Origin of the sequence: Desulfobacterium sp. N47 (genome assembly GCF_051233685.1) — a bacterium.
Classification (GTDB): Bacteria; Desulfobacterota; Desulfobacteria; order Desulfobacterales; family RPRI01; genus RPRI01.
This window is the reverse complement of sequence record NZ_JBAMMY010000025.1, coordinates 1-45,207: the sequence shown is the minus strand read 5'-3', so window position 1 is coordinate 45,207 and position 45,207 is coordinate 1. Positions and strand designations below refer to the sequence as shown.

The following is a 45,207-nucleotide window of genomic DNA, read 5'->3' as shown; positions in this document are numbered from 1 at the left end:
TAGCTACTTTTGCCTTAAATGCTGCTCCATGATTTCTTCTTAATGTCTTCATTTACCTGCTGCTCCTTTCTGTAATTGTAAGTCAATTTAGAGCAGCTTTACCACTTAAGCAACTGTGCAGTTTTTCCGGGCCACCGCTGTATCAAGATAGATTTAGGATAAAAATAATTGATATAAATATCTGGCTCACCACCATATGAGTTAATGATGTTTTAAAATTCAATTCGGTTCTTCTGCTTGTAAACGTCTTCATCCGGATGCAAAAGAATTAAGAAACTCTATTATCCCCTCAATTGGTATCGGCAACTCTAATGCGGATGATGCTTTGCCAAAAAATCTTCTGCATATTTAGTGGTATCTCTATAAGTCAGATACGGCGACTTGAAGGTCATCTCAATCCCGCTTTTATAGTTTCCAGAAGTTTCTGAATTTTTTCCTTCTCAATGCCATCTTTTCTTATAGATCTGAAAAACACCGGGACAGATGCAAGCAATTTCTTGTCAGAAATAATATCAGCAGGAATTTTACCTGCGCTAATGGTAGCTAAATCACAAAATTCAAGCCAATCGAGCCTTCCTTTATCCCAAGCGTATTGGCATATTACATCCTTTTATCGTTTTATCCGATTGTTCTTTTGAGTATTCCAAGTAACTTATCCGGATCAAAAGGCTTGGGAAGACAGGCGGCGGCATTTTTTATTGAAAGGTGGCAACCTGCAAGTCCGCTTATAATTATAATAGGTCACCAACTCTTTTTGTATGCAATACTTAATAATCAATAGCATACAACAGCAAAATAATAAACGATATAATTGATCCGGATATAACTTCATGAAAGCATGAAATCCGCCCTTTTGTGTAAGAAGAGACTAAAAGATTGGAAACGATTATGGAAGTTATCGAACTTGATTAAAACCGTATCAGGAGGTTTCAACATGTCTGGTGGCGTTGATGCCATATCGCTTCATCCGGTTATAGATGGTGACCCGGGAAACCCCCAGCAGGTCTGCGGCTTTGGATTGGTTGCTGCCGGTTTTTTTAAGTGCTTCAATAAGTTCCTGCTTTTCAATTTCCCGCATGTTGAAAGAGGTCCGTCTGGGTTCGGGTCTGTCAGGTCCCTTTTCCCGATAAATGGCCGGTGGCAGATGGCCTGGTAGAATCAGCTCGTCGTGGCAGGCCACAAAAGCGTATTCAAATGCACTTTTCAGCTCCCGGACATTGCCCGGCCAGTCATAGTACATCAGGGCATCCATTGCCTGTTTGCTGATTCCTTTGATATTCTTGTCGCTTTTCAACCGGATTTTCTGAAAAAATGTTTCAGCCAGAAGGGGAATGTCTTCCATACGATCGCGTAAGGGAGGCAGATGAATCGGAATTACATTAATGCGAAAAAAGAAATCCTTTCGGAATTTGCCCAGTTCCACCAGCTTTGGCAAATCCCAGTTGGTCGCTGAAATGATTCGTACATCTACGGGAATCGGGACGTTAGTACCCACCCGTTCAACGCTTTTCTCCTCCAGCACGCGCAGCAGTTTGATCTGGGTTATCAACGGCAGATCTCCGATCTCATCCAGAAAAATATCCCCTCCGGATGCGGTTTCAAACCGGCCGACACGATCCCGGATTGCCCCCGTATAAGCGCCTCGAACATGCCCGAACAGTTCACTTTCCAGAAGGGAATCTGTCAGGCTGGCACAGTTGACCTTGACAAACGGGCCATTGCGGCGCTCTCCGATTTCATGGATGGCCTGTGCTACCAGCTCTTTCCCGACACCGCTTTCTCCGTAAACAATAACCGGCGCATCCGAGAACGCCGCGTTTTCGATCATATCAAATAACTGGCGCATAGCCGGACTGACTCCGATAATGCCGTGAAATCCATCCCGGGATCGTAATTCCTGGCGGAATGCCTCAATCTGGATATCTTTTTCAATTAAATCGGAAATATCTGTGAGTGTGCCCACAGCTCCGATCACGCTTCCGGAGCTGTCTTTCAAAAGCGATGCATTCTGCACCACATGAATAATCCGTCCGTCTCTGGCGCGGATGGTGCATTTACGCGTGTTCAGCTCTCCAAAACGAAATAAATCACACCATGGTTCGTCCGCAGAATAATTTTGCCCCTTGCATCCGTTGCATTCCAAAATGCCGCACTCCCTGCCAAGCAGCTCATCCTGATTGTAGCCTGTCATTTTTTCGAAGGCACGGTTTACAGATACAACGGCACCGCGGGTGCTGACGATCATAATACCATCTTGAATGGTGTTCACCACCGTTTTCCAATACCGGTCCAATTCCTGTTCAGACATAACTGTAAAACATCCTGTAAAGGTTTAACACATGTAAAGGATAAATTTTTTATCAGTTTAACAATTTCAGATCAAGCAGTTTATATGATTCACCTTGGTAATAATTCAGATAACCTAATGATATCAAGCAAAAACAGATAATAGCTAAAAAGTTTTTTGGAATGGTCCGAATCTTGCTCTAATCGCTGTAAAATAGGAGGAACTTCAGAGTGAAGGGACAAGTCGACTACATGCTGGATGTTCGAGGAATTATCTCCCCATTCTCTTTATTGAAGGTGTCTTTGGTATATCAGCAGATGAAACCCTGCCAGATCATGGAAATCACCGGATGTGATCCGGACATGCAGCGGGACCTGCTTCGAATATTGCCTGATGCATCCTACGAAGTTATTTGCAGGGAACATCAAACAACAGACATGGAAAACATGAAAGTACGTTTGGAAAAAAGAAATCCGACAGATGTCAAGTCGTTGAAAAGGAAATTGTAATGGCGATAGAATCAATACGAATTACAAGCGGGAAGAAAAGCCGGTTTTTAGACCTGGTCGAAGAACTGCTGCCGGAAGGCGGTAATCTGAATTTATGCTTAACTTGCGGGGCCTGTTCATCCGGTTGTCCGGCAACAGGACTTGATGGGATGGATCCCAGAAAATTCCTGCGCATGGCAGCGTTCGGTTTGGATGAGGAAATAGCAAAATCCGATTGGCCCTGGATGTGTACGATGTGCCAGCGGTGTATCTATGTCTGCCCGATGAAGATAGATATTCCGCAACTCATATACAATGCCCGCGGCTTAAGGCCCAGGGATCAGCGACCTAAAGGCATTTTGGGATCATGTGACATGGCGCTTCGAAACGAGAGTGGCAGCGCAATGGGAACATCACCTGACGATTTTATCTTCGTAGTGCAGGATGTACTGGAGGAATTCAGGGAAACTCAGCCTGAATTTGCCGATATGGAAGCACCGATAGATAAAGAAGTCGCCGAATTCTTTTTGAACCAGAATTCCAGGGAGCCGGTGACGGAGCCTAATGAATTGGTCCCGCTGTGGAAAATACTGCACCTGGCCGGGGCGGATTGGACCTATGGCAGTCATGGCTGGGCCGGAGAAAATTACTGCATGTTTCTGGCTGACAATGATTCATGGGAAAAAGTTACTCGAACCACGGTGAATCAGGCCAATAAACTGGGGTGTAAAACATTTCTCAATACGGAGTGAGGGCATGTTACATTCTCAGTCCGGGCCGGACTGAAAAAATTCAACCTTGAGCACAATTTTGAAGTAAAGAACATTTATGAATATTATGCCAAATGGATTCGTGAGGGGAAGCTGAAGGTCAATTCCGACTGGAACAAAGATCTGAAAATAAAATTTACGGTCCAGGATCCCTGTCAGATTGTTCGAAAGAGTTATGGCGATCCCATAGCTGAGGATCTGAGGTTTGTAGTCAAGTCCATTGTCGGAGAGGAAAATTTTATCGATATGCAGCCCAACAGATCCAATAACTACTGCTGTGGCGGCGGCGGCGGATTTCTGCAGTCCGGATTTAAGGAACAACGTCTGGAGTATGGAAAATTGAAAGATCAGCAGATTAAAGCAACAGGCGCGGATTACTGTATTGCCGGGTGTCACAACTGCCATGCCCAGATTCACGAATTGAGCGAACATTATGGCGGACACTATCCGGTCGTCCACCTCTGGACCATCATCTGCCTTTCTCTGGGGATACTCGGACCAAACGAACGGGAATACCTGGGAGATGATCTTAAAGAAGTGAATGTATTCCATCCGGAGACGGCCGAATAACAAGAAAGGGGAAAACATGAGTATTCAAAAACGATTAAAAAATGGAGAATTCGTCGTTCTGGCGGAAATGAACACACCGAAAGGCGTTGACATTTCGCGGTTTATTACTGACGCCAAGCGCATTAAGGGGCGTATTGACAGCATTGTTATCCCTGACATGGACAACGGCGTGATGCGAATGAGCGCACTTGCCGGCGCTGTTCTGATTCAGCAGCAGGGAATAGAGGCAATCATACATATCTATGGACGGGACCGAAACCGGATGGCACTTCAGGGCGATTTGCTGGCCGCCCATATTCTTGGTATCCGGAATCTCATCGTGGTCCAGGGAGATGACATGGCTAATAGCGACCATCGGACGGCGATTCCGGTTGACGATCTTGATGAGCTGGGTTTGCTCGCCGCCATTCGGTCCCTTCAGGCCGGAAAAGACCTGGCAGGTTTTGATCTGGACGGACAGCCCGAATTTTATGCTGGCTGCCGGCTCGCACCATTTTCGGATGAAGCCTCAATGATCAGCGAACTGAATATGGCAAAGGATAAAATTGCCGCAGGCGCGGAATTTATCATAACACCGCCGGTGTTTGACATAAATCAGTTTCAGAAATTCATGCAGAAAGCCTCATATCTGGGTGTACCGGTGATTCCCACGGTCTTTTTGATCAAATCGGTGGCGGTTGCCAGGTATATCGCAACTAATGAACCTGGTGCGCATATTTCCGAAGAGATCATCCGACGCATTCGAAAATCGCCGGACCGTGAAATGGAAGGCGTCAAAATCGCCGGAGAAACCATTGCCCAGCTACGCAAAATGGCGCAGGGCATTCTTATTCAGGCCATGGGATGGGAACACCGCCTGTCAGCCATTCTGGATGCGGCAGGTATTTGACATGCAACCCTCAAAAAAGAAAAAGAGAAATATGAAAAAAACAGACCCAATTCAAAGTATTGACAGGGTTCTGGTAATCGGCGGCGGGGTCGGGGGCATTCGCACTGCGCTGGATCTGGCTGAAGCCCGGAAAAATGTAGTTCTGATCGATAAGGCAAATGCTATCGGAGGACTGATGACGCTTCTGGACCGGACTTTTCCGACCAATAACTGCGACCTTTGCACCCTCTCTCCGACTCTGTCGGAGAGCAGTCGAAACCAGTATATTCAATTGATGACCCTGACAAAAATCGTAAGCCTGGACGGTGAGCCCGGAAATTTTACCGCGACACTGGTAACATCTCCCCGTCATATCGACATGGATAGATGCACAGCCTGCGGGCAGTGCCGCAAGCAGTTTCCGGAATGTGTGGATTTCAATCCGGGCCTTGATCATCGGGCGCCAACCTGTATGCGCTATCCCCAGGCCACTCCCCAGGCATTTTCTATTAACATGAGCCGTTGTTCCAATCCTCAGGCACTTATTGCATGCTGTCCGGCAGGCGCCATTCTTGCTGATGATCCGGAACGTGAAGTCAGGCTCCGGGTGGCGTCAGTAGTGCTTGCGCAGGGCGCAGAAATATTTGATCCGTCCGGAATAGACAGTTTCAGTTATGGCCATGATCCCGATGTAGTGACAAGCCTGGAATACGAACGCATTCTGTCGGCTTCCGGGCCTACCCAGGGCAAACTGCTCTGTCCTTCCGACGGCCGGATTCCTGCTAAAATCGCCTGGATTCAGTGTGTGGGATCCCGCGGGCTTCAAAAAGGCGCCGTGTCCTATTGCTCAGGAGTTTGCTGCATGTTTGCACTCAAAGAAGCCATGGTGACCAAAGAGCGCTTTGAGGACAGTATTGATACTGCGATATTTTATATGGACATCCGAACTTTCGGCAAGGACTATGAACGCTATTATGACCGCAGCCGTAACACGTCCGGTGTGCGGTTTGTCCGAAGCCGTCCGCACAGCGTATTCCGAAAAACCGGACAGGATCAGCTCAGTATCACCTTTGCGACTGAGGATTCCAGCACACTGAAGGAAGAGTTGTTTGATATGGTGGTTCTGTCTACCGGCTTCCGGATAACAGATGACCTCCGCCAGACTGCCACTTGCCTTGGAATCGAGCTGAATGCACACGGATTTGCGCAAACCGGCGGTTTCGATCCGGTCGTCACATCCCGAAGCGGCGTTTATGTCTGTGGCATGTTTGAAGGTCCCAAGGATATTCCTGAAACCATGATTCAGGCCAGCGCCGCAGCCTGCATGGCCGCAACTCATGTTCCGGCAGCAGCGGCGATCTCCGGGGGCGACAACGAATTTATTTCCGAAAGAGACGTAACCGAAGAAGATCCCCGGGTAGGAGTGTTTATCTGCGACTGCGGAGAAAATATCGGCGGCGTGATCGATGTTTCCGAACTGGGGGCATTTGCCGCAAAGCTTCCGGGAGTTGCCATTGCAGAGGGTGTGGGACACGGTTGCAGCCGTGAATCCATGAAGCATATCGAGGAGGCGATTGTCAGATACAAACTCAATCGGGTGGTAATCGGCGGATGTTCGCCCCGAACGCACGAAACGCGGTTTCAGGATTTGCTTCGGCGCAGCGGGCTGAATAAATACCTGCTGGAAATCACCAACCTTCGGGATCAGGATACATGGGTTCATAAGGATAAGCCAAAAGAAGCCACCGCCAAGGCCAGGCAGTTGATATGGGCATCGGTTCAGTCGGTGAAAAAAGCCAGGGCCCTTGCGGATAACCGCTTGCCAATCAACAGGGATATTCTGGTCGTGGGCGGAGGAGTGGCGGGCATGAGCGCATCGTTGAGATTGGCCGATCAAGGATTTAAGGTTTTTCTGGCGGAGCGGCATTCCATGCTTGGAGGCGTAGCCAATCTTGTACGAAAAACCCTGGACGGCAAAGATGTTCAGCTATTTGTTCATGATCTGATTCAAAAAACCTTGTCCCATCCCAATATTCAGGTGATACTTAATGCCTTTATCGTTGATCACAGCGGCATGCCGGGTATGTTTAAAACCGGAATGCAGGTCGGAGCACGGATGTTTTACCGGCAGATCAGCCATGGCATAACGATTCTGGCAACAGGTGCGCTGCCCAACCGTCCTGAAGGATATTTGCTCGGCCGGCATGCGGCAGTAATGACCCAGCTGGATGCTGATGCGCTGCTGGAGGACATACCTGCCAAGGTGTCCAACTGGAACAATGTGGTTATGATTCAGTGCGTGGGCTCACGACAGCCGGATAACCCCAACTGCTCCAGGATCTGCTGCCAGACGGCTATCAAAAATGCTCTCAGGATTCTGGATATCAATCCCGAAGCACGTATTTTTATCCTGTACCGGGATATACGGACATATGGATTTCAGGAAGACTATTATCAGACCGCCAGGGAGCGTGGCGTTATCTTTGTCCGGTATGAAGCAGCCCAACCTCCCGAAGTCAGAGAAGCGGAAAAACTTGTGGAAGTCGCCTTTACCGACCCGATTTTGGGGCGCCGTATTGAGGTGACTGCTGACGTATTGCTGCTGAGCACCGGTTTTATCAGTGATGATGAATCCGGCGAAGATCTGGCGGCCATTTTTAAAATCCCCCGAACTCCGGATGGGTATTTTCTGGAAGATCATATCAAGCTGCGGCCCGTTGATTTTTCCAAGCCCGGATTTTTCATGGCCGGAACTGCGCATTCTCCACGATCTATCAGGGAAAGTATTGCCCAGGCTGAGGCTTCGGCTGCCAGAGCCCGGACACTTCTCAGCCGTGACAGTATAAACCTTGGAGCAGCGATTGCCCGGGTCGATTCAAAAAAATGCGCGGCTTGTCTGATTTGTGTCCGGGTCTGTCCCTTCGGGGTTCCGTTTATCAATGCGGACGGCTATTCGGAAATCGACCCGTCCAAATGTCACGGCTGCGGCGTGTGCGCCTCAGAATGTCCGGCTAAGGCCATTCAGTTGATGCAGTTTGAAGATGACCAGATTTTGGCGAAGTTAAGCGGATTACTGGAAAGGATGGTGGCGTAATGGAAAAATTTGAACCGGTCGTTGTCGCATTTTGCTGTCATTATTGCGCCTATACTGCCGCGGACATGGCCGGAAGCCTGCGGCTATGTTATCCGGCCAATGTTAAAATCGTCCGCGTTCCCTGCTCCGGAAAAGTAGATACGATCCATATTTTGAAAGCATTTGAAGGCGGCGCTGATGGTGTCTATGTGGCAGGATGCATGGAAGGAGACTGCCATTTTAAAAACGGTAATGTACGGGCAGCCAAACGGGTGAGATATATCCAAAAATTGCTGGACGATATCGGTATCGGCGGCCAAAGGCTGGAAATGGTCAATTTGTCCGCCGGTATGGGGGAGCGTTTTGCCGAAATTGCCCGGCAAATCACTGAAAAAATCCGGAAGTTGGGACCCAACCCAATCCGAAATTTGACCGGGCCGTTGTCCGAAGCCGCGGTCCAGATATCAAAGGAGTTACAATTACAATGATTACAGCGGAACGTAAACCCCTGGAGGAAATCATTGAATATATCCGGCCATTTCAGAAAATTCTGCTGGTCGGGTGCAACGAGTGCGTGACGGTCTGCTCTGCCGGCGGCCGCAAGGAAGTCGGCATACTGTCCTCATTGTTGCAGATGTCATTTCTTAAGCAGGGGAAAAACATACAGATTCGGGAGCACACCCTGGAACGTCAGTGCGATCCGGAATACATTGAAGAGCTGACATCCATGATAGACGGTGTGGATGCCGTTCTGTCCATGGCCTGTGGATGCGGGGTGCAAGAGATAAGCCGCAGGTTTAAGGATAAACCGGTTTTTCCCGCAATCAACACAAAATTTATGGGCGCATCGGAACGGCAGGGCGTGTGGGCCGAGCGATGTCAGGGATGTGGTGACTGTCTGCTTGGCATTACCGGAGGCATCTGTCCGATCAGCCGGTGTTCCAAACAGTTGATGAACGGTCCCTGCGGCGGTTCCACGGCCGGGAAATGTGAAATCAGCCCGGACGTTGACTGTGCCTGGCAGTTGATCTGGGATCGGCTTAAGGCGCTGGGATTGGAAGACCGGTATGAACGGATCATCCCGGCCAAGGATTGGAGACCTGGACGGGGCGCCGGCCCCCGCAAAATTATCAGAGAGGATTTGGCAGAATGAAAACCGAAAGCGTACTCGAAAAAGTGTTAAAATCCGGCAATCTTGCTGTAACATCAGAATGCGGTCCGCCGCGTGGCGCCGTGCCGGAAAAGGTCCGCCAGAAAGCCGAACTATTGAGGGGATATGTCGATGCGGTCAATGTCACAGATAATCAGACCGCCATGGTTCGCATGTCCAGCTTTGCTGCCGGTGTTATTTTGCGGCAGATGGGCCTTCACCCGATTCTTCAGATGGTTACCCGGGATCGAAACCGGCTGGCCATGCAGTCCGATATCATCGGAGCTTATTCCCATGACATTAATACAATGATCTGCCTTTCCGGCGATCATCCGAAATTTGGCGATCATCCCATGGCCGCCAGCGTTCATGACATTGATTCCATCCAGTTTGTCCAGATGGTGAAAAAAATGCGGGATGAAGGAAAATTCCAGGGCGGGGCGGATATTGAAAATACGCCCAAAATGTTCATTGGCGCTGCTGCTAACCCTTTTGCAGACCCCTTTGAACTCCGGGTTGCCCGTCTGGCCAAAAAAGTGGCTGCCGGTGCAGATTTTATTCAAACCCAGTGTATCTATAATCTGGACAAGTTTGAAAAATGGATGGAAGGGGTCAGAAACCGGGGCCTACACGAAAAAACTTATATTTTAGCCGGTGTTACGCCTATCAAAACTGTGGGTATGGCCCGGTATATGAAAAATAAGGTGCCCGGCATGGATGTTCCACAGGAAGTGGTGGACCGCATGGCCGGTGTTCCCAAGGAAAAGCAGGCTGAAGAAGGCATTAAAATCTGTGTGGAGACTATCGAACGACTCAAACAGGTTAAGGGCGTTGCCGGATTTCATATCATGGCCATCGAATGGGAACATAAAGTGGCTGAAATCGTTGAACGGGCCGGGCTTTATCCCCGCCCGGATATTGGGATTTAAAAAATATATGAACTGAAACAGAGTTATGGATAATTGGAAAACATATCTTTTAAATACTGTTTAATGTCAGATTATAAAACGGAGATAAAAACATGAGTGACAAAAAACTTATTCTTGTAGTGGACGATGATCCGGATCTGGTTGAATCCGTGGCTATGAAGCTGGAAAGTGAAAATTTCAGGGTGGCGAAAGCCTATGACGGTGTGGAAGCAATGGATCAGATAAAAAAAGAACGGCCGGCTTTAATCATTCTCGATGTCATGATGCCGAGAAAAACCGGTTATCAGCTTTGCGATGAGCTGAAGAAATCCGAAGAAACCAAAGGCATTGTCATCCTTCTGCTTACCGCAGTTGCCGAGGCTGTGACTTCCACCAGCTATACCCACTGGGAAGGTAAAAGCACACTGGCTGATGACTATATCCCAAAACCGGTCGATATGGAAAAGCTGATGGAAATTGTCAGGGATTACCTCTCTTAAGCAATGAATCCGACTCTATCGAAATTGCCCATTGGCGGCCTTAAACTGAGTTCGGAGCTGGTTCAGATCCGACTGCTTCCGAACTCGGGTTTTTCCGCCAATGAAATGTTCAGCCTTCTGGCGGACCGGCGAATCAATATGACTATGGTGTCCATAGATGCCACAGACAACGAAATGACAGGCATATGCTATATCTTTGAAGAAGACCGTACTACGGCCGAACGGGCACTTTTGCCGCTTGCAGCCGCCATCGAGTTACTCTCGCCGGTTGGTGCGATAACAATTTTCCCGCACCGGTTCAGGCTTTTTCTCATCGAAAACATCTTATCCGCCATGGGCAAAGATGGCTTGCCTGTTTACGGTATTGCATCCTCCAATTCGGCCTTGACCATCACCACCGATTATCACCGGCTTGACGATGCCGTTTCTGCAGTTTGCCGCATAGTATCGCTTCCGGAAAACCATGCGCCGTTTCGGCCTGAATTCAGGATAAAACAGTTCTGATGGAAACATTTGCCGTTTATTGGGAACCCATTATAAAGACTTACGACATCACCGAACGCACCGGGCTGAGTTTAATCTCTTTGGATTTGCAGTTCAGCCGGATCTGTGGCGGGGGTCACTGGCTGACCGGAATAACATCCCGGTTCGACGGTTCACTGATATTGATTTTTTCAAGGCCGGCATTGCCGTCAGGTCTTCGTCTTCATCTGCTTTTTGATAGATCCCCGGAAAAGGTTGAGAGGGTTGATTCTGTTGAAAATAAAACACAGTTTGTTCAATCCATGGATTTCAATCCTGCTGCTTTCGAAGATGTCTGTTCGGATCTGAGAGTTGACAAGCAGGTGGAACTGGTTTACTTTCAAGGCCCGCATTACGGTGACCGCTACGGCATTGTGAATGCGGCAATGACAGCTCTGGCTGAACGCAAAGTGCCGCTTATAGCCGCTGTCTGCACCGGGGCATCGGTATATCTTATCACCCCCGCAGGAAAGGCACACGAAGCCAAAAACACCCTCGGACAAGCGTTCAGCACACCCGAAACCGGCAAAAGTGAACGCAAAAAATGAATTTAAAACTGCCACAGGAACTTGACTGGAGACCACGGGTCTTTGACTCACTGTCTTTCCCTACCCTGATTATGGACTGTAACGGCACTGTTGTATCCGTCAATCAGAAACTGCTTGAAAAATATCATATTTTAAAATCCCGGGTCATTGGAAAATCCTGCCGGGAAATTTTTCGCAATTTATTTGATGATCCTGATCTTCCTTGCCACCAGGAAACGTGCCCCCTGAATAAAACCATTGCCGAAGGTGTGGGCCACTCCGTTTTGAGACAGATTGAGAGGCAAAATGGTAGCAAGTATTGGGAGGACCGGGTCTTTTCTCCCATTCTGGACGATGACGGAAATGTTATATATGTGATAGAGTCGATTCGGGATGTAACCCGGACCAAGGCGCTGGAAAATATTCTGCACGACATTCGGGTATTCATGAACCGGCTCGTTCAAAGCTCCGCCAGTGCGATATTGTCTGCGGACCGGTCCGGACGTATTCTGCTGATGAATGAAGCTGCTGAGGAACTGTTCGGCTATAACTTCGATCATACCGCAAATATCAGCGTCGTCGATTTGTACCCTCAGGGAGTAGCCCGGGAAATTATGAAGAAACTACGGGATGATGATTACGGGGGACGTGGAAAACTTCCGGCAACCCATGTCAACATCCTGACAGCCAGGGGAGAAACTGTTCCTGTGGAAATGACCGGGGCAATTATTTATGAAGGAGATAATACTGAAACAGCAACCATGGGGATTTACAATGATATCCGGGAACGACTGGCCCTGCAGGACGCCCAGTCCCAGTTGGATCAATCCGAAAAAATGGCGTCTCTGGGCAGGCTGGCCGCCGGGGTTGCGCATGAAATCAACAACCCTTTGACCGGCATTCTGATGTACGGCAACCTGATGAAGGAAAAAATGGAACCGGATCACCCGTTACAGACCAACATTACCTATATTCTGGAGGACGCGGAACGATGCCGGGAGATCGTGAAGAATCTTTTGGCCTACAGCCGTCAATCCGGTACATCGCAGGAACGTTTTTCAATGAATGTCATGGTAGAAGAAAGCCTTCGCCTGATTCGGGATCAAAGCCTGTTTATGAATCTCACTACAAAAAAAGAGCTTTCCGATGAGTGTATGATGGTTAAGGCAGACCGGAACAAAATGTGCCAGGTTGTAATAAATCTTGTAATGAATGCTATTGATGCCATGGACCCAAACGGAACTCTGACGCTGAAAACATACCGAAGTAACGATCAGAAAAGAGCATGCCTGGAGATAACGGATACCGGGTTCGGCATTCCGGATGAAGATCGTTTACGGATATTTGATCCGTTTTTTACGACCAAAGACCCCGGTAAGGGAACCGGTTTGGGACTGAGCACTGCGTATGGCATTATTAAAGACAACAAAGGTGATATCATCATCAAGGAAACCGGTCCTGAAGGAACCACCTTTCTGGTGGAGTTGCCGCTGGACACGGATTCGATAGAGTTAATGTCGATTGGATAAAAAGTATAAAACATAAGGATTGGAATGATAACTGAAGCTGTAGTTCAAACAAATTATACACCCGGAATCCTGGTTGTGGATGATGAGGTCAGAATCCGGGATGCATGCAGGCTGGTTCTGGAAGATTGCGGGTACGGAGTATGTGTGGCTGCTACCGGTGCAGAAGGTCTTGAATTGATTCGGGACCGGCATTTCGATATAATTCTTCTGGATCTGATGATGCCGGAGATGTCCGGCTTTGATGTATTGGCCAAGGTTAAGGCTTTACATCCCGACACCGTGATAATTGTAATTACCGGATATGCAACGCTGGAACACTCGCTTGATGCCATGAAAAAGGGGGCGTTTGATTTTATACCCAAACCTTTTACTCCGGAACATCTTCGCGCCACCATTGCCAAAGCCATCTATTATACCCAAACCCTTAGGGATATCGCTGACACCCGCTCAAGGCTTCGGACATTGGTAAACCGGATTTCGGATGGCGTTATGTGCACCAATCACGAGAATCGGGTTGTGTTGGCCAATCCGGCATTTTTACGTATGATCGGATGCTCTGCCGAATCGGTGATAGGGAGCAGTACGGACGAATTTATAAATATTGCAAGGATTCGTGAGATAATCAAAGAAACGCTTAATGTGAACGATTCCAGAGCATTGGAATTGACCGAAGAAATCCCGGTCAACAGGCATAGCCGGTCCGAAGAAATAATCCTGAATGTCCGTTGCACCCCATTCCGGGATCGCACCGGCAGAAATATAGGCGTCATTACAGTGCTGCACGACATCACCGCTCTCAAAAAAATGGACCGGATGAAATCGGAATTCGTGTCCACGGTGAGCCATGAGATTCGTAGCCCGATGAACTCGGTGCTGATGCAGATTCAGGTCATTTTAGACGGGCTGGCAGGGGAACTGACCGAAAAGCAGCGGGACATTCTGACGCGGGCTTACCGGAAAGTTGAAAATCTTGCACAAATGACAACTGAGCTGCTTGATCTGGCTCGGATCGAGTCCGGCCTGATCACCCTGGAGCGGGAGCCTGTTGCTATGGCCGATGTTATCCGGGATCAGGTTGCTTTTTACCTTCCCCTGGCTGCATCCGCATCCATCGGGATGGATATCGATATTTCCCAAGAGCTGCCTCCCGTACTGGCGAACCGCAGAAACATGGAAGAAGTTCTGTCCAACCTTATCACAAATGCGATTAAGTACAGCCCCGGCGGCGGCCGGATCACGGTTTCAGCATCTATTGCCAACGACTATCTGCATATTCGGGTAAAGGATACAGGCATGGGTATCAGCGCCGAAGATCAACACCGGATTTTTGAACGGTTTTACAGGGTAAAAGATAAAAAAACCAGGTATATTAACGGCACAGGTCTGGGCCTGGTAATCGTCAAAAGTATTTTGGAATCCCACCAGGGTCGTATCAAAATCGAAAGTCAGGAAGGAGAAGGAAGCACATTTTCCTTTTTTCTGCCGATTCTGACCGATTGATCTTTCTGGCATGGTCAATGATATCAGGTATGTTTTTCATAATAACAATCCCAGTGTCATTTGCTTAAGGCAAAACTTCCCTTTTTATTGTTTTTTTGATAATGGCTTATATTTCAGTTGTCAGCTTGCATATTGTTCGGCTTATTTTAAACAAATATTTTTAAGGAGTAGCGGAATATGAATAATGGGAAACACCTGCTGTGTCTGACCTGCATTTTGGCAGTTTCCATTGTTTTTATATACAGTACCCGGATCTATGGGTCGGGACGGGTTTCAAAGGCTTCGTCCTGTACAAAAGCGGACGTGATTCAAATCAATACAATTACTGCTTTTGGCAATATTGAAAAGCCAACAGTTGAATTTCTCCACGATGCTCACACCAAAGCACTGGCCAAAAAAAACAAAGATTGCACAGTCTGCCATTTGACCGAAAATGGCCGGATTTTCCCAAAATTTATGCGAATCAAGGAGACCGGCAGGGTAGAAGTGATGAATGTTTATCATAAAGGATGCATTTCCTGTCATGGAAAAATGAAAGTGGCAGGGGAGAAAGCCGGGCCGGTTGAATGCGATGGCTGTCACAGGGAAAACGCTATATGTTCTTCTTCTGCACAGCCTATGGGCTTTGATAAATCCCTTCATTTCCGTCATTCCAAAGCGGAAGAGAAAAAATGTGAACTTTGCCATCATGAATATGACGAAAAGTCAAAAAAGCTTTTTTATGCAAAGGGAAAAGAAGGAACCTGCCGGTATTGCCATAAGGCGGAAACAAAAGGCAGTATTATGCCAATGCGCCTGGCCTCACATATCGCGTGCATAAATTGCCATATTCAAAATATTTCCAAAAATATATCAACCGGTCCTGTTGGCTGTTTTGGGTGCCATGCTCGTGCGGCACAACAGAAAATTAAAAAAATATCTCCGGTTCCCCGAATGGATATGAAACAGCCTGACATTACTCTGATCAAAACTTCTCAAAAAAGTTTTGAAACCGAAACAGAAAACAAAAAGATGAATTACGTTCCTTTCGATCACAAGGCTCACGAGAATTATAATGATACCTGCCGGGTCTGCCATCATGACACCCTCAAGCCGTGCAATGAATGCCACAGCCTTACCGGGAAAAAGGAGGGGAAGGAAATTAATCTCTATGACGCCATGCATCGGGTTAATGCAGGCGAGAGTTGTACAGGTTGCCATGGCAGAAAGCTGAAACAGAAAAACTGTTCGGGCTGCCATGCTTTAATAAGCAAAACATGTGAGAAAGAAAACGGCTCATGCCTCAAGTGCCATATGATGACGGTAGCCGGAAAGAAGAAAATATTAAGCCCGGATGACGAGAAATTGTTGGCAGCAGCAATGCTTAAATCAAGAAATACCGCAACCGTTACTTATAATGAAAATGACGTTCCTGAGAAAGTTATTATAAAGAATCTTTCTGACAAGTATGAAGAAGTCGTCTTTCCGCATCGCAGGATTGTCAACGCCCTTGTAAATAATATCAAAGATAACAAGCTTGCCCAATATTTCCACAGCAAGGATGGAACAATTTGCCAGAGCTGCCATCATAACAGCCCCATATCCAAGAAGCCCCCGAACTGCGGAAATTGTCACGGCAAAGTGTTTGATCAAAAAAATCCTTTAAGACCAGGATTAAAGGGTGCATATCATTTGCAGTGTTTGGGATGCCATAAAGAGATGGGTATTAAAAAACCCGCCGGGTGTACCGATTGCCATAAAAAAATTGGATTAAAGTTAAAAAGATAAATAAAATGTTAGAGCCACTTTCAAAACGTTTCAGTTTGGTCAAGCTCAAGGCGGGCGATAATTTCAACCACAGGAATACATTTAGTATTTCGAGGATAGCGCTTACGCTTCACTAAAGTGCGAAATTTGAGCCCAACACAGAGATCGGCCAAAATGGGGCGTTTTGAAACTGGCTCGTAAGTTGAGGTGTTTAATATGTCAATATCACGAAGGAAGTTTCTGGGCTGGATCGGCGCAGCAGGTATGGGGTCTGCTGTGGGCAAATCTGCTCTTGCTTCCGGCAATAAACATTTTGAGGGCTATCCTGAAAGCTTCGGCGTGTTGCATGACATTACCCGCTGTGTCGGATGCCGGAGCTGCGAGGCGGCCTGCAATACGGTAAATGAGCTTCCCGTTCCCGATAAAGCATTTACTGATCTTGCCGTTTTGGATGAAAAAAGGAGAACAACGTCAAAGACATACACAGTTGTAAACAGGTATGATGTTCCGGGTAAAAAAGAGCCTGTATTCAGAAAGATCCAGTGTAATCATTGCCTTGAACCTGCCTGTGCATCCGCATGCTTTGTAAGGGCTTTCAAAAAAACGAAAACGGGTGCAGTTACCTACGATCCCAATGTATGCGTGGGATGCCGTTATTGCATGATAGCCTGCCCTTTTGAGATTCCGGCATATGAATACAATAAAGCGCTTGAGCCATGTGTAATGAAATGCACCATGTGCTACCCAAGAATAATCAATGGACAACTCCCCGGATGTGTCGAAGCCTGTCCGGTCGAAGCCCTGACCTTTGGCAAACGCGATGATTTGCTTAAGATAGCACGTGAGCGTATCCGTAATCACCCGGACAGATACATTAATCATATATATGGCGAAACTGAAATGGGCGGTACAAACTGGATGTATATTTCAGGCGTTGCCTTTTCGGATGTCGGAATGCGTGAAGATCTCGGGGTTACGCCTGCTCCCGAGTTGACGTCAGGAGCTCTTTCGGTTGTTCCTATCGTTGCCGGCTTATGGCCTGTTTTTTTGATGGGAATATATGCCATGACAAAACGCAAAGAGACTATTTCCCGGCAGGAGATTGAATCCGTCAAAGAAGCTGCCCGGTCTCGCACCAAGGAGGATATCTGATGTCCGGCAAAGCTGCTAATAATGCCAAAACATGGTTTACGCCTTTTAATGTTGTATCCGGCGCTATTATCATCATAGGCCTTGTAATCACAATCTTAAGGTTTACCCGCGGATTGGGAGCAGTCACCAATCTTTCCGATGATAACCCATGGGGGATATGGATTGGTTTTGATCTGCTTGTAGGTGTTGCCCTTGCCGCAGGAGGATATGTCACATCGGCGGCCGTGTACATTTTCGGAATGAAAAAATACCATTCCGCGGTAAGGCCGGCGGTGCTGACAGGATTTCTCGGTTATGCGCTCGTAGTTGTGGCTCTTAATTATGATGTGGGCAGGCCATGGCGCCTTCCATATCCATTTATCTACCAGGGAACAACTTCTTTTTTGTTTGAAGTTGCAGCATGTGTCGCTCTTTATCTGACGGTTTTGTTTCTTGAGTTTTTGCCTGCTCCGCTTGAATGGCTGGGTTTAAAAAAAGCAAGAGAACTTGCCGTAAAGCTGACTTTGGTGCTGACTGTACTAGGTGTTGTAATATCAACATTACATCAGTCGTCTCTTGGTGCAATTTTTCTTATTGCGCCTTCAAAGCTTCATCCTCTGTGGTATTCTCCCTATCTGCCGACCTTTTTTTTCATATCAAGCATTATAGCTGGTTTATCAATGGTTATATTTGAAAGCACTCTTTCCCATCATTATTTTGCGGACAAAATGGATGAGGTGCATCTTAGTGAAAATGAAGGCGTGACGCTGGGTTTTGCTAAAGCAGCGTCTTTGGTTCTTGCAGGTTATTTTATGATAAAGGTTATGGGGATAGCCGAAGGAAACAACTGGCACCTGCTTGGAACCTCATATGGACTCTGGTTTCTTGTCGAATTAATCGGGTTTGTTGCTTTACCGTCTTTTTTCTTTGCAGTTGGGGTTCGCAATAAAGATTTAACGCTTATTAAATGGACTGCAGCGTGGACGGTGCTTGGCATTGTTATAAACCGGCTTAATATTTGTCTTATAGCATTTAACTGGCAGCTTCCTTCCAGCCAGAGATATTTTCCGAACTGGATGGAAATAGCCATTTCTGTTTTTGTAGTAACCGTCGGCATTGTTGTTTTCAGATTTATCGTGACAAGGATGCCTGTTTTTTATGAACATCCGGAGTACAAGGACACGCACTAACAAAGGCTGGTATTTTATGGAAACTGTATTTTATACCTATCAGGATTTTTATACGCATACCAAAGGAGTTGCCTATCTTCTGATGATTGTTGCCCTGATTGGCATTGCTTTGTTCTGGAATTTTCTGACCGGAAGGGATGACGAAAATAAAAAAAAGAAACCATAAAGGGAATCTGACAAATGTTTTACAATATTGCGCTGTATATTTCTCTTGCAGTCTTTGGAATCGGTCTGATTTATAAAATTTGCGGATGGTTTCGTTACAGTATCGGCATCAATAGCCAAACCATTACGGCATCGGCAAGATTTACGACCGCTCTGAAAGGGCTGATTTCTGTCATATTCAGTCAAAAGATTTTAATACTGATCAGGGTTTTTGTCACAGATGTGCTTTTTCAGATGCGGATACTTAAAGAAGACAAGCTCCGATGGGTCATGCATATGCTTATTTTTACCGGTTTTATGTTTCTGCTGTTCACACATGCCCTTGATAGAATCATAAAAACCTCGCTTTTTGACAAGTATTATCTGGCGCTCAACCCCTATTTGCTTTTTTTCGGATTTATGGTGATTTCAGGCGTAGCAATTGCTTTATACCGACGTTTTGTTTTGAAAGTGCCCCGCCTTAAAACAAATGGCATGGATTACTATATCATCATTATATTGGCGATCATTATAGTTACCGGCATTGCAATGGAATCCACCAAACTGACATCGTATAATTACTATCAGAATATCTGGTATGTACATATCCTTGCATGTTTTTTTGGGCTTGCGTATCTGCCGTTTAGCAAGATGTTCCATATATTTACTACGCCGTTAAGCCTGCTGGCGAATGCCGTCATGGATAATAATTCCGATCCGGCAAATATCATGACCCGCCAGGTAATGGAACTGGATGCCTGCACGCATTGCGGAACATGCAGTTACCGGTGTTCAGTTGCAGTTGCTTTTGACAGCATAGGCAATGAAAATATCCTGCCTTCGGAAAGAATGGTATTTCTGAAGGACTATATTACCCGAAAGGATACCGGCGAACGGGGTCTTGCAGCGATCCGGCAGGGTATATATCTTTGCACCAATTGTGATCGCTGTACGGTTGTTTGTCCCGCAGGCATAAATCTGAGGGATCTGTGGTATAACGTCAGAGAAGAAATGATTCAACACGGCCATTCCGCTCCTCTGATGCTGACACCCTTTTCTTTTTACCGGGGACTTAAGCGGAAGGAACTGGAGCCAACACAGTATGATATGCCGTTGGAGAAAGCGCAAAAGGCCTTAACAGATCATTTTGAGCTTCTGAACAAAACCGAAGAAGTCGTTTCATTGACATCTGAAAATAAGGAGTTCAGGAAAACAGCAGACCTTTCCGCACGCGCCGGCACCTATGCATATTGCTTTACATGTGAAAATTGTTCGACGGTATGCCCTGTGGTCGAAAATTACGAAAATCCGCAAAATCACCTTGATCTGCTGCCCCATCAGATAATACGTTCCTTAGTCTTTGGCATTAAAGACCTGGCGTTGGGTTCAAGAATGCTGTGGTATTGTTTGACCTGCTATCAGTGTCAGGAACACTGCCCCCAGGGTGTAAAAGTAACGGATATATTTTATGAACTTAAAAACATTGCCGTAAAAGAGGCAAACCGTTCTTCAGATGGAACCGTTTCTGAGAAACGTGCTGTGAAATAAGGATGCGATGATGAAATTTGCATTATTTCTTGGATGTAATATTCCGGTCAGAGTTTCGCAATATGAACTCTCCGCCAGGGCAGTGCTGGATAAACTCGGCGTTGAAGTTGTGGATATTCGTGAATTCAAATGCTGCGGCAATCCGATCAGAAATACGGACAACAGGACTTTTGTGCTGATGGCCGCCAGAAACCTTGCTTTGGCTGAAAAACAGGGTTTGGATATGATGGTGCTTTGCAAATGCTGCTTCGGCAGTCTGAAAAAAGCCGTACATCTTATGAAGCAGAATTCCGGACTTAAAGAAGAAGTAAATGCGTTTCTGGCCGAAGAAGGCTTAAAATATTCGGGAACGTTGAAAGTAAAACATTTTCTTTCCGTTCTTTATCATGACATCGGCATAAGCACACTGAAAGAGAAAGTAAGCAGAACATTTAAAAGTATTAAAATTGCACCCCATTACGGATGTCATGCCTTAAGGCCCAGTGATATTACTGAATTCGATGACCCGGTTGCCCCCGTTTTGTTTGACGAACTTGTATCCGCCACAGGCGCCCAAAGTATTGACTGGCCGTTAAAGCTGGAATGCTGCGGCGCTCCGCTTCTGGGTATTAATGACCGTCTTTCCATGGATTTAACCGGTAAAAAACTTGCTGATGCCAAACGGGCCGGAGCTGACTACCTTTGTGTCGCCTGCCCGTTTTGTCAGATGCAATTTGGCAGGGTTCAAAAAATGATGACAGCTTCAAATGATATAAACAACTGCCTCTTAAGTATATTATACCCGCAACTTATAGGACTCGCTATGGGTATCGGAGGAAATGCATTGGGGATTAACATGAATATACCTGATATCAGCAGTATAGAATCCTTTTTGCTGTAGGAGAAAAAATGTCCCGAAAAGAAATTGGCGCTGTGATGGTAGTTGGTGGCGGCATTGCCGGCATGCAGGCGGCTCTGGATGCGGCTGATTCCGGTTATTATGTTTATCTTGTTGAGAGATCGTCTTCCATTGGCGGACTAATGCCGCAATTTGATAAAACCTTTCCTACCAATGATTGCGCCATGTGCATCGTCTCGCCCAAGCTGGTCGAGGTTGGCCGGCACATAAATATAGAGTTGCTGACATTATCGGAAGTCCAAAACATATCAGGTGACGAGGGCAACTTTGAGGTATCTCTGAAGCAGTATCCCCGTTATGTGGACATGAATAAATGTATCGCCTGCGGGTTGTGTGCGGAGAAGTGCCCAAAAAAAGTTATAAATGAGTATGATGGCTCCTTAAGTAAACGCAAGGCCATTTATGTTAAATATGCTCAGGCAGTCCCCCTGAAATACGCAATTGATCCCGATAATTGCCTTTTTTTAACCAAGGGGAAATGCAGGGCTTGTGAAAAATTCTGCCCTGCCGATGCCATCAATTTTGATGATCAACCCAAAGATATGACACTCAATGTGGGCGCGATTATCCTGTCCGGCGGATGTAAAACTTATGACCCAAAGCTCCATGATGTCTACGGTTACTCAAAATCTTCCGACATCATCACAAGTCTGGAATTTGAACGGATACTTTCGGCATCCGGCCCTTACGGCGGTCACATGGTTCGTCCGTCGGATAAAAAAGAACCTAAAAAAATCGCATGGCTTCAATGTATCGGATCAAGGGATGTGCATATCGGCGCTAAGGGCTACTGTTCGTCGGTCTGCTGCACATATGCAATCAAAGAAGCCATGCTGGCTAAAGAACACAGTAAAGAACCTTTGGATGCTGCAATTTTTTATATGGATATACGCACCCATGGAAAAGACTTTGAAAGATACTACAACCGGGCCAGGAATGAATACGGTGTCCGTTTCGTCAAATCCAGAATCACGAATATTGTACCGGCAGACAGCGGCGATCAGCTGATCCGGTACCTTGACGAATCCGGAAATCGGGTTGAAGAAAAATTTGACATTATAGTTCTTTCTGTGGGTCTGGAGGTGACCAAGACTATATCTTCTCTGGCTAACACTAATAATATTCGATTGGATGCTTACGGCTTTGTCAAAACCAACAGCTTTGAACCGGTCAGCACATCCAGGCCCGGCATTTTTGTTTGCGGCTCTTTCGAGGCCCCGAAAGATATTCCCTCTTCGGTCATTGAAGCGAGTGCATCTGCCGGCAGCGCCGGAAATTGCCTGACCGAATCCCGCTGGACTTTGACCAGACAGAAAGAGCTTGTCAAAGAGACAGATACACGTGGCGAACCACCCCGGATAGGTGTTTTTGTTTGCTGCTGCGGCACCAATATCGCCGGTGTGATTGACGTCCCTGCAGTCGTTGAATACGCTAAGAACTTGAAATCTGTTGCCTATGCCGAGCAGAACATGTTCAGTTGCTCTCAGGGCACTCAGGACAATATGTCCATTATTATCAAAGAAAAGCGATTGAATAGGGTGGTTGTGGCCGCCTGTACTCCCAAAACCCATGAACCTCTTTTTCAAGAGACTCTCACAAATGCAGGCCTGAACAAGTATGTCTTTGATCTGACAAATATCAGAAACCAGTGTTCCTGGGTGCATAAAAGCACCCCTGAAGCCGCAACAGAAAAGGCGAAAGCTCTCGTACGGATGGCAGTTGCAAAGGTTGAACTCATGGAGCCTCTCAGGGAAGCCGAACTTCAGGTCAATCAGGCGGCTCTCGTAATCGGTGGCGGTATAGCCGGAATAACAGCAGCAAAAACCTTTTCGAATCAAGGATACCACACGTTTCTGATAGAAAAAAGCGACCGGCTGGGCGGTCAGTCCCTGCATATTCATCAAACCTGGCAGGGAGAAGATGTTCAGCAGAATTTAAGCCGGATGACAGCCGGGATCCGGGCGGATAAAAATATCGATATTTTTACAAACGCCGAAATAATCAGGACAGACGGTTTTGTCGGAAACTTCAAAACCACCATCAGGACGGAAGATAAGACAGAGGAACTGATACATGGCGTTACAATTATTGCATCAGGAGCATTGGAATTAAAGCCGGATCAGTATCTTTACGGAAAGGATGAACGGGTGCTGACAAGTCTTGAGCTGGATCGCAAACTGATTGGAAACGATCCGGACATATCGCAGAAGAAAACAGCCCTGTTTATTCAGTGCGTCGGTTCCAGAATTCCCGAACGGCCTTATTGCTCAAAGGTCTGTTGCACCCATTCCATCAAAAACGCCTTAGAGCTTAAAAAGCTCAACCCGGATATGGATGTATATATCCTTTACCGGGACATGCGCTCTTACGGGTTACGCGAAGATCTTTACCGGGAAGCCAGGGAAAAGGGGATTATCTTCATTCGATATCATGCGGATCAAGGCATAGATGTAAGCCTGGATGAACAAGATCTTAAAGTCAGGTTCACCGACACCGTCATACGCCGCAAAATGGAAATAAATCCGGATCTTCTTGTGCTGGCGACAGCCATAACACCGCCCGCAAAAAATCCGCTGGCGCAACAATACAAGGCTACCCTGAATAACGATGGTTTTTTCATGGAAGCCCACATCAAACTCAGGCCGGTTGATTGCGCAACCGACGGTGTTTTTATTTGCGGTCTGGCTCATGCGCCAAAACCGATAGACGAATCCATTGCTCAGGCAGTGGCGGCCGCAACCCGGGCTATAACCCTGCTTGCACGTAAAACCATATATACGAGCGGAACCATTGCAGAAGTTATTCCTGCGGCATGCAGCAGCTGCGGGGTTTGCGTTTCGATTTGTCCGTACTCGGCGCCTTCTTTTATTGAGGAAACCGCCAGGTTCTTCCCCGGCAAAGCCAATATCAATCCGGCGCTTTGCAAGGGATGCGGATTGTGCGTGGCATCCTGCCGATCCGGAGCTATCCGGCTTAAAGGTTTTGATAATGACCAGATATTTGCGCAGATATATGCACTATGATTGTTGGTTGATACAATAATATCTTATATTGCTTATTGATAAACAAGCTGCTTTTTGATATACTTCTTTCATATGATAGTAAGCAGTTTCCTATTTTAAACCAAAGTAGAGGTAGCTATGAAAACTTTTTCCGATCTGATTGAGGAGGTTCAAAAACATGGACTCTGCCAACGCTGTGGCGGCTGTGTGGCCTTTTGCACCGCCCTCAACTACGGGGGACTGGAGTTGGATGAAGAAGGCAACCCCCGGTATAAAGCTGAAGGAAAAGAAAAATGTATAGGAGGCGGTCTTTGCTATTCTATCTGCCCGGAGACCCACGAACTTGATGAGGAAGTCAAAAATCTCGTGAACTGGGAGGCGCCTATGGGCCGCGTTCTTTGCTCCCTGGTGGCCAGAACTACAAACCCAGCAATTAAGGAACGTGCCACCGACGGCGGGGTGGTAACTGCGCTGCTGCTCAATTTATTTGAAAAGGGCCACATTGATGGGGCCATCGTCACCAAAGAGTCAGGATTGTTTCAGCGGAGACCATGGCTTGCCCATAGCAAAGAGGAAATCATCGGATCTGCCGGCTTCCATTTTGATGCTTCTCACGGCCTGCAGCTCTTTTCGGAACTATATTCAACCTATTCCCCTTCCTTTGTTAAAGTCGGCTACATTAGCTCTAAACGTTTAGACCGGGTTGCCTTTGTGGGAACCCCTTGCCAGGTTAATACTATCAGGAGAATCCAGGCCCTGGGGATTGAGCCCGCTAACTCCATTACAATCATTTTCGGACTTTTCTGTACGGGTAATTTCATTTTTGGTCCCGAACAGCAGCACCAACTGGAAAAGATCGGCAATTTCCGGTGGGACGAGGTTAACAAGATCAACGTTAAAGAGCATCTCATGATACATCTGCGCAATAAAGAGATACGTCACATCTCCCTTGATCAACTTGATTTCATGAAGCGCCATGCCTGCCACTACTGCTTTGATTACAGCGCTGAATTTGCGGATCTTTCTTTTGGCGGCTTAGGCTCGCCTGAAGGCTGGACAACCGTAATAACGCGTTCTCTTCAGGGACAGGCTGTGTTGAACGATGCTTTGGGAGGGACTATCGAGACGTACAGGCACAAATATCCCCCCATCCTGGCCACTGAAATTCTCGCAAAAGTCATGGAATTGTCCGACAGGAAAAAACAATCGGCGAAAAAAAACCGTATGAGAGATGTACGACAACCTGAGATAATACAAGAATAGCATCAGAATGAGTGGCAACAGGAAAAAAATGCCGAGGGATCTTGCACCAACAGAAGCTATCCTCGAAAGCATCTCGGACGGAGTTTTCACAATAGACATGGAGTGGCGCATCATGTCGTTCAACCGGGCCGCTGAAGAAATCACGGGTGTGTCACGTAAGGAGGCGATTGGCCAGCTCTGCTCGGAGGTGTTTAGATCCAGCATGTGCGGAGCTGCTTGCGCACTTAAGCAAACTTTAAAAACAGGCAAACCTGTCATTGGCAAATCCGGTTACATCATCGACTCAGAAGGGAACCGCACCCCCATCAGTATTTCCACCGCCGTGCTGCGCGATAGCGATGGCCGCGTGGTCGGCGGCGCGGAAACTTTCCGCGACCTTTCGGATGTTGAGGCCTTGCGTCAGGAACTGGAAGGAAAATTTCAGGTCGGCGATCTAACCAGCAGAAGCCCCCTGATGCAGCGATTGTTCGAGGTTCTTCCAGCCATCGCCGCAAGCCCCAGCACGGTTCTCATCTCAGGAGAAACCGGAACAGGGAAAGAACTGGTGGCACAGACGATCCATTCGCTTAGCCCTCGCAATCAGAACCCATTTGTCGCGGTCAACTGCGGGGCTTTACCCGACACTCTGTTGGAGTCGGAGTTGTTCGGTTACAAGACCGGGGCATTTACCGGTGCGCACAAGGACAAACCAGGCCGTTTTGCGTTGGCCAGGGGTGGAACCATCTTCCTCGATGAAATCGGTGATGTCAGCCCGGCCCTTCAGGTTAGATTGCTTCGCGTGTTGCAGGAGAGAACATATGAGCCGCTGGGAGCAACCCGCTCGGAGGTCACAGATGCCCGGGTTATCGTAGCCACCAACAAAGACATATCCGACCAGGTACGTCAAGGGTTTTTCCGGGAGGACCTCTATTACCGCATAAATGTGGTGCGCTTCGAACTGCCTCCGTTACGCCGGCGAAAAGAGGACATTCCCCTGCTGGTGGATCAGTTCATCGCCCGGTTCAACCGGTTGCAACAGAAATCCGTTCAGGGAATTGCCGCAGAAGCCTTGTCACTCCTCATGGCCCATGATTGGCCTGGAAACATACGCGAATTGCGAAACGCTATTGAGCGCGCTTTCATTCTCTGTAGCGACGGATTTATCGGCATTACACTCCTGCCGGGAGAGTTGACATCCCACGGCACGGCAACAATCATGGATCACGATGTGAGATCCGCCCACGACATTCTTGACGCCCAGGCAATCCGTACCGCACTCGAACGAAACTCCTTCAACCGGTTGGCGGCAGCGCGAGAGCTTGGCATCCACAAAACCACGCTTTTTCGCAGGATAAAGAAACTGGGCATCTCCCTTCCCGTACAAAACGGACGCGCCCGGCGCAAAAAAAAATTAAAGTAGCGCTGCCGCACCTATCATAAACGTAATATAGTAGCATAATAGCTACTTTAAGACCCATCATCATCCCATTCAATATCAATTACCTCTCGTTTTAACAACTAGTTAAAAGCTATCACCACTATTGGTTCATGTTTGGCACTGCACTTGCAGTGTTAAACAATATGAGTGACAAGCGAGAACTCACACAAGGAGTCATAAAAATGAAGGTAGTTGTCAGTTCTACAGGAAAGGACCTGAATGCGAAGATTGATCCACGCTTTGGCCGATGCGACTGTTTTATCATCGTGGATACTGAAGATATGAGCTTTGTTTCCTATGACAATGAAAACAAAGGCCTTAGCGGTGGAGCCGGCATTCAGGCAGCCGGTTTTGTTGTTTCCAAGGGCGCAGAGGCGGTTCTGACAGGTAATTGCGGCCCGAATGCAATGACGGCTTTTTCTGCAGCAGGTGTAACCGTCTATGCCGGACAGACAGGGTCAGTCAGAGAAGCTGTTGAACGTTTCAGAACAGGCGGCATTATGCCATTAACGCAAGCAAATGTGCCGGAAAAAGCGGGTGTTTCCACCACAGTTGGGACCGGAGCTGTTCCCACAAGAGGAATAGGCCGTTGCCGCGGAGGTTCCGGTCGGGGCATGGGTGGCGGTGGTGGCAAGAGAATGGGTGGTGGTCGCGGTATGGCAATGAGATCTGGCAATATCCCACCCTTGCCGGATTCAGGTGGAACACCGGCCGCATCACGTAAAGATACGTTGGAAACCCTTAAAAAACAGGCTGAGGAGTTGCAACATCAAATGGAAGCTATTCAAACCAAGATCAATAGCATTGAATAAGGGATAAAAAAACTGCATATGAAAAAATTGGACGATTTTATAGATAATCTGCAAGAAAAAATATTTGACGAGGCAAAAGAGGCCTATGGTGAAAAGGGTTTCCAGCGCTGGCGTAATCCCCGCTATCAGGGACGCATGGCAGATGCCGATGCCCACGCACGTGTGACAGGTCAGTGTGGTGACAGCATGGAAATCTACCTGAAATTCGAAAATGATCGTGTAAAAGAGGCATCCTACTTTACTGATGGTTGTGCATCAAGCTCAATCTGCGGTTCCTTTGCAGCGGAACTCACCATAGGCAAAGATCCTGACGCCTTAACTGACATTAACAGTAAAGCCGTGCTTAAAAAGATCGGAAAACTACTGCAAGAGGATCTGCACTGTGCGGATCTTGCTGCTTCGGCTGTTCAAGAAGCATTAAACAACTATATGAAACCGCAAAAGGAGAAAAATATTCAATGCGCGTTACCCGTTTATACGAAAGTAAAAAACCTGTGATTTCAATGGAGTTCTTTCCACCCAGAAACGAAAAGGCAGCTCAGACGTTCAGCAAGACCATTGATGATCTTGCTGAGCTAAAGCCTGATTATATGTCCATCACCTTCGGCGCCGGTGGTTCCACGCGGGATGGATCGTATCAAACCGTTAAAGAGGTGATGATTGATAAAAAACAACCGGCTGTTGCATATATCGCCGGATACGGTCTTGGCCCGGAAGAAATTATCGGTGTATTGGACAGGTATCAGGCTCTGGGGGTCAAAACCATTTTTGTTATTCGCGGCGATAAACCAAGGGAAGACACGTTTACGCCTCACACCCAAAGTTTTGCCCATGCTTCGGAAATGATCGCATTTATCAAAGAGCGCTATGATTTCACACTCGGCTGCGCCGGCTATCCCGAGGGGCATGTCGAGGCGCAAAGCCTCGATAAAGATATCGAATATCTCAAGTGCAAGGTTGACAACGGCGCTGAATATGTTGTGGCCCAATATTTTTATAACAATGCTTTTTTCTTCGATTATGTAAAAAAATGCAGGGCTGCCGGCGTTGCTGTGCCCATAATTCCGGGTATTATGCCCGTCTACACAGCGAAGATGACCAAAATGCTTTGTAAAGTCTGCGGGGCTTCTATCCCGGCCGATCTGCAAAGCAGGCTCGATACCGTGGATGCAGACGATAAAAATGCTGTTTTAAAGCTGGGTATCGATTTTGCCACCGGGCAATGCAGGGGATTGCTGAAAGAAGGTGTTAACGGCCTGCACTTCTACACCATGGACCGCAGCCATTCCACGGCACAGATTCTTAATAAACTTAAAGAGGAAAAACTGTTATAAAAGCAGCATTCGCACACTGGGATAATCGGATCGCTCCGGTCTTCGACACCGCGCGGAAGATTTTCGTCGTCGAGGCCGACTTGGAGCAGGTTATTGGCGAGACACATGAAACGCTAACGGAAGATATGCCTATACGGAAGGCACTTCGACTGGTGGAACTGGGTATTTGCACCTTGGTATGCGGTGCGATTTCCAGACCGCTGTACGAGCTTATAACTGCCTACGGCATCCGGGTCATTCCATTTTTGGCCGGCGACCTGCGCGAGGTCGTTCAAGCTTGGCTCCATAACGATCTGGAGCGTGACACATTTGATATGCCGGGTTGCTGCGGCAGCGGTCGAGGTCGCCGCCGGGGAATATTCAGCACAAACAAGGAGGAATATGAAATGAACGGAAATGGAACCAATCGAACAGGAAAAGGCGGCGGACAAGGCCAGAGCCGAAGCGGACAAAAACGAGGCCGTATGGGAGGCCCCCTTGCAGCCGGCGATGCCGGTACCTGCTTTTGTCCGAAATGCGGGCATCGTGAACCGCATGAACGTGGAGTGCCCTGCATGCAGAAGCAGTGCCCTAAATGCGGAACCGCCATGACAAGGGAATAACAAACAATTCTTAAAAAAGGAGGATATGACAATGCCAGGAGGAGATCGAACAGGACCTATGGGAATGGGTGCAATGACCGGACGCGCGGCTGGATTCTGCGCGGGGGACAGAGTATCTGGGTACGGGAATCCTACCCCTAAACGTGACTATGGGATGGGTTTCGGAAGAGGTCGCGGTGACTGGAGCCGAGGATTCGGTGGAGGCGGACGCGGATGCCGAAACATATTCTATGCCACAGGCCTTCCGGGACGGACACGATTCAGCGGCTATGCAACGTTTTCCGGATACCCCGCCGCACCTTACCGAAAATATGACCCGGAAATAGAAAAGCAGGCGCTCGGGAAACAAGCTGAGGCCTTGCAGTCAGAACTGGATTTCATCAAGAAACGTATGAGCGAAATCGGGAAGAAAACCACGGTGGAATGAAAGGAATTTTGACGATGAACGGCACAGAGAAAACAACCAGGTACAAGGCTGCTTATGTTGAAAAACATTGGATGTAACTAAGGCATGAAAATTTCATTAGATTGCATTCCATGTCTTGTCCGTCAAACTATAGATGCTGCTATGCTGGTATCAAGCGATATTACCGTCCATGAGCGAATTCTACGTGAAGTGTTGCGCTGGACTGCCGACATGGATATGGGTCAACCGGCTCCGGTCTTGGCGCAACTCATTCACCGTCGTCTTCGCGAAATCGTCGGCAAGAAAGACCCTTACCGTGAAGCAAAAGATCATCAGAACCGTATAGCCTTAGATCTTTTATCTGAGCTGAAAACCGAAATTGAGACCGCTAAAGACCCGCTGATCACAGCATTGCGCTTAGCCATCGCAGGAAATGTTATTGATATGGGAGTTAACAGAAAAGTTACGGAGTCCTGCGTGCGCGAATCCATCAGCCAAGCCCTGACAGAACCTTTTTTTGGGAACTATAACGGATTTCGCAATGCTGTTGCCGGAGCGCAAAGCATCCTTTACCTTACTGATAATGCCGGCGAGATCGCCTTCGACCGCCTGCTTATAGAGCAGCTGCTATCAAAAGCGCGGGTAACCGTGGCTGTGAGGGGCGGCCCTGTAATAAATGACGCAACCATTGCCGATGCGCTGGCTGTTGGACTTCACGAAATCGTAGAAATTATCGATAATGGTTCGGATGCGCCGGGTACAATACTTGGCGATTGTAGTCGGGAGTTTAAGCGGCGTTTCGCCGAGGCTGATCTGACCATTGCCAAGGGACAAGGCAATTTCGAAACGCTTAGTGATGCGCCCGGTAAGATCATTTTTTTATTCAAGGCAAAGTGCGCTGTCGTTGCAAAACACGTACGGGTACCGCTCGGAACCCATTTGTTGATAAGTTCTTGTGCTGGGCTAACTAACTGAGGAGATTTTTCAGATGCCGGGATATGACGGAAATTATAGAAATCCTTCATACGAAAAAGAATCATGAAAGATAGAACTCCCCAATATTCGTATGGGCCCGTTCCTTCTCGTCGTTTGGGAAAGAGCCTGGGAATTAACAACATTCCTGCTAAAATATGCACCTATTCCTGCGCCTACTGTCAGGTAGGACGAACCACTCAGATGCTAAATGATCGCTGCTTTTTTTATGAGCCCGAAAACATTTTACGGGATGTGCAAAGCAGGTTGGTAAAAGCAAATGAGACAGCAGAAAAAGTTGACTACATCACCTTCGTGCCGGACGGGGAGCCGACTTTAGACGTAAACCTTGGCAAGGAAATCATGCTTTTGAAGGCTTTAAATATACCTATCGGTGTTATCACAAACAGCTCGCTTATGGCGCGCTATGATGTTAGAGAAGAGATAGGCAGGGCCGATTGGGTTTCGCTGAAAATCGATGCTGTTTGGGAAGAAATCTGGAGGCGGATCAACCGGCCTCATAAATCAATACGGCTGCCACTGATTCTGGACGGGATGCTTGCATTTGCCAAAACCTTTACCGGCAAACTTGTTACAGAAACTATGATTGTCAAAGGACTTAATGACAACGATGACTGCATTAAGGAGATAACCGATTTTCTCCACATATTGCAGCCTTCTCTGGCATATCTGAGTATTCCCACACGTCCTCCGGCAAAGCGGTGGGTGTGCGGCCCGGGGGAAGAATCCCTTAACCGGATATACCGTATATTTGCCGACAAGGTAATACGGGTGGAATACCTGATCGGCTACGAAGGAAATGCCTTTGCCTTTACGAGCGATATTGAAAAAGATCTTCTGAGTATTACTGCTGTTCACCCGATGAGAAAAGAGGCCGTCAACATGCTTCTGTCTAAAGCTGGATCTTCGTGGGATGTTGTTGACCGGCTGGTGACTCAGGGGGATCTATCAGAAGTAAGGTATGATGGACATATTTTCTATCTTAGAAAATTCCTTTAGTTCTTCCTCTGTCAGCAACCGGCGACGGTCTGACCACTGACGACTTATACAAATATCATCCTGAAATAAGCTGGATCAAATTGGTACATTCGTTTCTACAGAATTCTGCTCCACCCATTCCGGCCACTGAAATTCTCGCAAAAGTTATGGAGTTATCTAACAGGAAAAAACAATCGGCTGCAAAAAATCGTATGAGAGAAGTACAACAGCCTGAGAGAACAGGAGACTAACAGGGCCGATATTCACCATTTTTTCACCTGTTCTCAGTTTAAACTTATTACCAAACAGATAATAAAATATTTGCCACTTCTTATCCGATTGTTCTTTTGAGTATTCCAAGCAGCTTATCCGGGTCAAAAGGCTTGGGAAGGTAGGCTACGGCATCTTTTATCGAAAGATGCCGTCCGGCAAGACCGCTTATGACTATAACCGGAATATCCTTGAATTCTTCATTTTTTGAAATTTTTCTGTAAAAATTCGTACCCCATTCCTCATGCATCTGAAGATCAAGAGTAATAAGATCGGGTTTCACCTTTTTTAAAACTTCACACCCTTCTATTCCGTTTGACGCAGTCATTGTTTCATAGCCGTTATCATTAAGAAGTGTTATAATATATTTTACGATTACAGGATCATCATCAATAACAAGAATTTTTTTCGCCATGGCATACCTCGCTTCATGCTTTTAATTTGTTAAAAAATTAATGCATCAATTTGGTTATTATCATGTATCATTTATTAGCACACAACAGTAAAATAATAAACGATTGACTTGTAAAAAATCCATCATAATAACGTTTATACAACCTAACAATTCCAGAGTATAATATAATGGGTTCATATACCGGCAATAAAATCTTAGCCGGACAATTTGCTTATTGCGATTAATATGTTATATGGTTAAGAAAGAATAAATACCGATATATATTGTTTTTCTGTTGTGAACTTATCTTTTTATCTCTTTATAGCTTATTATGCCTGTTAAATTTTAACAACAAGCACCTTTTTTTGCTTGGCGCATGATCAGAAAATAATGATATGCAATACAAGCTGATTTATAACAGAGGAAATTTTCATGTCTGATAATAATTCCTGGACGGTTGTTGTAATAGATGACGAAGAAGATATCCGGGATGTCATGGCCATGATGTTGCAGGATTCCGGGTACATCACCAAAACTGCTTCCGATGGCATTGCAGGAGTGGATTTATGCTATAAAATACTGCCGCAGATTGTAATAACGGATATCCGCATGCCGGGAATGGACGGTCTTAAGGTGCTTGAAACTCTTAAGAAGAATATTCCTGATATTGAAATTATTGTGGCGACCGCATTCGGGGAGATGGATATAGCAATAAGGGCACTTCAGCTTGATGCTTCCGATTTCATCACAAAGCCGATAAGCCACGAAGCATTCTTCATGGCTCTGGCCAGAGCTAAAGAGCGTTTTACAGCAAGAAGGAAATTAAAATTAATACTTCACCAGGACAAAATGATGTCGCTCGGACGTCTTGCGGCAAGCGTGGCTCATGAAATAAATAATCCTCTTTCCGGTGTGTTAAATTACATAAAACTGATGCAGCGTATCATGGAAAAAGGTGTTTTGGCAGAAGACAGCAGGAAAAAGTTTATAAATCAACTTGAACTTATTGAAAGTGAAATCAGCCGTTGCACCCAGATAGTTTCCGGTTTATTAACATTTTCACGCAAGTCCGAACCGGTTTTTACAAGAATTGATTTGAAATGCCTTTTAGACCGGTGTGTGCTTTTAAGCCGCCATAAAATGGAACTTGGCAAAATTGAATTTAAATTAAATATAAGCCCGGTTTTACCTGAAATAAACGGTGATTTTAATCAATTGCAACAATGCGTCATTAATCTTATATTCAATGCAATTGATGCAATGCCGGATGGCGGAACTCTTGAGCTTTCTGCACAAAATGAACCGGCTAAAGGCTTTGTAACAATAAGTGTAAAAGATTCAGGACACGGGATCACAGAAAAAGATATTTTACATATTTTTGAACCTTTTTTCACGACCAAAAAAGATGGATACGGCATCGGTCTCGGCCTTTCAACAGTATATGGAATAATGCAACGGCATAAGGGAAGTGTTGAGGCAAAAAGCCGGCCCGGCAAGGGTTCGGTCTTTATACTTCGGCTGCCCGTAGAAAATAAATTTCCGGAAAGGGAAAATGTCTTCAAAAACAAAAATTAAAAGCAGCAGACATATTAAAAGCGATCAGTTGCTGGAATTATTTGATGAATTGAATATCGGAGCTTTCACAGTGGATATCCACCGTAAAGTTTCATCAATGAACCTTACTGCACAGGCGCTTATGGGGCTTAAGGAAGCCGAGGCGACAAATCAGGATTGCCGGGAGGTTTTCTGCGGTGTTCCCTGTATGATAAAATGCCTTTTTAAAAGCGGCAAGGCCTGGGATGATGATTCAGCAGTTAAAGCAGAGGAAACGCCGCACAGGCTTGTTACGCGCCTTGCAACACCCATATATGATTCCGAACAGAATCTGGTGGGCTGCTTGACTATTTTACAGGATCATTTTCCTATTACGGATCTGATTAACAGGGTTCATTTTGAAGAAAGAAGTCTTAAAATGATCCTGGAAAATCTTGATATAGGTATTTTTACTGTAAACCGGGGCGGACATATCACTTTTTTCAATAATACAGCCGAGACAATTTCAGGATATGCCAGGAATCAGGTTCTTGGAAAACCATGTTCGGCTTTGTTTGAAGGAGTAGGAGAAAACGATCTTGAGATGCTCAAAGATTCCATAGAAAACGGCAACACACGCAGCAACCATAAAGGCCGTATGAAAACAAAAAGCGGCGATATCATACCTCTGCGCGCAAGTTATATGGCTCTCAGAAATGAAAAGGGAGCTATTGTAGGAGGACTTTCAACCTTTTACGACCTTACAGTAGTATACAATCTTAACAAGGCTGTCACTGAACGCTATACTTTTCACGATATGATAGGCAAAGATCCGGCCATGCAAAAGATATTTGAGATTACGCGTGTGGTTGCCGGAACCAACTCTACGGTTCTTATCGAAGGGCCTACCGGAACAGGAAAAGATCTTCTGGCAAAAGTCATACATTCTGAAAGCAACAGAGCCGGCAAACCTTTTGTTAAAGTAAATTGCGCAGCCCTTCCCGAAAACCTTCTTGAATCGGAAATGTTTGGCTATACAAAGGGCGCATTTACAGGTGCTGACCGCGACAAGCCCGGAAGATTTCAGGAAGCTTCCGGCGGAACAATACTGCTTGATGAGATAGGAGATCTTCCGCTTTCTCTTCAGGCTAAACTGCTGCATGTTTTAGAAGATAGAAAATTTTATCCGCTGGGGAGCAGACGCCCTGTCAGCGTGGATATCCGTATACTGTCTGCAAGCAACCGCGGACTAAAAAACCTGGTTGACAAACAATTATTCCGCGAAGATCTTTACTACCGGTTAAATGTTTTGCAGATTGAACTCCCGTATCTTAAAGACAGAAAAGCCGATATCCCGCTTCTTATCCGCCACATCATGAGAAAACATTTTGAACCAAGCCTGCATCAAATAAAAGATATTTCGGAAAAGGCAATGGAAGCCCTTCTTAACTATGATTACCCCGGCAATGTAAGAGAAATGGAAAACATTATTGAACATGCTCTGATTATAAGCCAGACGGAAAAAATAGAATTGCATCACCTGCCGGATTATATGCAAAAGCGCCTCAAATCTTCAGGTCCTGATTTTGATGAGAACCAGGATCACAAAAAACCGGCAGCAGCAAATAAAGAAAGAGAGACCATTCTAAAAGCCCTGCGCAGCAATAACTGGAACCGTGCACAAGCAGCAAATGCATTAAAAATGGAGCGCACCACGCTTTGGAGAAAAATGAAGCGTTATAATATTATAAAGCAACTGCCAGAATAATGTTCCGATTGCAGCTGTTATATTATTCAAGCCAAAATTAAATCCAACCGTTAGTTCGCTTGGGATAAACAAGCTGAAAAAATTGTCGCCACATGCTTCCTGAAATGGCCACCGGAACCGCAAAGACTTTGACCATCGCCATGCTCATGAAACGATGGCTCAAGGCTGCCCTGATCTCACGCGTTCTTTTTCTTGTTGACCGCATCTCTTCTGAGGCTCGTGACTACTTCTCGCTTACATTCTCAGCATATTTCCTAAATCTCAACAACTCAAGAGCACAAAAACAATCACAATTTTGATAGTGCAGTGCTGCATATACCATTTGTCATAATAATATTCCGATTGTTTAATTGTAATTGGGCATACGTACTCATACCCAATCGGAACAGATTTATGACAATTATTATAACTACCTGCAATACATATCTTATTATTTATAAATCGGATCGTATCTGTCATATCTTTTCACTTATAAATTAGCTTCCAAAAATTCAGAAAATACCTTGTAACCATTTGTTCGTTCACATCGTATACTATTTATACGCATAAGTTTTTTCAATAAACCCGTTAATTTAATGAGGAGGTGATGCCCGGTCGGAATGATAATTAACATGTTAAGATAAATTAATTATTTAACAAACGAACAAAGGAGATTTCCCATGAAACGCTTTCTTGTATTAGTATGTATCTTTGTTGGGGTTATCGCTGTGACATCGGCAATAGCAGGACCACCTGCCGGTCTTTCAGACATGGAAAAACTTGGCAGGCATTTGTACAAGGATAAAAATCTGTCATTTAATGGAACCCAGTCCTGCCAGAACTGCCACCACCCTTTTGCAGGATTTGCAGATCGCGCCAATCTCATTAATCCTTACGATAATGTAGTCTCAACTGGCGCCGACGGCGTGAGCAAAGGAGGACGAAACGCTCCTACATCCGCCTATGCAGGTTACAGCCCGCTGTTATCCTTATTCGGTGGTGAATGGGTGGGCGGCATGTTCTGGGACGGCCGGGCAACAGGTTCGGTTTTAGGAGATCCTTTGGCGGAACAGGCGCAGGGACCTCCGTTAAATCCGGTTGAAATGGCCATGCCAAGCAAGGATGCGATTATCGATGTTATCAGAAATTCATTTTATGCGAATCTGTTTATTCGCGTATTCGGGACAACCGCCTTTGATAACGTTGATCTCGCTTATGATAATTTTGGCCGGGCGGTTGCTTCATATGAGCGATCAACCGAGGTAACAAAATTTTCTTCAAAATATGATGTGGCCAGAAATCAGTTTACTCCTGCGGAAGAAAGAGGACTTGCACTGTTTGAGACAAATTGCTCGTCATGTCATTCGACAACTAATGAATTTGGCGCCAAAGCTGCTCTGTTTACTAATTACAAGTATGCCAATATCGGAGCCCCGGCTAACCCTCTGGTTCCGGTGGATCCTGATCTGGGACTTGGCCCAATAGTGGGTGACACAGCCCAGGATGGAAAGTTCAAGGTGCCAACGCTCAGAAATATAGTTGTAACACCGCCTTATACACATAACGGCTATTTTCCGACTTTGCCTGAAATGGTCGCCTTTATTAATAACAGCAGCGGATTTAAACCTGAAGTAGGACGAAATATCGATATCAGAGTCGGAAACCTGGGGCTAAGTAATGAGGAAATTGATGATATCGTATCATTTCTGATGACACTGACTGACGATTATTAGGCATGTGCATGGAACAGATCTATAATAACTGCCATGGTTAAGTCATTGCCAGCCTATCTCTGGAATATTATATTTTAATTGCCCAAAACCCATACAAAACATGGCAATGCCAAATGCTGTGAGCTTATTTCTTCTAAAACGGCTCATTGCTTTCTCTTTGCACTGATATAGTAATTGTCATAATAATATTCCCGATTGCTTTGTTGTAATTGGGCATGGATATATATGCCCAAACGGAACAGATTTATGACAATTGCTGTAATATGGAGCAAACTCAGTATAAGAAAGAGCAGTGAGCAGTTCAAAGGACATGGATTTTTAGTTTCAATAAATTTATATCGATGTCGGCATCAAAACCTTGACGAAAGAATGCCAGATATGGTTTAGTGAAAATCAACTTCTAACGTAAGAGGAAAAAGAATAAAAGTAATTAATGAAATAAAATGTTTTTGACAATATGAATTTGCAGCAGGCAGATAATCGTTACCTTATATGAAATATACAGAATTGGATAATATTGATAGCCTTTCAACAGGCATGATAGGAAATAACGAAGTTTTTTCTTTTGAATGCCACAGCAAGATAGCCTGCTTTAATAAATGCTGCCGCAATATCAATCTCTTTTTATACCCCTATGATATCTTAAGGCTTAAAAAAAGGCTTGGAATTTCTTCAGATGAGTTTCTTGATAAGTATACAGACATTGTTATGCGCCCTTCGGGATTTTTTCCTGAAGTACTTTTGCGTATGTCTGAAACTCAAGAAAAAACCTGCCCTTTTTTAAGTGAACAAGGTTGTTCGGTTTATATTGACAGACCCGATACATGCCGGACTTTTCCTGTTGAACAGGGCATCTTTTTTGATGCAAAGAAGAAAGAAAGTATACCCGTCTATTTTTTCAAACCACCGGATTTTTGTCTGGGACAACATGAAAAAAAGCAGTGGACAGCTGCATCATGGGCAAAAGATCAGGATGCTTCGGCGCATAATCAGATGACAGCCCTGTGGGCAGAACTTGTAAGCCTTTTTAGGAATAACCCGTGGGGAAGCGAAGGCACTGAAGGATCGAAAGCAAAAATGGCTTTTATGGCTACTTATAATATCGACAGTTTCAGGGACTTCATAATAAACAGCAGTTTTTTAAAGCGCTACAAGATCAAATACGAACTTTTATCAAAACTGAAAATCAATGACACAGTACTTCTAAAATTCGGCTTTACCTGGATTAAATATTTTTTATGGGGAATAAAAACGAAAAATATCCAGCAAAGATAAATTTAAAATATCATCCTTGAAACCGGTCTTCTTTCAGGAACATGTTCATGCTCAATCGATCCTTCTTTCCATTCTTTTGAAACATAAAGACCGCAGTAACAACTCCCGTATTCTTTCACATCTTTGATTCTGTATACACAAGGACATATTATGTCTTCATCATTTTTTCTGTTTCCGGATGCAAGCCTGCAAGGGCATGACATATATCCATACCGTTCTTTGTTAAAAGAAAGAGCCTCAAGCAGACCAAGTGTTACTTCTTTATCATTATCAAAATAAAATCCCTTGGGCTCTTGTACTTTCTTCAGCACTTCATATAGGTTTTCAGGTTCCATTTATACCCCCAAAGCCTTCTTGATCTCTGCTTCTTTAAAACCGGCAATTACCTTATCGCCGATCAGTATGGTTGGAAATGAGCAGTCAGGGTTGAATTTTTTTATTTCTTCAAGAATTTCGTTTCTTTCTTTTCTATTTAAAAGATCCACATCAATAAAATCATATTTTACTGTGCAATCGTTAAGAAACTTTTTGGCATCTTTACAATGTCTGCAAGTGCTGAGTGAATAAATCTTTACCGGAGGCATGTGTTTTTCCTTTCGTATGAGTTTGTTATTCCTGCAATAAATCCATATATTCTATTGCCCCGTTATATTAAAGTAAGATAGTTTTACAATATGTCAAGAAGCGATTATTTGCAAGAGCAGGAAAGTGCCCGGTCCCCGCCAAATGCAGCAAATTCGGACCCATGAACTTCTTAATAAATCCGTCATTTAAAATTTTACAACAATTTCTTCAAATGTCTTGCGCCATTTAGGAGGAAGAAGAGTTTTACCGTTTGGAAAATATCCGGCAGCAATAAGAGCCGGAATCCAGTAATTTTCAGGAATATTAAACTCTTTTATGACACCATCATGGTCAAAACCATCCATTGGGTGCGTATCAATACCAAGGCTTTTGGCAGCCAGCATAAGAGCCATTGCAAAAAAACCTGTATTTTTCAAAGCAAATGCCTGTGCTTTTTCTTTTGAAGCACCATATAAATTTTTACAGGCATCCAGAAACCACTGACGTTGCTCATCTTTCATGCTGCCTGTTTTAACCATCTCTTTAAAATTTTTTTCCACAAAAGGATGACCTTCTTTCCATCCGTTTCTGTCTGCAAGTACTATCAGGATAATCGGAGCCTCACTCACCCTGGGCTGATCCCAGGCAAGCTTTCTTAAACGCAGTTTATCTGAGGAGTTTTTCAACACCATAAGGCTCCATGGTTGAAGATTAAAGCTTGAGGGAGCCTTTGCTGCAAGCTCTACCATTTCTCTTAATGAATCATCTGAAACCGTTTTATCAGGATCAAAAAAATTTACTGCGCGCCTGCTATTTACTACATCCTTAAATTCCATATATTCCTCCTAACCAAAATCTGATAACTTCGTAACAAGTCCCCAAATTATCCTAAGGCGAGAGCCGACATCAAGAGCATATTAATTTTACCGGTTAATTGCCTGTGCCGGAATACCGGAAGATGGTTCTTTTTACTAGTCCGTAAACAGGCCGTTGCTTATCACAAGAACAGGACATGAAGAGGAATTAAGTATTTTTTCAAGAGTATTATTTAAAAAAAAAATTTTATGCTTTTTTTTAAGGATGCCCCCATAATAATTAAATCGGCATTATGCTCCAAAGCAATATCTGCAATTACTTTGGCAGCATCTCCTTTTTTTATAAATGTCTCAATTGCAATTCCTGAAGAGAGTTGTTTTATGCCGTTAATAACTTCTTCTGTATTTACCATGTTCCTTTTATTATTACCGCCTGAAACCGCCAATAGCAATGATTTGCCACCATAAGTTTTAGCTATTTCAATTATTTTTTTTGCAATCCTGATATTTTTCAAACTACCAGTTGAAATCAGAATTTTATCCCAGCCTATTGAAGTGTTTTGCGGTATTATGAGAACATCTTTTGAAGCAACACCGGTTATTTTTTCCGCAACTCCTTTATTAAATATCCTGTTTAAAGTATTTTTTTTCCTGATCCCTGTCACTATAAGATCAAAATCTTTTGTTTCAGCATATTCAGCTATTTTTTCCGAGGGTTCCCCTGTTTCGCATAAAGCTTCAATTGATGCATCGGTTTTTTCTACAGTCTCTTTTATTTTGGCAAGAGCAATTTCATAGGGTTCGTTAAACAGTGCTTGTAAATCCTTAACACCTGTTAAACTCAAATCTCCTTCATAAGAAGGAGCAACATAAATCGCACAAACACAACCTCTCGCCCAGTATGAAAGCTTTATAGATTCAGACAGAGCATTAAGGCTGGCATCGGACCCGTCAACCGCTACCAGTATTTTACTATACAATCCCATAAATTACACTTAAAACACACTACAATTCCCGCCTGATCTAATCGGTATATACGGTAATTGGCAAAATGGTCATCTTTATCCCCTTAACCCCATTTACTCTTTCAGCCTTTGCTATCAACTCCGGAGAAATGTTTGATCTCTGATATTCATGGACTCTGGCAGTAACGCTGACTATGCCATCATTGGCCGTAGTCTCAACATAAGGACATAAATCAAACAATTCCGCTCTTACTTCTGCAGCCAGCGCAATATCTTCAATCCTTTTTTGAGATTCAGGAGTTGTTTTAAAATGCTCCAGAGAAGCGGCATGGCAGATTATATCCGCCGCATCTTCTGTCGTAATATTTTTAATGTGAAGTATCAAATCATATAAGCTGTTATTCCATGTGTCTATCCCATATAAAAAATGACTCCATTTCCTTCTCTGTTCGTCATCTTTTTTTATAGCCTTAATCGCCTTTTCCTCAGATATTTTCATCCTTTCGATTTCAGTTCTGACTCTGTCTTCCATATCTGCTATTATGCGAACCTTGAGCACATGTTTTATATCCTTTACAAAAAAATGTCCCGCAAGACCATGATAAACAATGTTATCTTCACGCAGATATTTAAGCAGCGCCGCCTGAATATATGTAACATAAGTCTCTTTCCCGTTGTTAAAACGGTCAAGAATAGAGGGCGCATCATTAATTGCCCTTGCAAGCTTTATCTCAGGTATATTAAACATTTCAGATGCATCAAGTAGTATTTCTCTTGAAATACGGTCATATCCCAGTTTTTTAGCAACTTTTTCAGCGACTTCTTCTCCACCGCTATAAGAAGCCCTGGAAATAGTTATTATTGACATAATACCTCCTTTCCCGAATTAAACAGCATGTTATCCATTAACTTAAGTTGACGGACAGAGGGTGAATTCCCCGAATGGAACAATAACTTACATATAATCATAACTTTTTAGTAATATACTCAACATTATAAAAAAAATCAAAAAAATAAGGAGCATGAAAATATAATTTTTATGCTCCTTCGAATTTCTGAAATTACTATTGCAATATTTTACCGGTACGAACATAAGAAATTTGACAACTAATTCTCCCTTATCTTTCGTTATTTTCTTAACTTCCCGGGAACCGATGGAATGAAATATCAATCACAAAACTTTATAATAAGTTGTTTTGCCGTTATATTAATTCTTTCCGGTGTTTCAATCCGGATATCGGCCTCACTTCCGCTACCGGATTATATTTATCGGTTCATTTAATCACAACCCCTTTCATTCCTCTTGATATCAAAGAAACAATATTTGCCAGAATCAGCGGAAGGGCAAGACCGCCCGGTGCCGCCAGATATTTCGCCTCCCATACCGGGTTGAATTTTTCTTTATACCTGCACCCATGAAAATATTTGTAAAACCTAGGATTTTTCCTTCTTTGCGTATGACTCCGGCAGGAAACCGATTTAAATAGTCTTCATCAAAAAAACCTAATGAGAAGCCTTTTTCACGCGTATTTTTCTTTTCAAGCCATGCATCGGAAACAGTCTTAAATTCCGGAATACAGGCAGAAATATTTTCTCTGGGTATTATTTCAAAAATACATCCGTCTTTTTCAAATCTGTTTACGGTATGGCGCAATCCCTTTCCGGAACTTCCTTCCAAAGAAAAATTTTCAAGAAGGACTCTGCCTTCTTCACCCAGTTTAATAAGTGTGAGCCCAAGATCCAGATAAATATGGAGTTCTTCCCGCCCGATCTCATAAAATACTGTCCTTCCATCATAAATGTCACACTTTTCACGAAACCGCCAGATAAGCTCCGGCCATTCTTCCTTCGGGCCTACCGGATCACCCATTGCAATCCAGCTTCGTCCCTCCACACCATACATAATAAATGCGTTTGCCTTTTGATTAAACAGAAATGCTTTGTCTCCCAAAAGAGCAAGATTTGCATTTGTTTGCTCAGAAGCAAAAACAACAGGAACAACATTGTCCAGGTTTTCCTGCTCAAAAGTTATACTTTTTGGCGGTGATGGTCTGAGTAATTTCGCCGCCGTAAAAATCGCCGTAACACCGAAAGCCCCTGCCAGAGCCCTCATAAAACGCGGGGCATCGCCGTGAAGCGTAAATTGCCACCACAGATCATTTGAATATTCCAGATGCTTATACGAAAAAAACCCAGCCAGACGGAACACATCAAAACCAAAATAATGGCTGCTATCCAGCCCGGCCTGAAACGATCGCTGAATAAAGATCCTTTCCGGTAAAAATAACTGCGGCAAGGGATGAAAGCCAGGAGCATGCCCGACAGAATCAGTGCTTCTTCATAATCAAAACCTTTGAGCAGGGAAAAAAGGATGCCTGCTCCGAGCAGATAAACAGTGAGATGATAAGCAGCGTCGACTCTGCGCTGAATACTTCTGGATAAAAGCAGCAAAGTTGTTCCGACCAGACTTCCGAGAAAATGACTTATTTCCACTACCGGAAGCGGCAGAAAGTCTTTAAGCCAGAGCATGCGCCAGTGTACCGCAGGTATTGTTCCGGAGAAAAGCAGAATGCCCCCGCCAATAAAAGCGCTCAGGGAAAGTACAGGCGGTACAATGGCAGAAACCTTGCTGCCAAACGATTGTGCAGCACTTTTAATGGTTTCTATTTTTTGAAACAGTTCCCTGGCGCCGAGCATTAAGGAAGCCAATAACAGCGGCCCGATATAATAAATGCCCCTGTAGGCTAAGAGTGAGCCAAAAAGCTGAGGGACCGGAATTTTGGGGGATAGCAGCGAAATCATCACCGATTCAAAAACGCCGATTCCACCGGGCAACTGAGTTGCCATCCCTGCCAACTGAGCCAGCAAATAGTAACATAAGAATTTGAATAATGTCAGGTCTGACAAATTCGGCAATAAAAAATAAAGAACGCTTCCGGCAAGTATCCAATCAAGTGAAGAGATAATGATCTGAGAAACAACGAGTTTGGGAGAAGGCAAAGAAAGCTCCCAGGCTCTGAATTTTATGGGGCCTTTCCTTATTAAGGTCATCCATAAGTATACTCCAACAACAAAAAAGAAGATAAATCCTAAGAATCGGGTGGAACCAAAGGTAAGGTGGAAAGCCTCCGGGATAACCATGGGCTCTATTGTAAAAACCATTCCGCCCAGCATAAAAAAACCAAGCCAGAGACTTAAGGCACAAAAACCAACCACCTTGGTTATTTCCAGCGCAGATAAATCCCAGGCGGAATAAAGACGAAAACGCACAGAACCTCCGGCCAGCATGGCAAGCCCGATATTATTACTGAATGCGTATCCCACAAAAGAGGCAAGGGCAATATTTTCGTAAGAAAGCGCGCGCTTGACATAAAGCAAAGCCAACTTGTCGTATCCTGTCATTATAAGATAACTGGCAAGGGTTAGAATGACCGAAACGCCAAAACGATGTGAAGGGATATTTCGTATTGCTTCCAGAATTTCATGAAGATGATAGATTTTCAGCTCATGATGAAGTACCGTTAATGCAACTGCAAAAAGCAGTATGCCAAAATACGGTCCCAGTCTGGCTAAACGCTTAGTTGTCATTGATTTGCTTTCTCAATATTATTGGCAGTAAACATCCTCCGGCAAAGCCGGAGGCTTTACGATTGCTGGCCCCTCAAAGGGGCCTGATCACAATCGAAAAACAAAAACCATCATAATCAAGTTTCTTGTAACACCTGCCATTTTAGCAGTGATTTTTATCGGGAATC

At 45.2% G+C, this 45,207-nt stretch carries 42 protein-coding genes; 33 read left to right on the top strand and 9 right to left on the bottom strand.

All coding sequences use genetic code 11. The features are described 5' to 3' along the window. Positions 1 to 919: 919 nt before the first annotated feature. On the bottom strand, positions 920 to 2,308 hold the full coding sequence (locus tag VXK47_RS01115; RefSeq protein ID WP_435546934.1) for a sigma-54 interaction domain-containing protein: 1,389 nt from the start codon (positions 2,306 to 2,308) through the stop codon (positions 920 to 922). A 209-nt stretch (positions 2,309 to 2,517) separates the two neighbouring features. On the opposite strand from VXK47_RS01115, the gene VXK47_RS01110 reads away from it, so the two are divergent. The 28 genes from VXK47_RS01110 (at position 2,518) to VXK47_RS00975 (ending at position 32,177) form a co-directional block, all read left to right on the top strand. After that, entirely contained in the window at positions 2,518 to 2,796 is a 279-nt protein-coding gene (locus VXK47_RS01110; RefSeq protein WP_435546933.1) for a hypothetical protein, read from the top strand. Next, positions 2,796 to 4,115 carry a (Fe-S)-binding protein gene (locus VXK47_RS01105; RefSeq protein WP_435546932.1) on the top strand — a complete coding sequence of 440 codons (1,320 nt, stop codon included), beginning with the start codon at positions 2,796 to 2,798 and terminating at the stop codon, positions 4,113 to 4,115. Before VXK47_RS01110 ends, VXK47_RS01105 begins: the two co-directional genes overlap by 1 nt. After that, positions 4,087 to 5,004 carry a methylenetetrahydrofolate reductase gene (locus VXK47_RS01100; protein ID WP_435546931.1) on the top strand — a complete coding sequence of 306 codons (918 nt, stop codon included), beginning with the start codon at positions 4,087 to 4,089 and terminating at the stop codon, positions 5,002 to 5,004. Before VXK47_RS01105 ends, VXK47_RS01100 begins: the two co-directional genes overlap by 29 nt. A 31-nt stretch (positions 5,005 to 5,035) precedes the next feature. Continuing rightward, positions 5,036 to 8,077 carry an FAD-dependent oxidoreductase gene (locus tag VXK47_RS01095; protein WP_435546930.1) on the top strand — a complete coding sequence of 1,014 codons (3,042 nt, stop codon included), beginning with the start codon at positions 5,036 to 5,038 and terminating at the stop codon, positions 8,075 to 8,077. Next, positions 8,077 to 8,544: a hydrogenase iron-sulfur subunit gene (locus tag VXK47_RS01090; RefSeq protein WP_435546929.1), complete on the top strand. Its 468-nt coding sequence runs from the start codon at positions 8,077 to 8,079 to the stop codon at positions 8,542 to 8,544. Before VXK47_RS01095 ends, VXK47_RS01090 begins: the two co-directional genes overlap by 1 nt. Further along, a complete protein-coding gene (locus VXK47_RS01085; RefSeq protein WP_435546928.1) occupies positions 8,541 to 9,209 on the top strand; it encodes a methylenetetrahydrofolate reductase C-terminal domain-containing protein in 669 nt (222 codons plus the stop codon). Before VXK47_RS01090 ends, VXK47_RS01085 begins: the two co-directional genes overlap by 4 nt. Continuing rightward, positions 9,206 to 10,135, top strand: a complete 930-nt coding sequence (locus tag VXK47_RS01080; RefSeq protein WP_435546927.1) for a methylenetetrahydrofolate reductase — start codon at positions 9,206 to 9,208, stop codon at positions 10,133 to 10,135. The genes VXK47_RS01085 and VXK47_RS01080 overlap by 4 nt, the downstream gene beginning before the upstream one ends. A 92-nt stretch (positions 10,136 to 10,227) precedes the next feature. After that, the gene (locus tag VXK47_RS01075; protein ID WP_435546926.1) at positions 10,228 to 10,614 is read left to right on the top strand and encodes a response regulator transcription factor; all 387 of its coding nucleotides are present in this window, start codon (positions 10,228 to 10,230) and stop codon (positions 10,612 to 10,614) included. Between the two features lie 3 nt (positions 10,615 to 10,617). Further along, positions 10,618 to 11,118, top strand: coding sequence for a hypothetical protein (locus tag VXK47_RS01070; RefSeq protein WP_435546925.1), 501 nt, complete (start codon positions 10,618 to 10,620; stop codon positions 11,116 to 11,118). Beyond that, positions 11,118 to 11,684 carry a hypothetical protein gene (locus tag VXK47_RS01065; protein ID WP_435546924.1) on the top strand — a complete coding sequence of 189 codons (567 nt, stop codon included), beginning with the start codon at positions 11,118 to 11,120 and terminating at the stop codon, positions 11,682 to 11,684. The genes VXK47_RS01070 and VXK47_RS01065 overlap by 1 nt, the downstream gene beginning before the upstream one ends. Continuing rightward, positions 11,681 to 13,192, top strand: a complete 1,512-nt coding sequence (locus VXK47_RS01060; RefSeq protein ID WP_435546923.1) for a PAS domain-containing sensor histidine kinase — start codon at positions 11,681 to 11,683, stop codon at positions 13,190 to 13,192. The genes VXK47_RS01065 and VXK47_RS01060 overlap by 4 nt, the downstream gene beginning before the upstream one ends. Before the next feature lie 24 nt (positions 13,193 to 13,216). Next, a complete protein-coding gene (locus VXK47_RS01055) occupies positions 13,217 to 14,692 on the top strand; it encodes an ATP-binding response regulator (protein ID WP_435546922.1) in 1,476 nt (491 codons plus the stop codon). Positions 14,693 to 14,869: 177 nt separating this feature from the next. Beyond that, positions 14,870 to 16,459, top strand: coding sequence for a cytochrome c3 family protein (gene hmcA, locus VXK47_RS01050; protein ID WP_435546921.1), 1,590 nt, complete (start codon positions 14,870 to 14,872; stop codon positions 16,457 to 16,459). Between the two features lie 195 nt (positions 16,460 to 16,654). Beyond that, positions 16,655 to 17,590 carry a 4Fe-4S dicluster domain-containing protein gene (gene hmcB, locus VXK47_RS01045; protein ID WP_435546920.1) on the top strand — a complete coding sequence of 312 codons (936 nt, stop codon included), beginning with the start codon at positions 16,655 to 16,657 and terminating at the stop codon, positions 17,588 to 17,590. Continuing rightward, entirely contained in the window at positions 17,590 to 18,759 is a 1,170-nt protein-coding gene (hmcC, locus tag VXK47_RS01040) for a sulfate respiration complex protein HmcC (protein WP_435546919.1), read from the top strand. The genes hmcB and hmcC overlap by 1 nt, the downstream gene beginning before the upstream one ends. A 16-nt stretch (positions 18,760 to 18,775) precedes the next feature. Continuing rightward, positions 18,776 to 18,925, top strand: coding sequence for a sulfate respiration complex protein HmcD (gene hmcD / locus VXK47_RS01035; RefSeq protein WP_435546918.1), 150 nt, complete (start codon positions 18,776 to 18,778; stop codon positions 18,923 to 18,925). A 14-nt stretch (positions 18,926 to 18,939) separates the two neighbouring features. Further along, positions 18,940 to 20,451 (top strand): 4Fe-4S dicluster domain-containing protein, encoded by a 1,512-nt coding sequence (locus tag VXK47_RS01030; RefSeq protein ID WP_435546917.1) that lies wholly within the window; start codon positions 18,940 to 18,942, stop codon positions 20,449 to 20,451. Between the two features lie 7 nt (positions 20,452 to 20,458). Further along, positions 20,459 to 21,331: a CoB--CoM heterodisulfide reductase iron-sulfur subunit B family protein gene (locus VXK47_RS01025; protein ID WP_435546916.1), complete on the top strand. Its 873-nt coding sequence runs from the start codon at positions 20,459 to 20,461 to the stop codon at positions 21,329 to 21,331. Positions 21,332 to 21,339: 8 nt separating this feature from the next. Then, positions 21,340 to 24,372, top strand: coding sequence for an FAD-dependent oxidoreductase (locus VXK47_RS01020; RefSeq protein ID WP_435546915.1), 3,033 nt, complete (start codon positions 21,340 to 21,342; stop codon positions 24,370 to 24,372). Positions 24,373 to 24,489: 117 nt separating this feature from the next. Next, positions 24,490 to 25,614 (top strand): Coenzyme F420 hydrogenase/dehydrogenase, beta subunit C-terminal domain, encoded by a 1,125-nt coding sequence (locus tag VXK47_RS01015; protein ID WP_435546914.1) that lies wholly within the window; start codon positions 24,490 to 24,492, stop codon positions 25,612 to 25,614. A 28-nt stretch (positions 25,615 to 25,642) separates the two neighbouring features. Continuing rightward, positions 25,643 to 27,013, top strand: a complete 1,371-nt coding sequence (locus VXK47_RS01010) for a sigma-54 interaction domain-containing protein (protein WP_435546913.1) — start codon at positions 25,643 to 25,645, stop codon at positions 27,011 to 27,013. A gap of 161 nt (positions 27,014 to 27,174) precedes the next feature. Next, complete coding sequence (locus tag VXK47_RS01005; RefSeq protein WP_435546912.1) at positions 27,175 to 27,843, top strand: NifB/NifX family molybdenum-iron cluster-binding protein; 669 nt, start codon at positions 27,175 to 27,177, stop codon at positions 27,841 to 27,843. 18 nt (positions 27,844 to 27,861) lie between these two features. Further along, the gene (locus VXK47_RS01000) at positions 27,862 to 28,341 is read left to right on the top strand and encodes an iron-sulfur cluster assembly scaffold protein (RefSeq protein WP_435546911.1); all 480 of its coding nucleotides are present in this window, start codon (positions 27,862 to 27,864) and stop codon (positions 28,339 to 28,341) included. After that, on the top strand, positions 28,302 to 29,177 hold the full coding sequence (locus VXK47_RS00995) for a methylenetetrahydrofolate reductase (protein ID WP_435546910.1): 876 nt from the start codon (positions 28,302 to 28,304) through the stop codon (positions 29,175 to 29,177). Before VXK47_RS01000 ends, VXK47_RS00995 begins: the two co-directional genes overlap by 40 nt. Continuing rightward, positions 29,174 to 29,779, top strand: coding sequence for a NifB/NifX family molybdenum-iron cluster-binding protein (locus VXK47_RS00990; protein ID WP_435546935.1), 606 nt, complete (start codon positions 29,174 to 29,176; stop codon positions 29,777 to 29,779). The genes VXK47_RS00995 and VXK47_RS00990 overlap by 4 nt, the downstream gene beginning before the upstream one ends. A 31-nt stretch (positions 29,780 to 29,810) precedes the next feature. Next, positions 29,811 to 30,206 (top strand): DUF5320 domain-containing protein, encoded by a 396-nt coding sequence (locus VXK47_RS00985; RefSeq protein WP_435546909.1) that lies wholly within the window; start codon positions 29,811 to 29,813, stop codon positions 30,204 to 30,206. Positions 30,207 to 30,290: 84 nt separating this feature from the next. Continuing rightward, on the top strand, positions 30,291 to 31,160 hold the full coding sequence (locus VXK47_RS00980; protein ID WP_435546908.1) for a damage-control phosphatase ARMT1 family protein: 870 nt from the start codon (positions 30,291 to 30,293) through the stop codon (positions 31,158 to 31,160). A 63-nt stretch (positions 31,161 to 31,223) separates the two neighbouring features. Continuing rightward, complete coding sequence (locus VXK47_RS00975; protein WP_435546907.1) at positions 31,224 to 32,177, top strand: radical SAM protein; 954 nt, start codon at positions 31,224 to 31,226, stop codon at positions 32,175 to 32,177. Positions 32,178 to 32,487: 310 nt separating this feature from the next. Here the strand turns inward: VXK47_RS00975 and divK are convergent, their stop codons facing one another. Next, positions 32,488 to 32,841 carry a response regulator gene (gene divK / locus VXK47_RS00970; RefSeq protein WP_435546906.1) on the bottom strand — a complete coding sequence of 118 codons (354 nt, stop codon included), beginning with the start codon at positions 32,839 to 32,841 and terminating at the stop codon, positions 32,488 to 32,490. A gap of 411 nt (positions 32,842 to 33,252) precedes the next feature. Here divK and VXK47_RS00965 point away from each other — a divergent pair, with 411 nt between their 5' ends. The 5 genes from VXK47_RS00965 to VXK47_RS00945 all read left to right on the top strand — a co-directional run bounded on the left by VXK47_RS00965 (position 33,253) and on the right by VXK47_RS00945 (position 39,108). After that, the gene (locus VXK47_RS00965; RefSeq protein WP_435546905.1) at positions 33,253 to 34,395 is read left to right on the top strand and encodes a hybrid sensor histidine kinase/response regulator; all 1,143 of its coding nucleotides are present in this window, start codon (positions 33,253 to 33,255) and stop codon (positions 34,393 to 34,395) included. Then, positions 34,373 to 36,121 carry a sigma 54-interacting transcriptional regulator gene (locus tag VXK47_RS00960; protein ID WP_435546904.1) on the top strand — a complete coding sequence of 583 codons (1,749 nt, stop codon included), beginning with the start codon at positions 34,373 to 34,375 and terminating at the stop codon, positions 36,119 to 36,121. The genes VXK47_RS00965 and VXK47_RS00960 overlap by 23 nt, the downstream gene beginning before the upstream one ends. 92 nt (positions 36,122 to 36,213) lie before the next feature. After that, positions 36,214 to 36,420 carry a DEAD/DEAH box helicase family protein gene (locus VXK47_RS00955; RefSeq protein ID WP_435546903.1) on the top strand — a complete coding sequence of 69 codons (207 nt, stop codon included), beginning with the start codon at positions 36,214 to 36,216 and terminating at the stop codon, positions 36,418 to 36,420. A 360-nt stretch (positions 36,421 to 36,780) separates the two neighbouring features. Then, on the top strand, positions 36,781 to 37,833 hold the full coding sequence (locus tag VXK47_RS00950; RefSeq protein ID WP_435546902.1) for a cytochrome-c peroxidase: 1,053 nt from the start codon (positions 36,781 to 36,783) through the stop codon (positions 37,831 to 37,833). Between the two features lie 492 nt (positions 37,834 to 38,325). Next, entirely contained in the window at positions 38,326 to 39,108 is a 783-nt protein-coding gene (locus tag VXK47_RS00945; protein ID WP_435546901.1) for a YkgJ family cysteine cluster protein, read from the top strand. 2 nt (positions 39,109 to 39,110) lie between these two features. Here the strand turns inward: VXK47_RS00945 and VXK47_RS00940 are convergent, their stop codons facing one another. From VXK47_RS00940 to VXK47_RS00910, 7 genes are all read right to left on the bottom strand, one after another. Beyond that, entirely contained in the window at positions 39,111 to 39,443 is a 333-nt protein-coding gene (locus VXK47_RS00940) for a ferredoxin-thioredoxin reductase catalytic domain-containing protein (RefSeq protein WP_435546900.1), read from the bottom strand. After that, on the bottom strand, positions 39,444 to 39,692 hold the full coding sequence (locus VXK47_RS00935) for a glutaredoxin family protein (protein WP_435546899.1): 249 nt from the start codon (positions 39,690 to 39,692) through the stop codon (positions 39,444 to 39,446). Positions 39,693 to 39,878: 186 nt separating this feature from the next. After that, on the bottom strand, positions 39,879 to 40,508 hold the full coding sequence (locus VXK47_RS00930; RefSeq protein ID WP_435546898.1) for a nitroreductase family protein: 630 nt from the start codon (positions 40,506 to 40,508) through the stop codon (positions 39,879 to 39,881). Between the two features lie 212 nt (positions 40,509 to 40,720). Further along, positions 40,721 to 41,473, bottom strand: a complete 753-nt coding sequence (locus VXK47_RS00925; RefSeq protein ID WP_435546897.1) for a universal stress protein — start codon at positions 41,471 to 41,473, stop codon at positions 40,721 to 40,723. Positions 41,474 to 41,510: 37 nt separating this feature from the next. Further along, positions 41,511 to 42,320, bottom strand: a complete 810-nt coding sequence (locus VXK47_RS00920) for an AAA family ATPase (protein ID WP_435546896.1) — start codon at positions 42,318 to 42,320, stop codon at positions 41,511 to 41,513. 465 nt (positions 42,321 to 42,785) lie between these two features. After that, complete coding sequence (locus tag VXK47_RS00915) at positions 42,786 to 43,565, bottom strand: phosphatidylglycerol lysyltransferase domain-containing protein (protein WP_435546895.1); 780 nt, start codon at positions 43,563 to 43,565, stop codon at positions 42,786 to 42,788. Further along, positions 43,562 to 45,040 carry a lysylphosphatidylglycerol synthase domain-containing protein gene (locus VXK47_RS00910; protein ID WP_435546894.1) on the bottom strand — a complete coding sequence of 493 codons (1,479 nt, stop codon included), beginning with the start codon at positions 45,038 to 45,040 and terminating at the stop codon, positions 43,562 to 43,564. The genes VXK47_RS00915 and VXK47_RS00910 overlap by 4 nt, the downstream gene beginning before the upstream one ends. Between the last annotated feature and the right edge of the window lie 167 nt (positions 45,041 to 45,207).

Coding starts and splice junctions, on each gene's coding strand:
- VXK47_RS00920 (WP_435546896.1), bottom strand. CDS start 42,320: ATGTCAATAATAACTATTTCCAGGGCTTCTTATAGCGGTGGAGAAGAA.
- VXK47_RS00930 (WP_435546898.1), bottom strand. CDS start 40,508: ATGGAATTTAAGGATGTAGTAAATAGCAGGCGCGCAGTAAATTTTTTT.
- divK (WP_435546906.1), bottom strand. CDS start 32,841: ATGGCGAAAAAAATTCTTGTTATTGATGATGATCCTGTAATCGTAAAA.
- VXK47_RS00965 (WP_435546905.1), top strand. CDS start 33,253: ATGTCTGATAATAATTCCTGGACGGTTGTTGTAATAGATGACGAAGAA.
- VXK47_RS01080 (WP_435546927.1), top strand. CDS start 9,206: ATGAAAACCGAAAGCGTACTCGAAAAAGTGTTAAAATCCGGCAATCTT.
- VXK47_RS01065 (WP_435546924.1), top strand. CDS start 11,118: ATGGAAACATTTGCCGTTTATTGGGAACCCATTATAAAGACTTACGAC.
- VXK47_RS00925 (WP_435546897.1), bottom strand. CDS start 41,473: ATGGGATTGTATAGTAAAATACTGGTAGCGGTTGACGGGTCCGATGCC.
- VXK47_RS00910 (WP_435546894.1), bottom strand. CDS start 45,040: ATGACAACTAAGCGTTTAGCCAGACTGGGACCGTATTTTGGCATACTG.
- VXK47_RS01095 (WP_435546930.1), top strand. CDS start 5,036: ATGAAAAAAACAGACCCAATTCAAAGTATTGACAGGGTTCTGGTAATC.
- VXK47_RS01090 (WP_435546929.1), top strand. CDS start 8,077: ATGGAAAAATTTGAACCGGTCGTTGTCGCATTTTGCTGTCATTATTGC.
- VXK47_RS00915 (WP_435546895.1), bottom strand. CDS start 43,565: ATGAGGGCTCTGGCAGGGGCTTTCGGTGTTACGGCGATTTTTACGGCG.
- VXK47_RS01005 (WP_435546912.1), top strand. CDS start 27,175: ATGAGTGACAAGCGAGAACTCACACAAGGAGTCATAAAAATGAAGGTA.
- VXK47_RS00940 (WP_435546900.1), bottom strand. CDS start 39,443: ATGGAACCTGAAAACCTATATGAAGTGCTGAAGAAAGTACAAGAGCCC.
- hmcB (WP_435546920.1), top strand. CDS start 16,655: ATGTCAATATCACGAAGGAAGTTTCTGGGCTGGATCGGCGCAGCAGGT.
- VXK47_RS01030 (WP_435546917.1), top strand. CDS start 18,940: ATGTTTTACAATATTGCGCTGTATATTTCTCTTGCAGTCTTTGGAATC.
- VXK47_RS00950 (WP_435546902.1), top strand. CDS start 36,781: ATGAAACGCTTTCTTGTATTAGTATGTATCTTTGTTGGGGTTATCGCT.
- hmcC (WP_435546919.1), top strand. CDS start 17,590: ATGTCCGGCAAAGCTGCTAATAATGCCAAAACATGGTTTACGCCTTTT.
- VXK47_RS01015 (WP_435546914.1), top strand. CDS start 24,490: ATGAAAACTTTTTCCGATCTGATTGAGGAGGTTCAAAAACATGGACTC.
- VXK47_RS01115 (WP_435546934.1), bottom strand. CDS start 2,308: ATGTCTGAACAGGAATTGGACCGGTATTGGAAAACGGTGGTGAACACC.
- VXK47_RS00945 (WP_435546901.1), top strand. CDS start 38,326: ATGAAATATACAGAATTGGATAATATTGATAGCCTTTCAACAGGCATG.
- VXK47_RS00955 (WP_435546903.1), top strand. CDS start 36,214: ATGCTTCCTGAAATGGCCACCGGAACCGCAAAGACTTTGACCATCGCC.
- VXK47_RS00960 (WP_435546904.1), top strand. CDS start 34,373: ATGTCTTCAAAAACAAAAATTAAAAGCAGCAGACATATTAAAAGCGAT.
- VXK47_RS01075 (WP_435546926.1), top strand. CDS start 10,228: ATGAGTGACAAAAAACTTATTCTTGTAGTGGACGATGATCCGGATCTG.
- VXK47_RS00935 (WP_435546899.1), bottom strand. CDS start 39,692: ATGCCTCCGGTAAAGATTTATTCACTCAGCACTTGCAGACATTGTAAA.
- VXK47_RS01100 (WP_435546931.1), top strand. CDS start 4,087: ATGTATTCCATCCGGAGACGGCCGAATAACAAGAAAGGGGAAAACATG.
- VXK47_RS01055 (WP_435546922.1), top strand. CDS start 13,217: ATGATAACTGAAGCTGTAGTTCAAACAAATTATACACCCGGAATCCTG.
- VXK47_RS00980 (WP_435546908.1), top strand. CDS start 30,291: ATGAAAATTTCATTAGATTGCATTCCATGTCTTGTCCGTCAAACTATA.
- VXK47_RS01000 (WP_435546911.1), top strand. CDS start 27,862: ATGAAAAAATTGGACGATTTTATAGATAATCTGCAAGAAAAAATATTT.
- VXK47_RS01010 (WP_435546913.1), top strand. CDS start 25,643: ATGCCGAGGGATCTTGCACCAACAGAAGCTATCCTCGAAAGCATCTCG.
- hmcD (WP_435546918.1), top strand. CDS start 18,776: ATGGAAACTGTATTTTATACCTATCAGGATTTTTATACGCATACCAAA.
- VXK47_RS00985 (WP_435546909.1), top strand. CDS start 29,811: ATGCCAGGAGGAGATCGAACAGGACCTATGGGAATGGGTGCAATGACC.
- VXK47_RS01070 (WP_435546925.1), top strand. CDS start 10,618: ATGAATCCGACTCTATCGAAATTGCCCATTGGCGGCCTTAAACTGAGT.
- VXK47_RS01020 (WP_435546915.1), top strand. CDS start 21,340: ATGTCCCGAAAAGAAATTGGCGCTGTGATGGTAGTTGGTGGCGGCATT.
- VXK47_RS01060 (WP_435546923.1), top strand. CDS start 11,681: ATGAATTTAAAACTGCCACAGGAACTTGACTGGAGACCACGGGTCTTT.
- VXK47_RS00995 (WP_435546910.1), top strand. CDS start 28,302: ATGCGCGTTACCCGTTTATACGAAAGTAAAAAACCTGTGATTTCAATG.
- hmcA (WP_435546921.1), top strand. CDS start 14,870: ATGAATAATGGGAAACACCTGCTGTGTCTGACCTGCATTTTGGCAGTT.
- VXK47_RS01085 (WP_435546928.1), top strand. CDS start 8,541: ATGATTACAGCGGAACGTAAACCCCTGGAGGAAATCATTGAATATATC.
- VXK47_RS00975 (WP_435546907.1), top strand. CDS start 31,224: ATGAAAGATAGAACTCCCCAATATTCGTATGGGCCCGTTCCTTCTCGT.
- VXK47_RS01025 (WP_435546916.1), top strand. CDS start 20,459: ATGATGAAATTTGCATTATTTCTTGGATGTAATATTCCGGTCAGAGTT.